Raw genomic sequence first — 55,971 nt, forward strand, 5'->3', positions numbered from 1 at the left:
ATAAAAAAGCCCCCTATCCCGTCAATCCGACAAAAAAACCGCCACGCGGACCGGCCAAACCGGCCCTCGTCAAACTCCTCGCCGCAAATGACCGTATCGCAAAGGTCCCCCCGCAGGGGAGACGCCTATTTGTCGTTTATCATCGGTCCCTTAGTCGCTCCCCGGCGGGGGAGCTGCCCGCGTAGCGGGCTGAGAGGCGTTTTCTCCGCCGCCAGAGTTGCCGCCGCCACCGCCTGAGCCGCCGCCTGTTTCGCGCTGTCCGCCGGGCGGCTCGGGGACGTCGATCTGTGGCTGCTGGCGTGGTTGCAGGCGGGTTTCGAGTTGCTGGCGGCGCTGTTCGTCGCGCTGGTGCCGGGCTTGCCGGCGCTGCGATTCCCGCTCGCGCGCGGCGGCGATTTCGGCCTGCGGGTTGCGGCTGTTCGCCATGATGCGGTTCTGCTGGTTCTGCGTCGCCATGCGGTTGAGCGGCAGGTAGTCGCTGTGGAAATTCAGCTCGACCGAGGAGTTCAGTTCCAGGTCGGTGTTCAGTTCCTCCGTGGTGCGCGAGCTCTGGGTGTTCACATAGCCGATGGTGTTCTGCATGGATGCGCTGACACCCCACGGCCCGGCGCCGAAGCGTCCCCGCGCCGCGCTGGTGTGGCGGAAGTCGAAGGTGCTGCCGGTGTCGCTTTCCGCGGCGCTGCGCGTGTCGATGTGGAAGCGCATCGAGGCGTTGATGCGGCCGTGGTCGATGACGATCCGCTGCATGCCAAGCATAACGAGCGTTGCCAGCATTTGCTGGCGATTGCGCGAAAGCTGCCGCCGGGCGAGGGGCACCAGCACGCGTTCCGGGTCGCCGCGCGGAACCGTCTCGTTCTCCGCCAGCCCAAGCTCGACCCGAAGCGCCTCCTCCGACGGCCATTCGCCACCCTGACGCAGGATAAGCCGTGCGCCGCTCCCGGAATCGGCGAAATCGGGATCGCCGGCGAAGAAGTCGTCCTCTTCCTGTTCGCCGCCGCCGCGCACCTCGAAGCTGCCGGGAAAGCGCTCGGCCAGCCATTGCCGGGCGCGCGGCGCGCCGAAATTGGTGTCGGCGAAACCCTCGGTCGACGCGGAGACGTTGTTAAGCAGTTCCACGTAGGCGTTCATCTGCTGCATGTTGGAATCGAGGACCGCCTTGAAGACGCCGTTCACAAGCTCGGTGACGAAGCGCGGGAAGGAAACGGCGTTCAGGATTCGCCGCGTCACGCCGGCGACGCGTTCCGCCGAGACGCCGCTGAACTCGTCGCCCGCGGCCAGCGGTGCCGCTGTTGCCGCCGCTGCCGCCGCGGGTTCGGCGGCCAGGTTGCGCTCGGCCTCCGCCTCGCTGTCCGCCTCCTCGCGCATCAGGGAGAGGGCGAGATCGCTGAGGCGGACCATCGCGTGGGCCAGTTCCCGGCGCTTGCCGGCTTCCAGGTGCTTGTACTCGGGCGCGCGGTCCAACAGGTCGCGGACGTTGGCGCGGACCAGCGCGAGTTGCTGCTCCGCCGGCGGCGTGCCGGGCGGGGCCTGTGCCGCCGTCTCGGGCGCGGCCGCCGTCATGATCAGCCCTCGGCCGGGCCGGATGCGCGGCGGCCTTCGTAGAGGTCGAGGCTGGCCAGCAGCCAGATGTTGGCGGCCTGCAGCACATCGTCGGGCGGGCGCAACCCGCCGAAGGAGCCGCCGCGCACGCCGCCCAGGCTGTCGGCCAGCCAGGTCAACAGGTCGAAGCCGGCCTTGGCGCGGCGGACGTGCGGATCGACGCGCATGCGCCCACCCCGCTCGCCGTAAAGCATGTGGATACGCCTGACGGCGTCCCAGACGCCTTGCGCGGCTACGGCGGCCTGGACGCTCGGGTCCTTCAGGATCTTCACCGCCGCATCGATCAGTTCCAGCAGGGATTCGGCGAGGTAGAGCCCGATGCCGCCGCTGCGGGTCAGCAGATTGTCCGCCAGCGCGTCGGCGGTGGTCTGGATACGCACCGTCTCGCCGGCATGGATATCGTCCCGTTCGCGTCGGCCATAGGCGGCCAGGGCTTCGGTGAAGTCGATCATCGCGCGCTCGAACCCGGTGTTCTGGGCGTTGCGGATGGAGAACGTAACGTCGCTTTCGGTCCCGAACAGGCGGGCGAAGGTGGCCAGGCGCTCCGCGCGGGCCGGGCGGTCGCGGCGGGTGCGCCAGAAGGCGTGAAGCTGCTGCGCGCCGGCTCCGTCGATACGGCGCACGCCGCCGCTGGCGAAGAGGCCGGCCAGGGTCTCGACGGCGGAGATCAGGCCCGCCTGCTCGACTTCCGAAGCGAGGTAGAGCACCGCCGTGGCGCGCAGGTTGGACTGGTCCGCCGGCGTTGCGGAGGCCGGCGGCAGGTCGATGACGCCCAGGTCGCCAAGCTGCATGGCCAGCGCCCGAGCGCCTTGCAACAGGCCCCGCGCCCGCGACAACGCGGTTTCCAGCGCGATCGGCCGGTCCAGCGACACGGGCAGGGCGGGGGCGCGGGACGGGCTCATCACGCGTCCTCGACCGGTTTTTCAAGCGGCTCGGCGTTGCCCTGGATCGCCGCGATCATCTGCGGCGTCGCCAGCTTCTCCATCGGGAAGTAGTCGCTCTTGAAGTTCACGCGCACTTCGCCGGACAGCCGCGCCTTCACTTCCGCGCGGGACTCGGAGGTTTCGTCAACCGAGGACTGGACGGTGGCCATGTGCTCGCTGGTGTGCGCGATGGAGCCGCTGGCCTTCACCGGCGAGAACCAGCCGCCGTAGCGGAAGCTGGTGCGCGCCTCGGTCTTCTGCTTGGCGATGTCGCTCATCGAGGCGCGCGAACGCCGCTGTGCCAGATCCGAGGCGCGCAGGCCGAAGATCACCTTGGCGTTTATCAAGCCATCCGTAACTACTATTCGATTAATTCCGAGCATCACCATGGAGGACAGGAGTTGCTGGCGCGCGCGGGCCATGTTGAGGCGCGCGGCCATGACCAGCCGCTGCTCCTGCCGCTCGTCGGAGAGGTCGTTCACCGGCTCCTGCAATTGCAGTTCCTCGGAGATGCGGCGAAGCTGCTCCTGCGGATTGTCGCCGGTAGCCTCCAGGCGGGGGCCGCCCGATCCCTCGCCGTCGCCTTCCCCTTCCTCGGCGAAGGTGCCGAAGCCGCCGAAGGCGTCCTCGCCGCCGGTCTGGATCTGCAAGGTGTCCGGGTAGTTCTGGGAGAGCCAGTCGCGGGCGTTGTTGGGCGTAATGTTGTCGCGGGCGAATTCGTCCACCGTCTTGGCGACGTTGGCCAGCAAGGCGCCATACGCGCGCATCTGCTGGATCGAGCTTTCGACGATGGCCTGGAACACATTTTCGATCAGCCCGCCCACGAAGGCCGGGAAATCCACGGTCTGCACGAGTTGCCCGAAGCTCTCCACGCCTTGCCGCACTGCGCCGGCCTGAAAGTCCTCGCCGGCGAAGCCAGGGTCCTGGGCGGCGCGCCGGCGGGCGATGTCGGTGGCGCCCCGCAGGGGTCGTGCGGTGGGGGCTGCCTCCGTTTCCACCGCCGCCGGCTGCGCGGTTTCCTCCACCGGCGCGGTCGGGGGCTTGAGCACGCCGCCGCCGGGGGAAAGCTCCTTCGCCGCCAGGCCGTCCGGGTTGGCCATGTAGGCGGCGACCTTGACCATGTTCTCGGCGATGTTGCGGCGCTCGTCGTCGGAAAGCTCCTTGAACGCCTGCGCGGATTGCAGGATGCCGCGCACGCTCTCCCGCGTCGGGGCGAGCGTCTGTTCGTCCAGCCAAGGCCTGTCCGCTCTTGTCGCCATCGCTGCGTGTCCTCCCGCGAATGCTGCTTCGGACGGGGCCTAGCCCTCTTCGGCGGACCGTTCGCTTCCCTGACGTGATGTCTCCGAGACCTGCTCGCGGGCGTTGCCCGGACGCGAGGCGTCGCGGATGCGGCCGATCTGGAAGGAATCGGCCATTTCCTCCAGCGGGAAGTAGTCGCTCTTGAAGTTGATATCGACGTTGCCGGCCAGCGACGCGGCGGTCTCCAGCGAGCCGGTGACGTTCTCCTGCGTCGCCGAGGCCAGCTTCAACGCCGGCTGGCTGGTGTACTTGTAGGTGCCCTTGGCCCAGCGCTGGGCGCCCCGGTTGCGGCTTGAATACTCGGTCCCTTCTTCCGTGTCGCTGGAGCTATAGGAGCTGGAGCCCTCGTCGCTGCGCCGTTCGAACTCGCCTTCGCCCGTGACCGTTCGCAGGCGGCGGTCGTAGTCGAAGCGCGTGGCGCTGCGCTGATAGGCCAGGTTGTCGCGGGCGCGGAAGTTGTAGAGGACCTTGGCGCTTATGCGGCCGTCAGTAACTACTATTCGGTTAATTCCCATTAGGACCATGGTGGCGAGAAGCTGCTGGCGACTCGTCGCAAGCTGTGTCCGCGCGGCCGGGACGACGCGCTCCTCGATGGTCTCGTCGTCCAGCGAGGTGATCGGGTCGCCCTCGATCGGCAGGGATTCGTTGACCCGCCGTGCCGCTTCGCGGTCGTCCGCGTCGTCGCGCAGCTTCACGCGCGGGCCGGTCTCGCCGAAGAAGCCGGTATCGACGGAAAGCTCGAAGAAGTCCGGGAACTGCTCGACCAGGTGGTCGCGCCCCTGGTTCACCGAGACGTTCTCGTCGCGGAACTGGTTCAGCGTCTTCGCGACCGAGGCGACCAGCTCGCCATAGGCTTCCATCTGCTGGATCGAGGCATCGACGATGGCCTGGAACACGTTCTGGATCAGCCCGCCCACGAAGCTGGAGAAGTTGACCTCGCGCAGCAGCATGCCGGCCACCGCCGCGCCCTCGCGCGCGGACTGCGCCTGGAACGCCGGCCGCCCGCCTTCGCCCTCGGCGGCGAAATCACCCTCGGCCATCGGCATGGCATAGGCGTCGCCACCGGTCTTGCCCGATTGGCGGGCGCGGGCGATCTTCTCCTGCGGGATGCCGTCCGGCGCGCCCAGGTAGTCGACGATCTCGACGAAGTTCCTGGCGATGTCGCGCCGTTTGTCGGCGGGCATCGCCTGATAGGCCTCGCTCTTCTCAAGCAGCGAGCGGACCTTTTGCCGCGCCTCCGTGAAGCGTTCCGGATCGAGGTGCGGCTTGGCGGCGGACGCGCGCGCGGTCATCTCGAATATCCTCCCAGTTGGCGGGATCAGGCGGCCGTCGGCGGCGGCACGGCGGCTTCGGCCGGCATCGGCACCTCGAAGCCCATCGGACGCAGATACAGGCTGACGTGGGCCGACTGCTTGGGCGTGACGCGGATGCTCAGCACCGAGAAGTCGCCGGGCAGGTCGGACTCGTCCGGCGTGAAGGCGTTCAGCCATTGGCCCAGCGCGCTCAGGTGCCGGGGCCGCTCCACCAGGCCCAGCTTCAGCAGCTCGACGAAGCTGGGCGGCAGGTCGTCCAGCATGCCGAGCAGCACCTCCAACTTGAACTCGGGCCCGTCCGGCGTGTTCGACAGGCCGATCAGCACCGTGCCCTCCGGCAGGTCGAAGCGCCCGCCCAGCGCCAGGCCCATCACCCGCATCAGGCCGGGAAGCTGGTGGCTCAACCCCAGGCGTTCCAGCAGGATGCGCAGGTCGTCGCTTCTCAGCGGGCCGCGCTGGTACAGGGTCGCCCGCTGCCGGCCATGGCGGCGTCCGCAGGTGATGGTGGTGAATAGCGGTGCCAGTGTCGGCAGGGCGTCGGTGGCATCCCGCACGATGCGCGCAAGCTCCGTCGGCAGGACGTCGAGCTGCCCGTCTTCCAGCTCGTAATAAACCTTCGAGGAATAAAGGCCGTCGGAGTCGAAGCCGCTGCCGAACCAGGCGCCGAAGCCCTGGCCGGACATGCGGCCCATCCCACGCCAGGGCTCGCTTGTGCGGTCGAACCAGTGCAGCGCCCCGCGGCCGAACAATTGGCCGACAAGGCCGCGCATGTAGCTCGTCGCCTCGTTGCGCCGTACAGTGGGCGAGGCCTGCGGGCCCAGCGGCTCCATCGTGAACCGCAGGGTGCGCGGTTCGGCCTCCGAGAACGACGGCTCCAGCGGGACGGCGCCGGGGGAGAGGGCGTTGTCTCCATAACGTCCATCCCCTTCCGGCAGGTTGAAGCTCGCGTCGATCAAGGGGCCGACGAAGGGCAGGGGGTCCTGCGTGCCCAGCCGCGCGGCGGCTGTGCGGACCCGCTGCCTCACCGCTTCCGACATCGGTCGCGTGCGCATCGCATTATCTCCATTGCAGCGCGCGGGCGGTGTGGCGATCAGCTACGCCGCCCGAACGGAATGCCGACGGATTCCAGCGCGTCCCTGGCAACCTGCGGTATCCGCACGGGCTGGCTGCTGGGGATGTTGGCCTCGACGGGGTTGGTGCCGAGACGCTGGATGGTCTGCTCTCCCTGCGACGTCATCGCGAGGTACTGCTCGCACGCCACGGCCAGGTCGTAGTCGGTCGGATCGCTCAGCGCCTCGACCGGCCGGCTCATGCGCGGGTTGCGCAGTTCCTCGATGTCGATGATGCGGATCACGCTGGACGAGGCGAGCGCGCCGGCATTCTTCGCGCACCAGCGGATGATGACGGCCACGGCGTTCGCCACCGTCTTTGCCCGCGTGGTGTTGGAGCGCATGTTCAGCTCAGCGATCTTCACCTGGTCGATCACCTGCCACATGTCGTTTGCGCCATACATGCGCTGGACTTCCGGATCGCCCAGGAACCTGGAGATGTCGTTGATCTCCTTCTGCAGCTCGACCGCCGCGAAGTAGGCGACGCCGTAGGCGTGCAGGGACAGCCCCGCGGCAAGGTCGCGCAGCGACTTCCGGGCGCGTTCCTGGTTGATGAAGATCAGGTTCTCCGACTTGTTCAGGTCGCGCAGCAGCGTGACCACCGACGAGGCGGCGAGGTCCAGATGGTCGTAGAACTCGCGGTAGCCGCCGCCGTTCATCATCGGATTGCCGCCGGGGACGCCGAAGAGACGGGCGTATAGCGTGCGCCGCTCCTCCTCGCTGATCCTGACCGCCACCTTGCGCAGCACGACGTTGTAGAGGTAGTCGCCGGCGAAGCCCCGCGTGAACGGCAGGTAGCCGTACTGGAACAGCTCGGCGATCTTGTCGCGCACGGCCCAAAGGCCGGCTTCCTCCATCATCGAGGCGAAGAAGATCGCCTGCGCGGCGCGCAGGTTGTTCGCCTTGATCTCGACGACCGTGCCCGCCTCCAGGTCGGGCAGCATGATCTCCGTTGCGAAACCGGGCGTGTCGTCCGTGCCGGGCGAGACGACGTCCTCGATGCCGCTGCGGATATAGATCGGCAGCTTGTCGTCGTCGGCCTGCACACCGCTCTTGGACAGGTTCTGGGCGATGATGACCCAGCGCTTGGTGAGCGCCTCCGGCCGTGATGTGACGTCCGGGTCCTCGACCAGCGTCTTCAGCACCGCATCGTAAAGTTCGGCGTCGTTGTTGTATTCCGCCAGCGCGACGCTGACCTCGCTCTTGAAGCGCGAATGCTCCGGGTTGGAAAGGCCGTCGCGCTGCAGGACGCCGTAGACGGCGGCAAACGCCCGCTCGCGGAACGTCAGGCCGGCATAGCCCGGATTGCCGCCGTCCTTGTACTGGCTGGGCAGCATGCCTTCCAGGTGCGGGCCGATGGCCGGGTCCTGTCCGCCCGTGTTGAGATAGGGCCTCAGGTCCTCTTGCAAGGCCTTGTAGAGCGGATCGACGACCACCGGCGTCTGCCGGCGCGCTTTCTTCAGCGCATCGGCGGTTTTCTTGAGTTCATCCAGCTCGTGGCGCTCGCTGAGGGAGAGGACGCTGTCCTTTGCCCGCTTTTCGAGGCCTTCGAGACGCTGCTGCAGGGAGAGACGGGCGCGTTCCTCGTTCTCCTTGATGTCGATAAAGACGATTGGCTCGGCCATAGACTTGTGTCCTCCGTATCCTGACGATGGCCTGTCGGGCGGCGGGCCTTCGTTGTTGGAGCCGCCGCCGGACCCCTTGTCCCCGGGCCTTGCGCCCGTCTTCCCCTCGTCGCGCACGGTGTCCGCGCCGGAGCCCGGCTTTCCCGTGGGAGAGGCGCTCTTCGCCGGCGATGTGTCAGCGCTCGCCGGCGCTTCCTCGGAGGGCTTTCCGCCATCGCCGGATGTGCCCTTCGACGCTCCGGTGCCCTTCGGGTCCTTGTCGCCGGCACCGGGTTTCGGGTGTTTCTCGTATGCCATCGCTCACGCCTCCAATGCCGCGGGCTCGAAGTCCGTCGAGATCGCCAGCCGTCGGTCCAGGGCGGCCAGGGCCGCGCCCACGTCCAGGGTTCCCACGCCGACGCCCTCTCCGGCGGCCGTCCGCCACGGCCGCGCCGTGTGGACCAGCAGGTGCCGGATCTCCGACGCGCCGAGGGCAATGGCATGGCGCAGCGCGCGGCTCACCAGCAGCGCGGCCGCCCCGGCTACCAGCGGGGCCGCGAAGCTGGTGCCCGTCACCCACTGATAGCCCTCGATATCCGCGGCCAGCAGCCGCTCGCCGGGCGCGCAGAGGGCGACGTGGCTGCCGCGCGTGGTGAAGGGCGCCGGCCGGTCGTCCGCATCCACGGCGCCGACGGCGATGACGCCCGGAAGCGCGGCGGGATAGATCAACTCGTCCGTTGCCGTGTTGCCGCTGGCCGCCACCGGGATCGCGCCCTTGGCAATGGCATAGGCGACGGTTTCCGCGTGCGGCGGCGGGTCGCCGGGGCTTAGCGATGTCTGCGAGGTGCCGAAGCTCATGTTGACGATGCGCGCGCCCAGGTCGACCGCGTGCTTAAAGGCGAACTCGATATCGGGAATTGCGCCCAGGCCGACCACCTTGTCGCCGCCCGGCGGCATCGCCGAGGCCAGCGCGCGCACAGGCTGCGCGCCGCACTCGCCGGCAAGCCCCGGATGCAGCACCGTGCCCTTGGCCTTCAACAGGCTGGCGCAGGCGGTGCCGTGGCCGTTGTGGGCCTCGTCCGGGTCGATGTCGCGGGCCGAGAAGTCGCCCACCAGTGCCAGGCCGTGGCCGACCTCCTCCTGGCGGAAGTTGACGGCGTCGAAGCCGGCGCGAAGCTGGCCCGCAAGCTCGGGATGGCGCTTGGCCGTGCCGGTGTCGATGACGGCGACCACGACCGCCGGGTCGCCCGGCTCGATCTCGTGAATGCGGGTGGCACCGATACGTTCAAGCGTCGAGGCGCGCGCCTCCGCATCCCTTGGCGCGTCCTTCGGCGGAGGCGGTGGCGCCGGGGCGTCCTGCTCACTGACGCAGAAATAGTGCGGGATGGCCCAGTCCACGATGGCGAGTTGGCGCAGCGCATCGACGGCATCCAAGACGTTGCAGTGCTCGGCCAGGGCGACCTCGAAGATTCGCGCGACGCCGCAGGTGTGCTCCAGGTCGTCGAAGCCATGATGGCGCTGCCCCGGCTCGTGGGCGCAGGCGGCGTCGTGCAGGCGGGCGATCCGCGCCTGTCCGCCGAAGCGGCGCAGCAGCCGATCCAGCGCGCCGTGGCCAAGCTGCGCCTCCGGGGCCGCGCGGCCGGCGCGCACGTCGCTGCGCGTCGGCACCCGCTCCGGCGCCTCGCCGAGTGCCAGCTTCACGACCAGCCGGCGCGGCGCGCAGTACCCGCGCGCGGTTGGTGCCCAGGGCATGGCGAGGTATCCGGTGCCGGTCATGGCTTGGCCCCCGAATAGGCGGGATGCACGGTAATACCGGCGCCCAGCGCGAGGATCTGCGGGTCGTAGGCAAAGCTGAGGGAGCCGCCGTCGGCGAGATCCACATCGACGCGCCCTTCGCTGTTGCCCGCGGCTTGTGGCGCATCGACGATCAGCGCCCGGTCGCCGGCGTGGACCAGGGGCACGCTCTCGCCGTCCACCCGCACGCCGCGCACCGCCTCGCGGCGCAGATTGCGGCCCTCCAGCCGCAGGCGCAGGCGATCCGCCGGGCCTTCGCCACGGGGTTCGCCGTCGCCGTTCCGGGCGCGCGGCGCGGGCGGCTCGTCGTCGCGCACGATGCGGCGGACGACCGGGCGGCGCTCCTGCATCATCGCCTGGCGCAGGCGGAAGGCCGGAATGTTCGCCACGCGCTCGATGGTGCGCGGGTCGCGCTGCGGCAGCAGGCGTCGGAGCTGGTCGGCGTTGGTGATGCCCACCCACTCAAGCCGGCGGCGCTCCTCCTCGCTGAAGTGCTGCTTCAGGGGATCCTCTTCCTCGGCGGGTGCCTCGCCTTCCACTTCCATTTCCGGTTCGGGCTCAGCCGGCTGCATGGTCAGGCGATGCTCTTCCAGCATCGGGCGCGTGACGGTCGTGAAGGCGATGTTGAGGATGCTGGCCTCGCGCTCGCCGGGGGCGGCGGGGCGGATCTTCACCACCGACCCCTCCGCCTCGACCTGCGTGCGCAGTTGCAGGTTCAGCTCCTTCACCGCGAAGGTCAGGTGCGTGCTGGCCGCTTTCAGCGTCAGCGCCGCCTGCGCGCGGTCGAGCTGACTGCTCAGCGCGTTGATGAAGTCCTCCAGCGGCAGGCTTTCGTACTCTTCGCTCATGACTTGTGCTCCACAGAGCGGACCGAGATGCGGCAGCGGCTGGGCGCGATGTCAAAGCCGCCGCGCCAGCGCGAGCGCGGGAAGTCGGCCAGGATCTCCAGCGTCGGCGACACCGCCACCTCCAGCGGCAGGTCGAAGGCGACGTCGTCGATGCGCACGATGGCCGCCGCCTCGCCGCGCGGGCGCATCGATTCGATCAGTTCGAGCAGCGTGTCCTCCAGCCGGCGCATCATGTCTCGCCTCCCTCGCTATCCTGTTGCTGTTGCGCCGGCGATGTGGCCTGCGCTGGCTGCTGCTGGGGGGCGGCGCGCCGGCCGCCGCGGGCGTGGCGTTCCAGAAGCTGGATGGCGGCGGCATCCGCGAAGCGCTCCAGCGGTACGGTCTCGCTGGAAAAGTTGATTCGCACCTCGCCGAACAGCTCGGCCTGAAGCTGGCTTTCCGCCTGCACGTTGACGCCGACGGTGGAGACCAGCGCCTTCGGCTGTTCGTAGGTGTTGCTGCCGCGCCGCCCCCAGCGCTGATTGCTGCCGGTGGTGTCCTGCGAACTGGCGTAGTCGACGCTGGTGGTGTCCGCCGCCGCCGCGCGGATGCGGATGCGGGCGGAAATCAGGCCGCTGTCCACCCGCACGCGGTTCAGGCCCATCAGCACCATGGTCGCGAGGTCGCGCATCCGGTTCTCGGCGACCACGCGGCGGGCGGCGGGGATCAGCCGGCTTTCGACCAGCTCGTCGGTCAGTTCCTCGCCCGAAAGGCCGAAGTCGTCCAGCCACGCGGGCGAGCGGAAGGCGAAGGTGTCCTCTTCTTCGCCGCCGCCGCCCGGTTGGACGCGCAGGCGCGGGCGCCCCTGCGCACCGCTGGGGAGTTCCAGGCTGAGGTCGGCGGGGAAACGGTCCACCAGCCAGTCGCGCACCTGGTTGGGCGTGACGTTCTCGCGGGTGAAGCTGTCGATGTCCTTCGCCACCACGCTGACAAGCTCGGCGAAGGCCTCCATCTGCCGGATGCTGGCATCGACGATGGCGTCGAAGGTGCCGTGGACCAGCGAGGCGACGAAGTTGGCGAAGTCCAGCTCGTCGCTGACCGCGCCGGCCGCGCCGGCCAGGCGGTCCACCGCGCGCATCTGCTCGCGGCTGGGGTCGGGCGTTGCGACGTCGCCGTTGCCGTTCTCGCCCTCGGCGAAGGGGCGGGCGGCATAGGTTCGGCCCGTTGCGGGACGGGCGGCGGGCGCGTCGAGGGCGTATGGGTCGTGCGTTTCGCCGCCGCGCGCGGTGTGCAGCGCCTGGCGGATGCGGGTCAGGCTGTCGTCCAGGTGGTGGCGGGTAGCCGAGTCCAGGGCGGCATAGGCGGCCGAGCGCGGCAGGTGACCCTGCACCTCTTCAACCGCCTGCCGGGCCGCGTGGATTTCCTGCTTCGCCACCGTACCACTCCCGCTTTCTGGCTACCGGCCGGGGGTGGTGAAAGCGGCGCGCAGGGCCGCCAGACGGCGTTGGCGCGCGGCGTCGCCAATGGCGGCAAGGCGGGCCAGCAACTCGCTCTCTTTGGGCAGCGGCATCAGCCCGCGTTCGCGCACGCGGCGGGTCAGGCGGGCCAGCGTGGCGGCGTCCGCCTGGCCGCTGGCCGAGATGCCGTTCGCTGCTTGGAAGCCCCGCAGGTCGGCGTGGTTCAGGGCCGCCAGCGCGGTGCGCTGTTGCGTCTCCGCCGTGAACAGGCCAAGCGCCTCGGCGATGGCATTTCGCGCCGCCTGCGGCCCGCGCATGACCATGAGGTCGAAGGCGGCGGCCAGGGCGAAGCGGGAGCGCAGGCCGAAGTCGGCCAGAAGCCGCGAAAGCGGGCGCAGCAGGCCCTCGATGGCGTGCTCGTGCTGGGCGTTGCGGAAGATGTCCACCGTCGCGGTGTCCGCGAAACGGCGCTGCCATCCAGCGGAGGTCAGCGGTTCGCCGCCCACGGGTTGCAGGCGTGCCGCCGGATCGCTGGCGGTCGTCACCTGGATAAGTTGGCCAGCGTTCTCCGCGCCCATCACCTCGCCGAAGAGATCCGGGTCGCGCTCGCGCGCCAGCGACAGCACGGCACCCAGGTCGCCGCTGGCCTGCCGGAAGCGGGCGATGCCGTAGACAAGGCCGCTGCCCGCCTCGTCGGCGGCGGTGTGGCCATAGCCGGCCTCGCCGTTGTGCTGCTCGGCGACGCGGCGGACGATGTCGAACAGGTCGCTCAGTGCGCTTTCGCCCTCTTCACCCTCCGCTGGCTCTGGCTGTGCGGCGGCAGCGGCTTGTGCCTGGACCGGCGGCAGGTGCGGCTCGCTTTCCGGCTCGGAGACGATGCGAAGTTCGCCTTCCCGCTCCCCGCCCGCTGGCTGGGCGAAACCGGCTTCCGCGGCGAGGGGCGTCAGGTGCGGAGTGGCCTCGGGCTCGAAGGTGACGCGGTAGTCCGCCTCCTGTCCCTCGGCCTGGCCGTTGCCGCCGCCCGCGAAGGCGCGCAGGGCCGCCTCGGTGGCCAGTGGCTCAAGATGCGCGACCGTCTCGGGCTCGCTGACCAGGCGCAGGCCGTTCTCGGGCAGGGCCTTGGCGGCCGTCGGTGCGGCGGCGGGATAGGCGTACTCGGTATACATGGCGGCCTCCGCTTCACGCGCTGAGGGTGATGCCGGACTGCGTCCAGTGGCCCGTCCGGGTCACGCGGCCGTCGCCATAGAGGTGGACTTCCTGGACGTAGAGGTCGTTGTTCCCGACGGCGCGGTCGAACTCGTAGAAGAAGGTGATCTTGACGCCGGCCATGGTGCGGCCGTCCTGGGCCTGGAAGGCGCCGGGCAGGTCGCGGACCTGGGCGCGCACCGTCAGGTCGATGCCGATGGACCCGCTCATGTTCCGGGGCTGGGCGGCGACCTGCACGTTGCCGACGGAGCGGCCGTCGTAGCGGAAGGTGACGGGGAAGTGGGCGTAGATCTCGTCCACGCCGTACCAGTTCGCCAGCACCGGGCTTCGGATCAGGACGGTCTTGTCCTGCTCGTCGGCGGTGCGGCCCTTGTTGCTGGCATTGTCGCCGACATGCTTCCAGCCGTGGAAGCGCTCGACCGTCCACTCGATGTCGTCGGCATCGTCGGTCAGGCGTTCCAGCGTGGTTCCGGCGACAGCACCGGCCACCGCCTCGCCCACGACGGCCCACGCGGCGTGCGGGTGGGCGTAGGGCTGGCGGGAAGACCTCGACCGCCCGCCGCCGTGTGGCGTCTGGCCCAGGCTTTCCGCCGCCGCGCCATAGAAGGCGCCCGCCGGCATGGTGCCGCCGCCCATGCCCATTGCTTGCGTCGCGACGATGGGGCCGGCATCGACATAGTCGCCGTCGATGCGCTGGTCGCTGGAGCCGGACAGCGATGTGGGGCCGTTTCCGGCCGCCACGGGGTTGTAGGCGTAGATGCGCCGCTGGTTCACGTACAGCTCGTAGGCGGGGAAGCGGTCGTGCGTGCCGTAGACGCGGGCGCGGACGTTGTCGCCCTCGCGCAACAGGAACACCGTGATATGCGCGTCGATATCCGGCGAGCCGGGCAGCAGGGGCAGGTTGCCCTCGACATGGAAGGTAACCGGCGTGGCGTCGCCCGCCGCGCCCTCGATGTCGGAGCGCAGCGAGCCGCCGCCCAGGCGCAGCGACAGGTTGTCGTCGCTAAGCCGGTGCCTGGCCCTATCGGTTGGTGTGGCGCCTTCGCGGACTTGCTTCCACCAGTCCGGCTTGCCGCTGACGTCGCTGACGTCGCTGGCGTCATATTCCAGGCTTTCGGCCCAGTGGCGGTCGACGACCGTGACTTGCGGCGCCGCGCCGGGCGCGCCCAAGCGGACGCGGCCATGGATCTCCGCCCGGCTGGTGCCGCGGCTGTAGTCGAACGACCGGCCGTCGCCGCCGAAGGCCTTGACGGTGCCAAGGGCCGGCACGTCCATGCCGATGGCGGGTGCCGGGATGAAGACACGCAGTTTGACATCGACCTCGGGCATGGCGCCGCCGAGGGTGCGGGCGCCGGCGCGGGGGTGGCGCATGTGGCTTAACTGGTCCACGGTAACCTCCGCCTTCAGGTGGCCGACGTAGCCGATGGGCATCAGCACATCGGCGATGTCGCCTGGTGAGGACCAGTGCGGAGGTGTCTCGCTCAGCGGCAGGCCAACGCGGCGATAGGCCTCCAGCACCAGTTCGGAACAGAAGAACTTGTCGTCGTTGTCGGTCCCCAGGACGACGCGGCGCCGCTCGTCGCTGTCGGGGCCGACGCGGAAGCGGGCCTGGCGCAGGATGCCGCCGAAGTCGTAGTCGTGACCGATCAGCCCGCGCAGGGTGGAGACCAACTGTCCCGCCATCTCGGCCGTAAGCGAAGGGTGACGGAAGGCGACGGCGACGCTGGCATCCGCAATCGCCTCGGCCAGCCCGCGCTCGACGACGCCCTCGGCGACGGACTCGATGACCTTGTGCGTGCCGGCCTCGTCCGGGCCGATGTAGACCATGGAATGGCTGACGTGCTGGCCCGTTGCGCGCCGGATCGCGGCCGAGATCGGGTTGTCCCCGGTGGACAGGATGATATCGCCCATCTCAAGCGCCGAGGTGGCGATAGACCGGCCGCCGGCGCCGGGGTCGAGCGGGATGTCGCCGGCCATCGGCGCAGCCGGTTGCGGCATCGGGCCGAAGCCGTCGTCGTAGACGTAGGACTGCGCCGCCACCTCGCCGCCGTTGCCATTGCCGTTGCCCGCGCCATTCGGCTGCTGGGCGCCCTCCCCGTTGCCGTTCCCGTTCATTCCAGGTCCGGGGGCCGGCGGGGCGGCGGTGGCCGGCTCCTTGCCGGGGCGTGCCGCATCGCCCGCCCAGGTCAGGAAGGCCGAGTCGCCGTTGCTGTCGCCATAGTCGACCAGCTCGCCGCGCGGGTTGGGCGCGCCCAGCGTGCGGCGCAGCGTCCGGCCCGTCAGGCCGCTGATGTCGACATAAGGACGGCGCTCGTCCGGCCAGACGATCTTGATCGGCTGGCCGCCGCTTGGCCGGTCGAAGGCGGCGACCCCGTGATAGAGCCGCTCCTGCCCGACAAAGCGCGCCAGGATCGCCGCCGGCAGCACGAAGACGGCCTCGCCGCGCTGGGCTTCCATGCGCTCGCGGTAGCCGCGCGTGGAGAAGAAGTTCTCGGCTGTCCGCCGTGCCTGGTTTTCCGGGCGGGCGAGGGTGGGGTCCGTGGTCACCACCACCTCGATCCAGCGCGGTTCGTTGCCGGTGCGGATCAGGTAGGAGGTGGACGGACGCGTATCCGAGCTGATCAGGTGATTGGGCTGGATGGAGACGGTCATCGTACAGCTTCCTTCGGCAGCGCTCCGGCGGACGGCATCGGTTCAGGCGCGGCGTTTGCCGGCGCGCCGGCGGATGAGGCAGGCCAGCGCGTCGGGCAGTTCTTCCCAGCTTTCGAAATGGACGGGGCGGAGGCCGGCGCCGCTTGCGCCGTCAGGTGAGATTTCCCGGACGGAGCCTCGCCAGAACGGGGCCTCGCCCTCGATTTCGCGCGGCTCCAGCCACATCGTGACCAGGAAATGCCGCCGTCGCAGTGTCGGCTCATCCACCTTGTTCTCCCTGGCCGGCCGTCGGGCCCGTGCCCGCGGCCCAGCATCCCCGATGGGGCAGCGGATCAGACGGCGGTCTCTCGCGGCACACGGCGGAGTCACCTGGCGATCACCTGATGTGATCGGACGTGATTCGGCACGGTCCAGCCTGTGGCCGGACTTGAGAGAACGGCGGTGGGAGGTGGCGGAAAATGCGGCTTGGGTGGGATCAGGCCTCTGGCTCGGCCTCGTTGTCGTCCGGTTGGCGGCAGACGCGCTGAAGGATCGACTGGGCCAGCATCAGGTGCTTCAGCGCCATTTGAATCTCGGTCGCGGTCCTGTCGCGGGTGGCGTCGGCAAGCCTTTCCGCCACGCTTGGCAGCGCGTGCGTGCTGACAGCCGCGTTGAGGGCGAGGACCGTCTCCGGCATCGGATCGGCGTCCAATTCCACCCGGAGGAGTCGGGCGCAGGCCTCGAACTGGCGGCGGGCGGCGGTGCGCTCGCCCAGGGCGCCGTGGCACTGGATCAGGGTGCGGTGAACGTGTTCCAGCAGCGGATCGTTCTCCAGCAACTGGCGCCCGACGTCGATGGCCTGCATCCACTGGCTTGCGCCAAGATGATGCTGGAGCAGATCCTCCTGCGCCTTGATGTAGCGGGCGCGCAGGTTCTCGCGGACCAGCATGACCCAGTCGTCGTCGTGGCTGACCAGGAAGTCGCCGCGATAGATGGCGATCGCCTCGGCAAGTCGGCGGTGCGCGGCTTCGTCGTCGCTGAGGGCGGGAAGTCCCCGCGTCATCGCGTCGAATGTGCCGACGTCGGAGATCACCGGCGCGTCGGAACGGATGGCGACGCTGTCGCCGCAGGTGTCGAACACCGCGTCGGGGTCGACGCCCGCCGAGCGCATCACCTCGCGCAGCCGCCACATCGTCGTATTGAGACAGCGCCGGGCACGATCCTCGCTGGCCTCGGCCCACAACGTTCCGGCCAGGCGCGAACGGTCGCCGCGCTGATCCGGCGAAACCAGAAGCCATCCCAGAAGCGCCCACCCCTTGCGCAGATTCAGGAACAACTCACGGTCACGGTACAGCAAACGCTGGCGGCCAAGCATGTATATTTCGAGTGCGACAGACGCCATCCCCAGATGTGTCCACTCGGAATATTGCGCTTTAAGGAGCGAAACGGTTATCTAACGATAATACTTATTTAAGGTTGCGGGCCGACGAACTCTTAAGTGGTGGCACACCGATGTCACAACGCGGCACGCCGAAAGTCACCTTCGCACTTGAACGCAGGATCGCCGGCCGGCCCGCTGCAGGCCGGGTGGAGGGACGGTCCTTGCGGTTTCGACAGGCGCGCGGCAAGGTCTGGGGCGCGGCGGCCCTTCGATGGTTCCGCCTCTATGGGTGTGGTGGTGTTGAGGAGAAGAACGATGGCGTCTTCGAGCGGCGGCGTGTGGGACACGCCCGTAACCCGGTTGCTGGACTGCGAACTGCCGATTGTGCTTGCGCCGATGGGCGCGGTGTCCGGCGGCGGGCTGGCCGCGGCGGTCGCGCAGGCCGGCGGGTGCGGGTTGCTGGGACCTGGATACCTGGACGAAACCTGGATCGAGCGGGAGTTCGACAACGCCGGCAACGCCCCGGTCGGCATCGGCTTTATCACTTGGCATCTCAGCCGGTACCCGGAGCGTCTGGACGCGGCGCTGGCGCGGAAGCCGTCGGCGGTGATGCTGTCGTTCGGGGACGCGTCCCCCTTTGCAGCGCGCATCAAGGATGCCGGCGCGCGCCTCATCATGCAGGTGCAGACGGTCGCCGACGCCGAGCGCGCGGCCGAGCTTGGCGCCGACCTGATCGTGGCGCAGGGCACGGAAGCGGGCGGTCACGGCGCCAGCCGCGGGACCTTCGCGCTGGTCCCCGCCGTGGCGGACGCGGTGGCGCCGGTGCCGGTGATGGCCGCCGGCGGTGTCGCCGACGGACGCGGCATGGCGGCCTCCTTCATGCTGGGCGCGGCGGGCGTGCTTGTCGGCACCCGGCTTTTCGCGACGCGGGAAGCGCTGGGCCACGCCAACGTCAAGGCCCGCCTGGCCCAGGCGCGGGGCGACGAGACGCTGCGCACGCAGATTTTCGACATCATCCGCGGCATCGACTGGCCCTCGGGCTACACCGGCCGGGCCGTGCGCAACGATTTCGCCGCACGCTGGGACGGTCGCGAGGACGAGCTGCTGACGGCGGTAGAGGAGGAGCGGCCGCGCTTCCAGGCAGCCGTCGAGGCCGGCGACACCGACGGCGGGCTGGTCTGGGCCAGCGAATCCGTCGACTTGATCCGCGAGGTCGAGCCGGCGGGCGAGGTCGTCCGGCGCATGGCCGACGAGGCCGCCCGGCTGCTGGGCCAAGGCGCGCCGCTGCGCTGAAGTGGTGGGGGCGCATTCGCGCCGAAGCGGGGATCGTCCCTTGTATCTCTCAGTTGCCGTCCGGCGCAAAGCCGGCGAGGCTCGTACATGGCACTATCCTAGCCGGTGCAGCGCGCTTAGCTAGGATAGCCTCATCCAACAAATGTCGAAGGCCTGTGCCGCCAACCGTCCGCTGAGGGCAGGCCTGCCGCTGGAGCGGCCAGCCGAATACCCACACCAGCCGCTTGCTCGGCCGACCGTCAATCAAATCGGGTGCGGTCTTGGCCACAGAGGCGACAATTAGTCTTCCTCCGCATTATCGGAGCGCTCTTCTGGACCGAAGGAACGCCATAACGCGCTTTTCGAGTTCAAGGAGAACGAGAAGCGCGATCCCCACCGCGAGGATCACTGCACCGTCCTGGAACGCAACCGGTCGCGTATCGAAGAAGCGCTCCATCACGGATGCATAGGTGAATATAAACTGCAAAACCACTACCGTCGCGACAGCGATCAGGACCGGGCGGGTACCGAGAACACCTTTGATCGTTAGTGAGGGGGTGCGGAGATAACGCACGCTGAACAGGTAAAAGACCTCAAGAACGACGAGCGTGTTGACCGCTATGGTGCGTGCTTCAGCCACCTCCATGCCCTTGACGATCGCCCACTCGAACATGCCGAATATGCCGAGAAGAAACAGCGTGGACACCATGGCGATGCGCCACGCCAGAAAGCCGGAAAGAAGAGGCTCCCGCAAAGCTCTGGGCGGCCGGGACATGGCGTCGGGCTCAGTGGGTTCGAAGGCCAATGCGAGGGCAAGTGCGACCGAGCTGACCATGTTGACCCACAGGATCTGCAACGGCGTGATCGGCAGCGTAAGCCCTAGCAGGATCGCCGCCACGATACTCAGGGACTCGCCGCCGTTGATCGGCAGCAGGAAGACGATCGCCTTTTTGAGATTGTCGTAGACGGTGCGTCCCTCGCGCACGGCGGCAACGATGGAGGCGAAGTTGTCGTCCGCCAACACCGTTTCCGCCGCTTCCTTGGCCGCCTCCGTGCCCTTGACGCCCATGGCGACGCCGACGTCGGCACGGCGTAGCGCAGGAGCATCGTTGACCCCGTCGCCGGTCATCGCCACGACATGTCCCTCGGCCTGAAGCGCTTCGACGAGGCGAAGCTTGTGTTCGGGCGCGGCGCGGGCAAACACGTCAACCTCCCACGCGCGGCGTCGCAACTCGGGTTCGGACAGGGCCTCGATCTCCGGCCCGGTCAGCACGTCGCGGCTGTTGGCGAAGCCGATCTGCGCGGCAATGGCGCGGGCCGTGACGTGGTGGTCGCCGGTGATCATCTTCACCCGGATGCCTGCCGAGCGGCACTCCGCCACGGCGGAGGCGGCCTCTTCGCGGGGCGGGTCGATCATGCCAACGAGCCCGAGGAACGTCAGGTCGTGGTCGATGTCATCGAAGCGCAGCTCGCCGTGCGTGCTGTGAGTAGGCCGCATTGCGACCGCGAGTACCCGGTGACCCTCAGCCGCAAGGTGCTCCACCGCCCGGTGCCAATAATCGGGGTCCAGCCGCGTCGTCTCCCCCGCAGCCCGTTGTGTCGCGCACATCGTGAGCAGGCGTTCGGGCGCCCCCTTCACGAAGATCACCGCCGAACCGGTGTGGTCGTGGTGCAGCGTGGCCATCAAGCGGTGCTCCGCCTCGAAGGGGATGACATCGATCCGGGGCAGGTGCCTGGCCTCCACCTCGGGATTGAGCCCGGTCTTGTGTGCGAAGGCGAGCAATGCCCCTTCCATTGGATCGCCCTCAACCGTCCACACCCCGGCGTGCTCGCGGAGGCGCGCCTCGTTGCAGAGTGCTGCCGCCTGCGCCATCGCAATGAGTGCCGGGTCTTCTTCGGGGAGGAATTCCCGTTGGTCGCGCGACAGTCCGCCGTGCGGCGCGTAACCGACTCCACCGACCTCGTACCGATTCTCCCCGGTGACCGCCGCGCGCACAGTCATTTCGTTCTTGGTCAGGGTGCCGGTCTTGTCCGAGCAAATGACCGACACTGAACCCAGCGTCTCGACCGCGGGTAAGCGGCGAATGATCGCGTGGCGTTGCGCCATTCGCTGGACGCCGATTGCCATGGCGATCGTCAGGATGGCGGGCAATCCCTCGGGGATCGCCGCCACGGCAAGGCTGACCACGGCCATGAACATCTCGCTCGCGGTGTAATCGCGGGCGAACACGCCGAACGCGAAAACGAGCGCCGCAAAGCCGAGAACGGTGACCGTCAGCCACCGCGCGAACCGGGCGATCTGTCGCAGAAGCGGGGTCGCGAGCGGCTCGACCTGCGCCAGCAAGCGGCTTATCCGGCCAATTTCGGTGGCCGTGGCCGTCGCGACGACGACGCCTGTGGCCTGGCCATAGGTGACGAGCGTACCGGAATAGGCCATCGAAGCGCGGTCGCCAAGCGGAACGTTCGCGGCGACCGGTTCGATTCCCTTTGCAACGGGAACCGACTCTCCCGTGAGCGCCGCCTCGTCGATCTGGAGATTCTTCACACGTAGAAGCCGGATATCGGCCGGCACCTTGTCTCCGGGTTCGAGGATGACGAGATCGCCGGGGACCAGATCTTCGGCCGGAATGCCGGCCCGCTTGCCCTCGCGCAGGACTGTCGCCTGTGCCGACAGCATGTCCCTGATCGCCCGAAGTGATTCTTCCGCCTTGCCCTCCTGGGCGAATCCGATCGCCGCGTTGACCAGGCACACCGCCAGGATCACCGCAGCATCGGTAAAGTGACCGATCGCCGCGGTCAGGACCGCCGCGCCTAGCAATACTTGAATCAGCAGGTTTTCGAACTGTGCCAGAAAGCGGCGAACCGGGCCCCGGGTCTTTGGCGGCGGCAGGCGGTTCGGTCCATATGCTGCCAGTCGGCGCGCGGCTTCGGCTTGCGACAAGCCTTCGGGCGCCGTAACAGTGCTCTCCACTACAGTGTCTGGCGCCGCGGCATGCCAAGCACGATCGCCATCCGCGAGCCCGATGGCGCCTTGCCCAAAGGCGGGGTCCGGGGATCTGCGTGACATCTTCGTGGTTGACTCCCGACCGTTCATGCGTGAGCGAGACCTGTGCCGCCCGCGCTTAGGGGGCCCGCCCTTATGGGAATGTGGCGGTGCCGCGCTTTCAAGGCGTGATCGCGACCTTGAGCACGCCGTCGCGCTGATTCGCGAAAAGGTCGTAAGCCTCCTCGATCTTGTCGAGCTTGAAACGATGCGTTACCAGCGGTCGCGTATCGAGCCGGTCGGCGTTGATGACTTCCATCAGCCTGCGCATGCGTTCCTTGCCTCCGGGGCAGAGTGTGGTGACGATCTTGTGGTCGCCGAGCCCGGCGGAAAACGCATCCAATGGAATCGTCAGATCGCCGGAGTACACGCCGAGCGAGGACAGCGTTCCGCCCGGTCGCAGCACACGCAACGCAGCCTCGAACGTCTCCTGACGTCCGAGCGCTTCGATAGCGACATCGACACCGCGACCATCCGTCAAGCGCATGATCTCGTCCACCGGGTCCACCTTCGTGAAGTCGACCAGATGGTCCGCCCCCATTGTCCGGGCGATCTCCATGCGTTCCGGAACGGCATCGACACCGATGATGGTCGTTGCCCCCATGAGCCGGGCGCCCGCTGTCGCGGAAAGCCCGATCGGTCCTTGCGCGAACACGGCGACAGTGTCGCCGATCCGAACGCTGCCACTCTCGGCGCCGGCGAAACCGGTCGACATGATGTCGGGGCACATCAGCACCTGTTCGTCGCTGAGCCCGTCCGGAATCGGCGCCAGGTTCGCCATCGCGTCCGGAACCAGAAGATACTCCGCTTGGGCGCCGTCGATCGTGTTGCCGAAGCGCCAGCCGCCGAGCGGCTTGAACCCGTGCTTCGTTCCGGCGCCGTCCTGGGAGTGATAGCCGCACAGACATGCGGCACTGTGGCCGCTCGGGGTGATGGCCCCGGCGATCACGCGCTGGCCTTCTTCATATCCTTCTACAGCGGAGCCCAGCTTCTCGATGATCCCAACCGGCTCGTGACCGATTGTGAGACCTTTCTTGACCGGGTACTCGCCTTTTAGGATATGGACGTCGGTGCCACAAATCGTGGTTGTCGTAATGCGAATCAGGGCGTCGAGCGGGCCGATATCCGGTATGGGCTTTTCCTCGAGCGCAATGCGATTCGACTCCACGAAAACGGCAGCTTTCATTGTCCTTGTCACCGCTTTGTCCTCCAGGGCAATTTACGGTAAGTCCTTAGCACTGGATCAAATATAGATGCGGCGAGTATCTCATGACCTCGGCGACGATCCGCCCCTTCCGACATAACCGCACGGCGTCCCGCCCCGTCGTGCCGGCCACGAAGTGTTCGAGCAGCCGACCCCGCTTCGCTAGGGGCGTGTCCGCGCCGGACTTCGAGCCCGTTCAATTCACGGCACGGCGGGCGAATTGCCTTGGGGCGTTGCGGCCGATCAGGTCGCTGGCGATTCGCCTTGCCTGCTCGCACGAGACCGCGCCGGCGCTGGCGATGTCCTTCACGACGCGCCGGTCCGCCGATTTCGTCCGGTAATAAACAAAATATGTTGCCGGGCCTTCCGGCGAGACGCGGCAGCCGAAGCCGTAGAGGTCCGTGTCCCACAAGACTTCCAGGTGGCGGTCCTTTCCCTTCGCCGCGGCAACCGCCTGATCCGTCAACTGTAGACGAGACATGCGAGGCCCTCCCGTGACACGACGTTCGCCGCAGTTTCCCGATGGGCGTTGCCGGGCGGCATTGACATATGTCAATCGGATTTGATGTTCCGACTCATTAATAAGAAAAAAAATTGCGCAGCAGGAAATGCATTGCTAGCGTCGTCGCCCTGCGGAGCCGTGGCGCCATGAAGGTCGCGAAGCGCATTGTTGTCCCGTGTCATTCGCACTGCTGCGGTGCGGCTTTCCAAGGGCAAGATGGTTTCCGGCACAGTCAGGCTTGCCTCTTCCTCCTCCGGCGGTAACGTTGTCGAACGTGAAAAAATGTTGCGTTATGGTTGTCCCACCCGTTTGAGTGGGCGGGGCAGGGACGTGACGGAGGACGTGGTGAGCGAAGTCGACAGCAAGAACAAGCGTGGGGCGCGGCCTGCCGCGTCCGAAGAGCCCGAAGCGCGCGACAACCAGCTTGAGCTGGCGATCGGCACGCAGGTCCGGCAATTCCGTCAGGACCTGCACATGACGGTGGCGGAAGTCGCGAAAATGGCCGGGCTGTCGCCCGGCATGCTTTCCAAGATCGAGAACGGCATGACGTCGCCTTCCCTGGCCACGCTCCGCGCGCTGTCGCAGGCGCTGAACGTCCCGGTCACGGCGTTCTTCCGCAAGTACGAGGATCAGCGCGACGCCACCTTCGTCTCCCAGGGCCAGGGCCTGCTGATCGAGCGTCGGGGGACGCGGGCGGGGCATGAATACCGCTTGCTGGGCCATACGATCGGCAAGCGCATCAATGTCGAACCATACCTGATCACGCTTTCGGAAAGCTCGGAGATCTTCCCCCTCTTCCAGCATGCGGGGGTCGAGTTCGTCTATGTGCTGGAAGGCGAGATGGACTATCGCCACGGCGGCCAGACCTTCGAGATGAAGCCGGGCGATTCCCTGTTCTTCGATTCGGACGTTCCCCATGGCCCGGAACGCCTGAAAAAACTGCCAATCCGGATGCTCTCGCTACAGGCGCGCGCCGCCGAATAGATTACTCTCAGGAAAAACATATTCTCCTGTTGAACGGCGCCCCCGGGGCTGATACCTTCTCCTAAGCATTTCCTCTGAGTGGAGAAGGTTTCAGCATGTGCGGCATCGTGGGCCTATTTGCCAAGTCGCCCGAGCTCCAGCCGGAGCTGGGACGCCATTTGACGGCGATGCTTGTCGAGATGACCGACCGCGGTCCCGACAGCGCCGGAGTCGCCGTGTATCGCGAGCCCGTCGAGAAGGGCTGGACAAAACTGTCCCTGTGTAACGGCCATGCCGAATATCCATGGGAGACCCTCTCCCAGGAATTCGCCGACGATTTCGGTCGCGAGATCCGTCACGAGCAGCGCGGCAGCCACAGTGTCTTCCGTATTCACGAGGACTTCGAGCCGATCCAGGCGTGGCTGCGCCATCGCCACCCGGAGCTGCGGATCGTCAGCGCCGGCGATTCGATCGAGATCTTCAAGGAGAAGGGGCTGCCCTCCGACGTCGCCCGGAACTTCAGTCTGGACACACTGTCGGGCACCCACGCGCTGGGCCACACGCGGATGGCGACGGAGAGCGCGGTCACGACCGAGCACTCGCACCCGTTCTCCACGGGCCTGGACCTGTGCCTCGTCCATAACGGCTCGTTGTCGAACCACAACCGGCTGCGCAGCTACCTGCGCCGGCACGGCATCGATTTCCAGACCGACAATGACAGCGAGGTGGCCGCGGGCTACCTGGCCTGGCGGATGCGCGAGGGCGCCACGCTGGACGAGGCCTTGCAGTCGGCCATGAAGGATTTGGACGGATTCTTCACCTTCGCGGTGGGCACGCGCGACGGTTTCGCCGTGGTGCGCGATCCCATCGGCTGCAAGCACGGTGTTCTCGCGGAGACCGACGAATGGGTGGCGATGGCCACGGAATACCGTGCGATCGCGCCGCTGCCGGGTGCCGACAAGGCGAGCATCTGGGAGCCGGTACCGGGCCAGATCTACAGCTGGTCGCGATCCTGACCTCAGGGGTGCAATACAAGCCATGAAAACGAACGGTTATATCGAGTTCGATCTCGATGGGGAGGAGCTGTCCAGCGTCCACGCGCGGCTGCACTCCGTAAAGCAGGGCGACAACGAGCGCAGTTTCAGGATCGTCAATCCGCGCGGCAAGCACGCCGTCGCCGCCGGCCTGAACGCGCCCATGGACGTCCGCATCGACGGGCATGTCGGCTTCTATTGCGGCGGCATGAACAAGGAGGCGGACATCACCATCAACGGCCAGGCCGGACCCGGCGTTGGCGAGAACATGATGTCGGGCCTGATCCGCGTGTGCGGCAACGCCTCGCAGTCGGCGGGCGCCACCGGGCGCGGCGGCATGCTGGTGATCGAGGGGGACGCCTCCTCGCGCTGCGGCATCTCGATGAAGGGCATCGACATCGTCGTCGGCGGCTCGGTCGGGCACATGAGCTGCTTCATGGGTCAGCGCGGCCATCTCGTCGTTTGCGGCGACGCCGGCCACGACCTCGGCGATTCCCTCTATGAAGCGCAGATCTTCGTGCGCGGCAGCGTCGACAGTCTGGGTGCGGACTGCGTCGAGAAGGAGATGCGTCCCGAGCACATCGAAACGCTGAAGGGACTGCTGGCCCGTTCCGGTGTCAATGCCGACCCGAAGGAGTTCCGCCGCTACGGTTCGGCGCGCAAGCTCTACAACTTCCACATCGACAACGCCGACGCGCTGTAAAGCCGAGACAGGAGTCCCGTATGACAGATCCACGTGCACTACGCGGCTCGGCGACGTTCCCGCCCGAGGTTATCCGCGAAATCCAGCGGGCCGCGGACCAGGGGGTCTACGAGATCCGCGGTTTCGGCACCAAGCGCAAGATTCCCAGCTTCGACGACCTGTTGATGCTGGGCGCGTCGGTCTCCCGCTATCCCCTGGAGGGCTATCGCGAGGCCTGCGACACCAGCGTTATGATCGGCACGCGCTTCGCGAAAAAGCCGATCGAGCTGAAGATTCCGATCACTGTTGCCGGGATGAGTTTCGGGGCCCTGGGCTCGCACGCCAAGCGCTCGCTTGGCTGGGCGGCGACCGAGATGGGCACCAGCACGACCACCGGCGACGGCGGCATGACGGATGAGGAGCGCGAGGCCTCGAAGACCCTGGTCTATCAGGTGCTTCCCTCGCGCTATGGCATGAACCCGGACGACCTGCGCCGGGCGGACGCGATCGAGGTCGTGGTCGGCCAGGGTGCGAAGCCGGGCGGCGGCGGCATGCTGCTGGGCCAGAAGATCAACGAGCGTGTGGCGAAGATGCGCGACCTGCCCCAGGGCATCGACCAGCGCAGCGCCAGCCGCCATCCGGACTGGACCGGGCCGGACGACCTCGAGATCAAGATCCACGAGATCCGCGAGATCACCGGCTGGGAGAAGCCGATCTACGTGAAGGTCGGCGCCACCCGCACGCGCTTCGACACCGCACTGGCCGTCAAGGCCGGGGCCGACGCCGTCGTCGTCGACGGCATGCAGGGCGGCACGGCGGCCACGCAGGATGTCTTCATCGAGCATGTCGGCATCCCCACCCTTCCGGCGGTGCGCCAGGCCGTCGAGGCGCTGCAGGAACTGGACATGCACCGGAAGGTTCAGCTAATCGTATCCGGCGGCATACGCAGCGGTGCGGATGTCGCCAAGGCGCTGGCCATGGGGGCGGACGCGGTCTCCATCGGTTCGGCCGCGATGGTTGCGCTGGGCTGCAACAAGCCGGTCTACCACGAAGACTACGAGGCGCTCGGAACAGCGCCAGGGTTCTGTCATCACTGTCATACCGGGCGGTGCCCGGTCGGCGTGACGACGCAGGACCCGGAGCTGGAAAAGCGGCTGCCCCCGGAAAAGGGCGGGCGGCTGATGCGGAACTACCTGCAGACCATGGTGCTTGAGCTGCAGACGCTCGCGCGTGCGTGCGGCAAGAGCCACGTCCTGAACCTGGAACCGCAGGATATGGTCGCGCTGACGGTCGAGGCCGCGGCGATGGCGCAGGTCCCGCTCGCCGGAACCGATTGGGTCCCCGGCAAGAATAATTATTGAGCGCCAAGCCAAATCCGTTTGAGGGAGGTCGCGGAGCATGACGATAAAGCTCTCTGAAGTGGCGAAAGAAAAAGGTATCGAATATTTCCTGATCAGTTTCGTCGATATGGGCGGGGCACTGCGCGCCAAGCTGGTGCCGGCCGCCGCGATCGACAAGATGCAGGAGGACGGAGCCGGTTTCGCGGGATTCGCGGCGGCGATGGACATGACGCCGGCGCACCCCGACATGCTGGCGAAGCCAGACCCGGAAACGTTGATTCAGTTGCCCTGGAAGCCCGAGGTCGGCTGGCTGGCCTCCGACTGTTGGATGGACGATGCCCCGGTCGCGTCCTCGCCGCGTGTTCTGCTGAAAAGCCAGATCGAGAAGGCGGCTGCCGAAGGCTACCGGATGAAGTCCGGTGTCGAGTGCGAGTTCTTCCTGATCGACGCCAACGAGATGCGCGTCGCGGATCATCACGATTCGGCGCGCAAGCCCTGTTACGACCAGCTTGCCCTGATGCGCCAGTACGACGTGATCAAGCGCATCTGCGATTACATGCAGCAGCTTGGCTGGGGCCCGTACCAGAACGACCACGAGGACGGCAACGGCCAGTTCGAGATGAACTGGAACTTCGACGACGCGCTGGTGACGGCCGACCGCCACGTCTTCTTCAAGTACATGGTGAAGACGGTGGCCGAGGAATACGGCATGCGGGCCACCTTCATGCCCAAGCCGTTCAACCACCTGACGGGCAGCGGCTGCCACGCCCACGTTTCCCTGTGGGACACCAAGGGCAAGAAGAACCTGTTCCTCGACGGCAGCAACGACCCGCTCGGCATGAGCATGACCGCCTACAGCTTCCTCGGCGGCGTGATGAACGAGGCCGAGGCGCTGGCGTCGATCTTCAATCCCACCGTGAACAGCTTCAAGCGCATCGATTCGGCCACGACGCTGTCCGGTGCGACCTGGTCGCCGAACGCAATCACCTATTCCGGCGACAACCGCACGCACATGATCCGCATTCCCGAGCCCGGACGCTTCGAGATGCGGCTGATGGACGGCGCGTCCAACCCGTACCTGATGCAGGCGGGCGTGCTTGCCACCGGCATGGACGGGATCGAGCACGAGCGCGATCCGGGCAAGCCGATGTACAATAACATGTACGAGGACGGTCAGCGGCTGAAGCGGGTGCGCAGGCTGCCGCTGAACCTGCTGGATGCCGCGCGCCTGACCAGCAAGAGCAAGGTCCTGCGCCGGCAGCTCGGTGACGAGTTCATCGATTCCCACGTGAAGCTGCGTTTCGACGAGTGGCGGCGCTATGCGACGACGCTCTCGCAGTGGGAAGTCGAGAACACCTTCGACTGTTGAACCAAGGCCGCGTCGCGGTCCCCACGGGGCGCGCCCGTGCAGCCCATGGCATGGGCGCGCCCTTTCTTTTCGGTTGGCATGCGCGTCTCTGCGGTTAATGTACCGGGCCTGCCCTGCCGGCCTGGCTTAAGTTGCCGGAAACGCCAAGGAACGAACGAGGCTGCATCGGGGGCTGCTGGGAACGGAGGTCGCCATGGACGCCGGGCTGGAGCACGACATCCCGTGCCTTGCCTCTGGCGAGGACGGACAGGCGGTGGCGCCGAAGGTCGAGCAGCGACGCATCGGCATCCTGCTGCTTCCGGGCTATTCGCTGCTGGGCCTTGGCGCCATGACGGAGGCCTTCGAGGCGGCGAACGCGGCGTGCGGCGAGCGGGCCTTCGTCTGCAGGCGGATTGCGCTGGGCGTCAGCCTTCCGGCCGGGACGGGCGGGCGACGGCTGGACTTGCACTCCGAGGCCGAGGTTGCGGGAACGCCCAGCAACTACGATGCAATCCTTCTGCCGGGCGGCGAGGACAGGCGCGACAGCTATGGCGTCTGCGCGTGGCTGCGGCGGGGTGCGCGTCACGGCGTCCTGGTCGGTGGATTCGGCGACGCTTGCCGGATTCTCGGTCGGGCGGGCCTGCTGCACGAGCGACCGTGCGCCGTTCATTGGTCGCTGTCGGAGTCCTTCTCGGAGGATTTCCCGGAGGCCGATTTGCGGCCGACGCTTTACGAGTTGCATCGCGGCGTCCTGACCTGCGCCGGCGGCGCGGCGACACTCGACGCGGTTATCGAGCTGATCGCCCACTTCCAGGACCGCCGTCTGGCCACCGAGGTGGCGGAACGGCTGGTCTACCAGCGCCTGCCGGAGCAGCCGGACAGCCAGCGCCTGTCGATGGCGCGCCGGCTGGGGACGGCGAACCCACACCTCGCCAGCGCGCTGGAGATGATCGAGAGCGAGCTGGACGAACCGATATCAAGCGGCGAGCTGGCGGCGCGGGTCGGCATCTCGCCGCGCCAACTGGAACGCCTGTTCAGCCGCTACGTGGGGTGCAGTCCGCTTCGCTATCACCGCGAGCGACGGCTGGAGAAGGCACGGACGCTGCTGACGCAGACCAGCCTGCCGGTGACCGAGGTGGCCGTGGCGTGCGGGTTCACCTCCGTCAGTCATTTCACAAGATGCTACAAACGTGTATTTGGTGAAATACCTTCTAAAGCACGTTGAAGGCTGCGGGGCTGGATTGAACATTCACGGGCGAAATTTTATAATTTTATAACAAAATTCTACCATACGATGTAACCAATATGCATGTTCTCCAAATTTTCCACGAATATGCGGTTGACATTCCAATCTCCGCAATAAACAATCTTTCCTCATAGAAAACAGGGGTCGCCCCGCACATCTCAGTTTGGGGGAGGTAGCACGTCATGAACGGCGCTGATCCAACGCGTATCCAACGACTGTTCAATCAGGACAAGGTGCTGGCAAGCACCTTCGTCGTCCTGCTTTGGGCCGCAATCCTCTACGTCTTTTTCACCGTCTCGCCGTTGATCGAGGACGCCACCATCCGCGTGGTGGTCGCGGTCGCTGGCTCGGCCGTCCTGCTGTTCAACACCGCGGCCATCGTGGCCATGCTCCGTCACTATTCGGAGGACAAGGAGCACATCTACGGTCTCGACATCGAACACCTTGACGCGCTTGCCGAGGCGAAGCGGACCGGGCAACTGCAGGCTGCGGAATAGGAGATCGTCAAAATGCAAAAACGCTATCAGCCGCCCAGGCAAAGCGGGCTTGGGCAGTTCCTGGACTGCGTCTTTCTGCTGGCGATCGTCTACGCCAGCCTGCTCGCGCCGATCGTCCTGGACTTCGGGGGCGGCGTGAACAAGCACCAAGTCGACATGGTGCAGGGCGAGCAGGTCACCTGGGAAGCTCTTGGCCAGAACGAGGTCATGCAGGCGCAGTGGCAGAAGCTCGGCTACGACGCCGAGGGCGCGGCGGAGATCATCACCTCGCGCTTCGACTACAGCATCGATCCGCTGGCTCTCGTTATCACGGCCGCGGTCATCATCGGCTACTTCGTCTTCATCCTGAAGGTGTCGGCGAAAGAGTACCGCGACGTCATCCGCGAGAACTTCGATACGGACTGACCCGGCCAGGGCTTGAGAGGAGACGGGTATGATCTTCTGGGAAATCTTCAGCTACGCAGCATGGGCGCTGGCGGCGCTGCTGCTGGGCTGGATGCTGCTGGACCTCATCAAGGTCAGCAAGGACTACAGCGAGGAATTCCTGCTGAGTGCTCGCGAGGGCGCCGACGAGCTTCTCCAGCAGGACCACGCGCAAGGGGGTAAGAAATGACCGCGCAGGACACGACCGCACAGGGCGGCGGTGGCGGCGAGCGCCTCTACCTGCTCAAGGTTCTGGGCCCGGTCCATGTGTGGGCCCTGGGCGTGGGTATCGTTCTGGTCGGCGAGTACATGGGCTGGAACTTCTCTGTCGGCAAGGGTGGGGCGCTCGGCTCGCTGATCGCCTGCTGGATCATCGGCCTGCTTTACACCTGCGTGGCCATGATCGATTCCGAGGTGACGTCCACGGTTGCGGCCGCCGGCGGCCAGTACGCGCAGGCCAAGCACATCATCGGCCCGCTGATGGCCTTCAACGTCGGCCTCTACCTGGTGATGGCCTACACCATGCTGGAGGCGGCCGACGCGCTGGTCGTGGGCGACCTGCTGGTGCAGGTGGCGGCGGAAACCGGCTATGCCGCGTTGGATCCGAAGCCCTTCGTGGTGCTGACGATCGCGATCCTGGCCTGGCTGAACTATCGCGGCGTGTTCATGACGCTGACGGTGAACTTCGTCATCACGGCCATCGCGTTCATCGCCATCATCCTGCTGTTCCTGGGCCTCAACCCCTGGAACCCAAGCGAGTCCCTGTTCCACAAGCAACTGCTGACGGACTTGCCCTACGGCTGGATCGGCGTCGTCGCGGCCCTGCAGTTCGGCATGTGGTACTACCTGGGCATCGAAGGCACCTGTCAGGCTGCCGAGGAGGTGCGCAGCGCCGGCCGTTCGATCCCGCTGGGCACGATGAGCGGTATGATGACGCTGCTGATCGCCGCGTCGCTGACGTGGTTCCTTGCCTCGGGCCTGCTGCCCTGGGAGTATCTCGGCCAGTCCGGCGTGCCGCTTTACGACACCTCCCGGATGACCGACAGCAACGGGCTGCAGGTGCTGCTGTTCATCGGCACGCTGTTCGCCGCCGTGGCATCCGCCAACGGCTGCATCAACGACGCCGCCCGTGCCTGGTTCTCGATGGGCCGCGACCGCTACATGCCGATCTGGTTCGGCGCCGTGCATCCGAAGTACCGCACGCCGTTCCGCTCCATCGTGTTCCTGATCCCGATCGCGGTGTCCTTCGCGTTCACCGGGCTGCTCGACCAGGTGATCACCTTCTCGATCCTGTCGGGTCTGCTGGGCTACACGTTCATGTCCTTCAACGTCGTGAAGTTCCGCAACAAGTGGCCGCTGGGCACCATTAAGCGGGGCTATGTGCACCCGTTCCATCCGATCCCGGCGATCCTGTTGCTGACGCTGTGCTCGGCGACGTATTTCGCGACCTTCCTGGGCTACGGCACCAGCCTGATCTCGATCATGATCTTCTACATCGTCGCTTCGGTCTGGTTCGCGATGCACCGCTACCGCTTCGTCTACCGCGGCGACCAGTTCACGATGCCGTGGCCCCGGCCGATCGGACACTAAGAGCGAGGGAGCGATAACGATGGCGAGCAATACGAAAAGGCTCCTTTGCACGACCGACGGGTCGAAGGCCTCGGACAAGGCGGTGCGTTATGCCGCGCGCTTTGCCCGGGAACTGGGGGCGGACCTCACGTTCATCACGGTGAACGTCGGCCAGCACACCGGCACGCCAGGCGAGCGGGTGTGGGATACCGAGCTGGTCCGCCTCGGCGAGAGCCAGGTCGAGCGGGAGCTCCGCGCGGCCGCGGAGGCGGCGAAGGAAGAGGGCCTCGACAAGGTTCGCTGCGTCGAGGTTCACAACCACAACATCCCCGCCGCGGTCATCGACTACGCGGAGAAGAACGACATCGACCACATCGTGGCCGGCTCCACGGGCCGGACCGGTGTCGCGCGGCTGCTGGTGGGCTCGGTGGCGCAGGAAATCGTTGCCAAGGCGCATTGCCCGGTGACGATCATCCGATGAGCAAGGGGCAGCAGTAAAATGAGCGACTGCACGATCGGAAAGGCTTGGGAGACCGCGTGGGTATCGAGCTGATCCTGGTCGTTGCGACAATGGCGGCGGTTCTCGGAGTGATCTATCTCCGGGACCGCCGTCGAATGTTGTCGGCGCGGGCCGAGAAGCTGGCGCCGTGCAGGCAATTGCTGGAGCAGCCGTCGGAGGACATCCAGCGCGACGGCTTTCCGGAAGTCCGGGGCTTCTATCGGGGTTATCCCGTGGTGGTCCGGGTCATGACAGAGGCGCTGGCCGTGCGGAAGCTGCCGTCGCTCTGGCTGGAGGCGACGGTACTGGGCGATATTCCCTATCGGGGAACACTGGATTACCTGATGCGGCCCCACAACGTGGAATTCTATTCACCCTCCACCTGGCTGGAGCATCGCATCCGCACGCCGAAGGACTGGCCGGCGCGTCAGGCGACGCTGCGGACCGACGCGCCCGGCGAGGCACCGCCGCTCGACGTCGTGCGCCGGCATATCGGCCTCTTCGAGGACCAGCGCACGAAGGAACTCGTCATCGCGCCCAAGGGCGTGCGGTTTGTTTATCAGGCGGACGAGGGCGTGCGCTCGCACTATCTCCTGCTTCGCCAGGCCTACTTCGATGGCGGACCGGTGGATGGGAAACTGGTCCGGATCCTCCTCGATGCGGCCATCGGCGTGCTGGAGGATCTGCAAACCACGCAGGAAAAGGCAAACCGGGCGGAAGAGGGCGGGAGCGCCGAGGCGCCCGTCACCGGCGAAAGGGAGCAATATGGCCGTGTCAGCGCATGATAACGGCGGCGCCCCCAAGGCGCCGTTTCATCCTTACCTCGTCATGCTGGTCGCGGCGGTGCTGCCGGGTGTGGGCCAGCTTCTGAACGAACAGCCCCGCCGGGCACTGACGATGCTGTTCTTCATGATCCTGCTGGGCCTGGTCACGATGAACCTTTCCGGCCCCGAGCAATCGTTCGTCGGGCGCTTCGCCGGCGGCTTCTTCGTTTACGCCGTCTCGGTGATGGACGCCTACCGCTGGGCCCGCGTGCGCTGGGAAAGCTTCCATGCGGCAAACGGCCCGCGGGGGTAAATCCCCACGGGCCGTTTTGGCCCGCCCGGGTTAATCGTACATTTAATAACGCGCGTTGATTTTGCGAGCTAGCTTGCCAGGACGCGCAGGTCCTCGACCTCGGGGCCCTTGGCGCCCTGCCGGCGGCGCAGCTTCACCCGCTGACCCTTTTGCAGGCGGTCGATGCCAAGGGCGTCCAGCACCTTCGAGGGAAGGTAGACGTCGCCAGATCCGTCGTCCGGCGTGACGAAGCCAAAGCCCTTGTCGGCGCGGTAGAACTTCACCGTACCCGAGGCGAATTGCCCGCCATCGTCGTTCGCCGCGGACGCGAAGGACTCCTCGCGCATCGGTTCGTAAGCCGGCTCGGCCGCCTGTGGCTCCGGGCGCGGTTTGCGTTCGCGCTTGCTTATATCGATCTCGATGGCGACCAGGGCCCGGCGAACGTTATGGATCGCATCGCTCACAGCTTCCGGGTCCTCGATAACGCCGTTGTTCGCCGCTGCCGCCTCGACGAGTTCGCTGCAGTGCATGGCAGCGTCATGAAGCCGATTGGCCAGCGGATCCTGGTAGCCGCCCGCCGGTGCCTGCTTGACTTCGAGAGTCTGGGGTTCCGTCGGCTCCGCGGTTGCCGCGGTTGCCGCGGTTTCGGCCGGTTCCGGGGCGGAGGCGGGCTCCGAGGATTCCGGCGCGGCCGGGACATCGCGCGATCCACCGATCCTCAACTGGCTACGGGCGCCCGAGGTGCGCAGTGTCTTCCGCCCCGCTGGCTCGGCAGTCTCGTCGGGCTGCTGCGGCGTCGGAGCCTCCTCGCTCGCCGCTTCCTCGACCGGTACGGTGGCTTCGGCCTGTTCGGCAAGTTCCGCCGGCGTCTCGACCGGGGCTCCCTCGGGCTGGGCCGGCTGCGTCGTTTCCGGTTCGCCCCCTTCGCCGGAAGCCGGCGGCGTGTGCTTGATGATGTAGCTAATCGCCGGTGGGGTGACACCGTAATCGCGGGAGATCGCGCTCATTGTCTCGCCGGCGTCGCGGCGGGCGCGAATGCGCGGCCACTCCTCGCGCGGGATTTTACTTTTGCCGACACCGCCGGATTTTCCGGCCGCGGCGCTCTTGCCAAGTGTATGCAGTGTGCTGTCCGACATCGCTGGTCCAAAAATTCGTAATGTGGCTGCGCCAACCATTTACCCGCCGCTTCTTCAGTGGCGCCGGTGCGATCTTTTGCTGGTCGCTGGCACAGAAAGCATTCCGGGCGGCGTTGGGAATCTGGTTAAACGGCTACTTTGTCACGAGATAAACTGTTTTTTTTAACAGTCAAGACCACAACGCGGAAGTTTTCCCTGCAAATCGCAATTCGCGATATTGGATGGCGGAATTGCAATGTAAAGTGCCACATGTGTTTATCAATCGTTAATTAAGTTTCAACGACCGTTCCGGTTTCGCCGCGCGCAATGGCGACCGCGTCGCCAAGCCGTCCGATTCCCGCAAGCCGTCCGCCGGCCTCGACGAATCGGCAGGCTGCTTCCACCTTTGGCGCCATCGAACCGCGCGCGAAGTCGCGCTTGCGCAGGTCCGCCGGCGTCGCGCGGCGGATCGGCGCCTGCTCGGGCGTGCCCCAGTTTTCGTAAACCGCATCGACGTCGGTTAGCATCAAGAGCGCATCCGCGTCCAATTGTCGCGCCAGCAGGGCGGCGGCAAGGTCCTTGTCGATAACGGCCTCCACCCCGTGAATGGCACCGTCGGCCGTCGCGACAACCGGAATGCCGCCGCCTCCAGAGCAGATGACGATGACCCCGGCGTCGACCAGCAGGCGGATCGTATTCAATTCCAGGATGTGCCTCGGCTCGGGCGAGGCGACGACGCGGCGCCAGTGCTCGCCGTCGCGCGCGATGCTCCAGCCCCGCTCGGCGGCGAGACGATCGGCGGTTTCCCGGTCGTAGACCGGGCCGATCGGCTTGCTGGGATCGCCGAAGGCCGGATCGTCCGCGTCCACCTCGATCTGCGTCAGGAGCGTCGCGATATTCCGCCCGGAAAGCCGGTTGCCCAACTCCTGTTCGATCATGTAGCCGATCATGCCTTCGCTCTCCGCGCCCAGCACGTCCAGCGGATAGGGTTTGATCGCCTTGTAGGCGTCGGCCTGCAGCGCCAGGAGGCCGACCTGCGGCCCATTGCCGTGGACGACGACCAGCGTGTGTTCGGCGGCCAGTTCCGCGAGGGCGCCGGCGGCGTCGCCCAGGTTCGTGCGCTGCGCCTCCGCCGTGGGCGACTCGCCGCGCTTCAACAGCGCATTGCCGCCCAGTGCCGCAACGATCAGCATCAGGCCCGCGCCGGATCGCGGTGACGGCGGCGCGCGCCAATCAACTGGCCCTCGACCAGCGCGAACAGGGCGGCCTTGGCGGTGTGCAGCCGGTTCTCCGCCTCGTCGAAGATGACGGCGCGCGGCCCGTCGACGACGGACGCCGTGACCTCCTCGCCCCGGTGGTCCGGCAGGCAGTGCATGAAGATCGCATCCTCGCGGGCCTTCGCCATCAGGGCGTCGTTCACCTGATAGGGGGCGAACGCCTCCAGGCGCGTCTTGCGCTCGCTCTCCGGCGTGTTCATCGACACCCAGACGTCGGTGTAGACGGCGTGCGCGCCGGCAACGGCTTCGTCCGGGTCCGTCGTCGCCGTCACCTTGCCTCCGCTGGCATCGGCAATCTCCCGCGCCATTTCGACGATGTCCGCGTCGGGCTCGTAGCCCGGCGGCGTGGCCACGGCGACCTCCAGCCCGGCCAGGGCGCACGCCTCCAGCAGGCTGTGCGCCACGTTGTTGCCGTCGCCGACATAGGCCAGCTTGCGCCCGTGGAAGCTGCCGAAGCGCTCCTTGAAGGTCAGGAGGTCGGCAAGGGCCTGCATCGGATGATGCTTGTCGGTCAACGCGTTGATCGTCGGGATCGACGCGGCGGCGGCGAAGCTGCGCACGTCGTCGTCGGCATAGGTGCGGATCACGAATGCCCGCGCATAGCGGCTGATCACGTGCGCCGTGTCCTCGATGGTCTCGCCACGGCCGAGTTGCAGCTCGTCCTTGCCGACCTGGATCGGCGTGCCGCCCAGGCGCGCGACAGCCGTCTCGAAGGAGATACGCGTGCGCGTCGAGGGTTTGGCGAAGTACAGCACCACGGTGTCGTTACGCAGTACGCCGGGATACTTGTACGGGTTTTCCTTGAAGGTCGCGGCCAGGTCCAGAAGCGTTTCCAGGTCGCTTGCGTCCAGGTCGGCGATACGCAGCAGGTCTTTCATCTCGTTGCCTCCGCGGGCTTGGCGCCGGTCAGATGGGATCGCGCGCGATCGGGCAGCTCATGCAGTGCGCCCCGCCACGCCCGCGCGACAGCTCGAAGCCCGGAATTGTGATGACTTCGATACCTTCCTTGCGCAGCTTCGTGTTGGTATCGACGTTGCGGTCGTAGCCGATGACGACGCCCGGCTCGATGGCCAGCACGTTGTTGCCGTCGTCCCACTGCTCGCGCTCGGCCTCGTAGTCGTCGCCGCCGGTGGTGATGGTGCGCAGCCGCTCCACCCCCAGGGCCTCCGCCACGGCATCCAGGAAATCCGGCGCCTGTTCGATGGTGACCCGGCTGCCGGCCAGGCGCAGGTGCCAGCCGCGGATGCGGTGCACGACCTCGGGAAAGATGACGAAGGCGTCGCGGTCGACCATCGTCATCACGGTATCGAGGTGCATGTAGCTGCGCTCGCGCGGCAATTCGGCGGCGATCACCTGATCGACGGCGTTCGCCTGCAGCAGTTGCTGCGCCAACGCCTCCACCGCCTGCGGGGTGGTGCGCTCGCCCATGCCGACCAGCACCGTACGGTGGCCGATCGGCATGACGTCGCCGCCCTCGATGGTGGCCGCGCCATTGCCGCTGCCGGCATCGGTGTCGTTGCCGCCGAACCAGACGTCGAACTCGCTGTCGGCGAAGGCGGGATGGAAGCTGTAGATCGCTTCCAGGTTCAGGGTCTCCTGGCGCCGGGCGGGTTTGGCCATCGGATTGACGGAGACGCCGTCGGCCACCCAGCAGGAGGTATCGCGCGTGAACAGGTGGTTGGGCAGCGGCGGCAGCACGAACTCGTTCTCGCGCAGTTGGCCGAAATACAGGCTTTCGTGCTGGAACGGCAGCTCGGCCCGCGCGATGCCGCCGATCAGGTTGCGGGCCAGGTCCTCGGCCGGCATCTCCTCCAGGTAGCTGCGCAGGCGCTCCGTCAGGAACGGCCCCACCACGCTGTCGCGGATCTTGCGCTCAAGCAGCCAGGTCCGTGCCTTCGGGTCGCGCATCGTTTCCGTCAAGAGGTCGCGCAGCAGCAGCACCTCGACACCGCGGTCGCGCAGCGAATCGACGAAGACATCGTGCTCCTCGCGCGCCCGTTTTACCCACAGCACGTCGTCGAACAGCAGGTCGGCGCAGTTCCTCGGCGTCAGGCGGCGCAGGCTGAGGTCCGGGCGGTGCACCAGCACGCGCCGCAGCCGGCCGACTTCGGAGTGAACGCCCAGCTTCGCTTCGCTCGTCTCGTTCGCCATCGTCCTTGCTCCCTTTCGCCCTCAGCGGGCCGTGGAATGACGGGCGCCGCCGCCTGTCGCGGGCTTTTCCGCGGGCTCGATCCGTGGTTCCTCGATAGGCCGTCCGACGACATAGATCACGGCCAGCAGCACCGCCATCGCCACCAGCATGCCGATCCACCACGGCACGCCGTAGCCGGCGGGCAGGAGACCCAGGACCACGGCCGCGACGCCCACGACCAGGCCGTAGGGAAGCTGCGTATTGGTGTGGTCGACCACGTCGCAGTGCGAGGTGGCGGACGACAGCACCGTCGTGTCCGAGATCGGGGAGGTATGATCGCCCCATACCGCGCCGCCCAGCACGGCGGCGACCGTGGCGTAGAGGATCGGCATGCCGACCGGCCCCGCCATGTCGTTCTGCGCCAGGATCGTCCAGGCCAGCGGCACCGCCAGCGGCAGCAGGATGCCCATGGTGCCCCAACTCGTTCCGATGGCGAAGGAAATCGCGGCGGCCAGCAGGAAGATGATCGTCGGCAGCAGCGCGGGCGACAGCGCCTCGCCCAGCAGGGATGCCAGATAGGTGGCGGTGCTCAGCGCCTGCGTCAGGTCGGACAGCGCCCAGGCGAGGGTGAGGATCACCAGCACCTCCAGCACCGCCTTCACGCCGATCAGCCACGCCTCGACCGTCTCGCCGAGGGAAAGAAGTCCCTGTCCGACAGTGAGGATGCCGGCCACGATGACCGAAAGCAGCGAGCCCCACAGCAGCGCCGAGAAGGAGTCCGCGCTGCCGACGATGTCCATGACGTTGTCGCCGCTGCCGGTGATGAACAGCGCGGCGATGGTGACGCCAAGCAGGACGAGGATCGGGACGACCGCGTTGACGGCGCGATGCGGGATGCCTTCCTTCGGCGCGAACTCGTCGCCGCTTTCGCCCTTTTCCTCCGCCTGCGCCGAGATCGGGCCGCTGGCCGCGCGGGACTCGGCCTTCGCCATCGGGCCGAAGTCGCGGCCGGTGATGCAGATCGCCCACATGAACAGGACGGCGAGGATCGGGTAGTACATGTACGGCAGGGCCTGCAGGAAGGTGCCATAGGGGCTTTGCGTATAGCCCTCCAGGCCCTTCGTCGCGTCGCCGATGAGGCCGACCTGGAAGCCGATCCAGGTCGTCACCAGCAGCAGCGTGGCGACGGGGGCCGACGTCGTATCGACGATGTAGGCCAGCTTCTCGCGCGAGACACGGACGGCGTCAGTGATTGGCCGCATGGCGTTGCCGGTGACCAGCATGCTGGCGTAGTCGTCGAAGAACACGCCGGTGCCCACCGCGCACGCCGAGATCTCGCCGCGCCGCCGGGTGTTCGCCCAGCCGGTGATGCGCTCGACGATGCCGGGGGTGCCACCGTTCTTGTAGATGATGCCGACCATGCCGCCGATCAGCATGGTGAACAGCATGATCGACATGTGCCCGGTATCGCCGTCGGCGGGCACCAGCGCGCGCAGCACCCAGGTGTCGATCACGTCTAGAAGCCCGGTCCAGAGACCGCCCACCGATAGCTCGGCGACGAACCAGCCGCCGATCCATACGCCCGCCAGCAGCGATGGAATGACCCGCCGGGTCAGAAGCGCCAGGCCGATGGCCACGATCGGCGGCAGGATCGACAGCCAGCCGGGTATGACATCGGCGTTGGCCGAGGTTGCGACGGCCGCGCCCTCCGATGTCGCGAAGGTCACCGCGGTTTCGCCGACAAGGACCTGCACCTCGGGGCTGCCGGTAGGGAAGGTCACGTCGCCAACCCTTGCCTTGCCCTGGCCGTCGAATTCAAGCGGATAGCGGCCGTCGCCGATCCGCAGCACGACTGCGTCCTCGGCCGGTTCGGCCGGGGCCAGCGCCTCGACCGTGACGTTCATGGGGATGCCGGACAAGGCCGGGCTTGGCAGCTCGACGCGGTAGCGCGGCGTATTGGCGTCCTGCGCGTGCGCCGGCATGGCCGCCGGCGCCAAGATGACGAAAGCAAAAGAAAACAGAATGGCGAGATGTGCTCGCAATCCGCGTCCGCACATGACGGACCTCCCCGGACATTGTTCTTGTCTGCATAAGGCGTATAAATGGACGCGTTATGCCGCGCGTTGACACGCGTCAATCAATCGCGGGACAAAAAAGGGGAAGTCGTTAGCCCGTTCGCGCCGCGAGTTTTTCTTGCAGGTAGGCAACAGCGCCGTCGATGGTCAGTAGCTTGGGCTGATCGCGGTCGGGAATATCGACCTTCAGGCGCTTGTGCAGCGCGGTCACGAAGTTCAGGACATCCATCGAATCGATGTCCAGTTCCTCGCGCAGGTCGGCGTCGCCCGGCACGGCGGACGCGTCCGCCTCGGGCGCGATGTTCTCCAGTTCCTCGATGACGGCGGCGCGGATATCCTGGGGTGTCATAGCGTTTCCGGCTCCTGCAGCAGGCGGTCGATCTCGGCAAGGAAAAGCGCGCCGCGATGGCCGTCGCTGACCCGGTGGTCGGCGGCGAGGCTGGCAGTCAGCGCCCGTCGCGGCTCGATCCGCCCCTCGACGACGCGCGGACGCACATTGGGCGTGCCGAAGCCGACGAGCGCCACCTGCGGCGGGTAAATGACACCGTAAAGCGCGTCGACGCCACGCTCGCCCAGGCTGCTGACGGTCACCGTCGGATCGCTGAGTTCGGAACTGCGCAGCGTTCCGGTCCGCACGCGCGCCACAAGGTCGCGCAGCCTATCCATGATCGTGTCGAGAGAGGCTTGGTCGAGGTCGTGAATCGCCGGCGCGACCAGCCCGCCGCCGCGGATGGCGACGGCGGCGCCGACGTGGATGCGCTCCGATTTGCGGAATTCGCCGTCGGTATAGAAGCCGTTGAACTGCGTATGCTTTTTCAGCGCCAGCGCCGTGGCTTTCAACAGCAGGACGGACAGCAGCAGGCGTTTGTCGGGCGCACGCTCGGCGTTTTCCTTGTCGAGGAAGGCCTGCGCCGCCTCGATATCGACCTCGTGCGACAGGTAGTAATGCGGGATCTCACGTTTCGCCTTCGCCATGGCGGCGGCGATGGCCTTGCGCATCTCCGCCAGGTCCAGGCGCGGGCGCGCAGGGTGGGCGGGCGTCTCCGCCTTCGCTTCGGCCATTGCCGTTTCCACGTCGCGGGCGACGACGGCTCGGTCGGGTCCGCTGCCGCTCAGCGTCTCCAGATCCACGCCACGCTCCGCCGCCAGCCGGCGCGCGGCCGGCGACGCGCGGGAGCGTCCGCTTGGCGGTGGGGGCGGTGGCTGGACCGCGGGCTCGGACGGGGCAGGGGCGGCCTCCGCCGGGGCCGTGGCGGCTTCCGCCGGGGCCGGCGCGGGTGCTGCCGCTTCGGCGGGGGCTTCCACTGCCGCCGTCGGTTCCTCGCCTTCGCCGCCGATGACGGCGAGCGGCGTGCCCACCGGCACCTTCGTGCCTTCCTCGACCAGCAGCTTGCGGATCTCGCCGTCCTGGAAAACCTCGACCTCGATGGCGCCCTTCTGGGTTTCGACGACGGCGATGACGTCGCCGTGATGCACCGTCTCACCCGGTTGCTTCAGCCATTCGACAAGCGTGCCGGCGTCCATGTCGGCACCCAGGGATGGCATGACGAACTCGCCCATTGCCGGCCTCAGTCCCGGCCCAACGTGGCCTTCGCGGCGGCAACGATCCGCCCCGGCTGCGGCACCGCCGCCTGCTCCAGGTGGCGCGGGTAGGGGATCGGCACCTCGGCGCTGCACACGCGCTGTATTGGCGCGTCCAGGTCCCAGAAGGCCTGCTCGACGATGCGCGCGGTGATTTCCGCCGACAAACTGCCGCTCTTCCAGCCCTCGTCCACGATGACGGCGCGGCGGGTCTTGCGCAGCGATTCCATGATCGTCGCGTCGTCCAGCGGGCGCAGGCTGCGCAGGTCGATCACCTCGGCCGCGATGCCGTCCTCCTTCAGCGCTTCCGCCGCTTCCAGCGTGCGGCCCAGCGTCCCGCCATAGGTGATCAGCGTGACGTCCCCGCCTTCGCGCCGCACGGCGGCCCGCCAGGGGTCGTAGTCCCCGGCAAGGTCGCGCACGGGGCCTTCGGCGTTGTAGAGCGTGGCGTGCTCGAAGATCAGCACCGGGTCCGGGTCGTCCAGCGCCGGCTGCAGCATGTAGCGCGCGTCCTCCACGGTGCCCGGCGCCAGTATCTTCAGACCGGGGATGTGCGCGTACCAGCCTTCCAGGGAGTGCGAGTGCTGCGCGGCGAGCTGCCGGCCGGCGCCGGTGGCCATGCGGATCACCAGCGGCACGCCGCACTGTCCGCCCGACATGTGGCGCAGCGTCGACGCGTTGTTGACGATCTGGTCCAGCGCCAGAAGGCTGAAGTTGACCGTCATGATCTCGACGATCGGCCGCATGCCGCCCATCGCCGCGCCGATACCGGCGCCGACGAACGCCGATTCCGACAGCGGCGTGTCGCGAATGCGCTCCGGCCCGAACTCCTCCAGCAGCCCCGTGCTGACGGCGTAGCAGCCGCCGTAGCGGCCCACGTCCTCGCCCATCAGGAAGACGCGGGGATCGCGCTGCATGGCTTCGCGGATGGCCGCGCGCATGGCGTCGCGATAAGTCATGGTGGTCGTGCCGCCGCCGGGCGCGGTGGCCGCTGCCTGCGTGTCGCTTGCGGTGTCCGGGCTCATGACGCGGCCTCTTCGGCGTAGACGTGGCGGGTTAGCGTCTCCACGGGTTCCCATTCGCCGGCCTCGGCGAAGGCGACGGCCTCGTCGATTTCCTTTGCAATCTCTTGTTCCAGCCGGTCCACGTCTTCCTGATGCAGCAGCCCGGCTTCCTTGATCCAGCCGAGGAAGCGGACCAGGGGCCCGTGCTTCCTGTGCTCCTCCACCTCCGCCTTGTCGCGGTAGAGCTGCGGATCGAACATGGAATGCGCGCGGAAGCGATAGGTGCGGCATTCCAGGAAGCGCGGCCCCTCGCCGGCGCGCACGGCCGCCGCGGCGCCAAGGGCCGCCGCCTCGATCGCGACAACGTCCATGCCGTCCACCGCCTCGGCCGGCATGCCGTAGGCCTGTGCCTTCAGGTGCACGTCGGTCTGCGATTCCGAGCGTTCCAGCGCCGTGCCCATGGCGTAGTAGTTGTTCTCGCAGATGAACAGCACGGGCAGCTTCCAAAGCGCGGCCAGGTTCATGCTTTCGTGGAACTCGCCCTCGGCGACCGCACCCTCGCCGAAAAAGCAGGCGGTGACGCGCGGGCGTTCCGCCAGCTTGTCGGACAGCGCCAGGCCGATGGCGAGCGGCAGGCCGCCGCCGACGATGGCATTGCCGCCGAAGAAGCGGCGCTCGGCGTCGAACAGGTGCATGGAGCCGCCGCGCCCGCCGCTGCATCCTTCCGCCTTGCCATACATCTCGGCCATGACGGCGGTCATGGGCACGCCGCGCGCCAGCGCGTGGCCGTGCTCGCGGTAGGTGGCGACGACGGCGTCCTCCGGCTCCAGCGCGCGCATGGCGCCGACGGCCACGGCCTCCTCGCCGATATAGAGGTGCAGGAAGCCGCGGATCTTTTCCTGCTGATACAGCTCCGCGCACTTCTCCTCGAAATGCCGGATGCGAAGCATCTGCCGCAGCACCTCCAGAAGGTGCGCGCGGCTCAGCCGGGGTTTGTGCGTATCGGGGGCCATCACGCGCCGCTTTCCAGGGTGGAGGTGTCGCCCTCGGGCAGCCCGAGTTCGCGGGCCTTTAAAAGGCGTCGCATGATCTTGCCGCTGCGCGTTCGCGGCAGCACGTCGCGGAAGTCGATGGCGCGCGGCGCCACGGCCGCGCCCAGGCGCTTGCGGGCATGGCCGAGGAGTTCCTTGCGCAGTTTCTCATCCGCCTCGTAGCCGGGTTTCAAGGCCACGAAGGCCTTGACCGCCTCGCCCATCATCTCGTCCGGCACGCCGATGACGCCCGCCTCGGCGACGGCGGGGTGCTCCAGCAGCGCGCTTTCCACCTCGAATGGGCCGATCAGGTGGCCGGCGGACTTGATGACGTCGTCGGCGCGCCCGACGAACCAGAAATAGCCGTCGGCGTCGCGCATCGCCAGGTCGCCCGTCAGGTACCAGCCGCCGGCGAAGGACTTCCTGTAACGCGCCTCGTTGTGCAGGTAGCCGCGGAACATCGACGGCCAGCCGGGGCGCAGCGCCAGCTCGCCGGGCGTCATCGGCGCGTCCACGACCTCGGGCGCTCCGCCGTCGTCGTGGGTGACGATGGCGGCCTCGATCCCCGGCAGCGGCCGGCCCATCGAGCCGGGCTTCACCGGCTCGGCGGCGTAGTTGGCGATCATGATGCCGCCGGTCTCGGTCTGCCACCAGTTGTCGTGGAACGGCCGGCCGAAGGCCTCCTGACTCCAGACCACGGCCTCGGGGTTCAGCGGCTCGCCCACGCTGGCCATGAAGCGCAGGCGGGACAGGTCGTACTGTTGCGGTAATTCGGGGCCGACCTTCATCAGCATGCGGATGGCCGTGGGCGCGGTGTACCAGACCGTCACCTTCTCGTCGCGTAGGATGGCGTACCAGCGCTCGGCATCGAACTCGGCCTCGTCCACGATCATGGTGACGCCATTCGTCAGCGGCGAGACGATGCCGTAGGAGGTGCCGGTCACCCAGCCCGGATCGGCCGTGCACCAGAAGACGTCTTCCGGATGCAGGTCCAGCGCGAAGCGGCCGGTGGCGTGGTGCGCGACGACCGCCTCGTGGACGTGGATCGCGCCCTTGGGCTTGCCGGTGGTGCCGCTGGTGAAATGCAGCAGCGCCATCTCGTCCGGCTCCATCGCCGCGCAGGGCATGCTGCCGTCGCATTCGGCCATCGCGGTGGCAAGGTCGATGGTGTCCTCCACCGGCGGCTCGTCGCCGACCAGAAGGACGTTGCGCAGGTCCGGCAGCTCGTGACGCCAGGGCTTCACCTTCTTGCGGTAGAGCGAGGGGGTCGTCACCAGCGTCGTGGCGTCGCCCAGCTCCATGCGCTGGCGCACCGGATCCGGCCCGAAGGCTGAGAACAGCGGCGCGAAAACGCTGCCGTTCTTCAGCGTGCCGAGAGCGGCGATATAAAGCTCCGGCAGCCGGCCCATCAGCGAGAAGACGCGGTGCCCCTGGCCCACGTCGAGGCGGCGCAGCACCTCGGCGAAGCGGCTGCTCTCGGCGGCGAGATTGGCATAGGTGAAATCGCGCCGTTCGCCGGTCTTGGACAGCCAGCGCAGGGCCAGCTTGTCGCCCCGGCCTTTCGCGACATGCCGGTCGACGGCCTCGTAGGCGATGTTGAGCCCGCCGCCCGGCAAGCCGTCCAGGGCCGCGCGCGCGGCTTCCCAGGAGAATTCGGCGCGGGCCTTGTCGTAGCTTTCAAGGTTCGGCACAGCCTCGTCGCCGCGCCGCGCCTTGGTGATGACCTCCCACTCCATATCGCCGGCCCTTTTTCCATGGCGGTTCCGCATGGCCTTCGAAAAGCCTACGGAGAACGCGCAACGGGCCGCCATGCGCCAGATCAACCGGGGGTGTCGGGGTGGGGAGGGCGGCCGCGCCAAGCGCTGTCGAATGCACAGGAATGCTCGACAAACCAACGAAGGTCCGGCGATATCCAATCCAGCAGGGTTTTAATCTCCCCGTATTTGCGGTCGAGCTTGAGATGCAGGATCGGCTCATGATGCGCGATCCGATTGCGGATATCCCGGATGCGGTCGGCCGAACCGGCAATGGTTCCCCTGCTGCATCCGCGGGGAATGTGCGGGAACGAACGTCGGATATTATGGTTCCACTTCAGCGGCACGTCGTAGCGGGCTGTGAGTAGCGAGGTCCAAAATCCGAACGGCATATCGGCGATTACGGCGTCTTCCGTTGGACGTTCGGATTTTCGTTTTCTTTTTTGTCGGGCCACGGCTTGGCGGAGTTTCAGTCTATGTTCCTCCGCCAGGATTCGATGGAAGTGGCCGTTGAGGTGCCAGCCAGCCCCAAAGCGATCTCGCAGGGTTGCGGCAATGGCGTTCCGGAACGCGATTTCGACTGTTTGGAGCGGCCAATAGAGACTCTCGGAAAGCTCGACATTCCAACGATACAAGTGGATGGCCAGCTGCTTGTCCCGATCGGCGTATGCCATGTAATTCTGAAATCTGGATTGCGAAAGATAGTAAAATATTTCACCCAGAACGTGAGGCGTATATGAAAAATCTGATTGCATTTCAGTCCATTGGTGCGTATCGATACTGTTGTGGGCCTCGGGGCAGGATCACTGCGGATGCACATCTCCTGAGGACAATCAGACTTCTTCATACGGGTCGGCGTGTTTCTCGCGCGCCGACCCGTATTCGTTTCCCGCATCGCTCAAGGCCAAAGGGGGGCCGCCGACAGCTTACGTTGTTTCACGCCCCCCTTCCCTAATGCTCCGACGAAATGCCCGAATCGCCGCATCGGAATGAAAGCGGCGGCGCCATGGTCTGGCAACGGCGTCAGGGTTGTGCTGGCGGATATATGATTGGCTACTCAGTTTACCCGGACCAATGAAGACCGTCCCTTGACGCCGCGCATTGAGCGGCGTCTGTCAAATGGGAACAATGCTTTCCCCAAGAAGCCCCAAGCGGGAGGATGGTTCCTTGCATGCTCCACGGCGGCGGTTACTGTTCCTGGGACTTGGCGGATTGATAAGCGGTTTGGCGGGAGGCGCGGTGATGAGCGAGAGCCGGGTACGGCAGGTGAACGCGGCGGGGCGGATGGAATTGCCGGCGCCCACTACGAACGGCAGCATGCCGCTGGAAGCTGCGATTGGGCGGCGCCGCTCGCGCCGTAGCTTCCGGGCGGAGCCGCTGGCGCTTGCGGATCTCTCGCAGCTTCTTTGGGCGGCGCAGGGCGTGACCAATCCGGCGGGCTTCCGGGCGGCGCCGTCCGCCGGCGCGCTCTATCCCCTGGAGCTTTACGTCGTCGCCGGCCACGTCGAGGGGCTGGCCAGCGGCGTCTACCGGGCGGACGTGTCCGGGGCCGCGCTCGACCACGTGCAGTCCGGCGATGAGCGCCAGGCGCTGGCCCGCATCGCGCTGCACCAGGACTGGATGGTGGATGCTCCCGTCATCATCGCCGTCGCCGCCGTGTTCGAGCGGACGACGGCAAAGTACCACGCACGCGGCGAGCGCTACGTCCATATCGAGGCCGGTTGCGCCGTTCAGAACGTCTATCTTCAGGCGACAGCACTCGGCCTCGGCACCACTGTCGTGGGCGCCTTCGACGACGAGGCCGTGCAGCGCCGTCTCGGGATGGCGGAAAGGGAGCGCCCGCTGGCGCTGCTGCCGGTCGGCCGCTACCAGGATTGATGAACCCGAGCAAGGACGGAAGCGAGGCACAACAGGCGGCGCTCGCCTACGCCGCCCTCGGCTGGTCCGTCGTGCCGATCGTGCCGCGCGGGAAACGGCCGCTGGTGAGCTGGGAGGAATTCCAGTCGCGGCGGGCGGGATCGGACGAGATCCGGACATGGTTCAAGCGCTGGCCGGGGGCCGGGGTCGGGGTCGTGACGGGGTTCGTCTCGGGCCTCCTGGTGCTCGATGTCGATCCGCGGCATGGCGGGGAGGACAGCCTGGCCGAGCTTTGCGCCCGGCACGGCGCGTTGCCGGTGACGGTGGAGGCGGTAACGGGCAGCGGCGGGCGCCACCTGTATTTCCGTCATCCGGGTCACGGCGTGGCCAACCGCGCCGGCTTCGCCCCCGGGCTGGACCTGCGCGGCGACGGCGGCCTCGTCGTGGCGCCGCCGTCCGGCCATCCTTCCGGCGGCCATTACCGCTGGGCGCCGGGCCGCGATCCGCAGAGCCTGAGCCCGGCCGACATGCCCGGGTGGCTCCTGTCGGACGTGCCCGATACAACGGGAGGTGCCGGCTGGCCCGCCGCGTACTGGCGAGAGCTGGTGCGCAGCGGCGTGGGGGAGGGCGCGCGGAACAACACTATCGCCTCGTTCGCCGGGCACCTGCTGCACCGGGGCGTGGATATCGACGTCGTCATCGAATTGCTGCTGTGCTGGAACGCCATACGCTGCCGCCCGCCCCTGCCGGATGAGGAGGTCGTGGCGACAGTGCACAGCATCCGCCGTACCCAGCTTCGCCACGCAGAGCGCGAGGAGCCTCCCGGCTAAGGGGCGTCGTCCAGCCCGGCGATGAGGCCGGCGCCGATCAGCGCGTCAGTTGCCGCGCGCGCGGCGGCGATGCGCCGCTCCGCCCCGGCGCGAAGCTCGGCCGTATCGCAGGGCCGCGCGGCCTCGCCCATCTCCATGGCGTGACGGCCGACAGCGACGGCCAGTTCGACCGCGATTGCCGGGTCATCGATGCTGGGCAAAATCGACTCGCGGCCAAGCCCGCGCCGCTCCCCCAGTTCCGCCAGCGCGTCCGCGGCGGCCATGGCGGCGCCTTCGTCGATGGCCCTGGTTCGAACGTCCAGGATGCCGCGAAAAATACCGGGAAATGCCAGCGCGTTGTTCACTTGGTTCGGCAGGTCGCTGCGCCCGGTGGCGACGATGCCGGCACCCGCCTCGGCCGCCTGCCAGGGCCAGACTTCCGGCGTCGGGTTGGCGCAGGCGAATACCACGGGATCCGCTGCCATCCCGGCGATCCAGCGTGGCTCGATTACGCCGGGGCCGGGGCGGGAGAAGGCGATGCAGACATCGGCATCGCGTAGCGCCTCCTCGCCGCCGCCGGTCCGTCCCTCGGCGTTGGTGGTCCGGCAGATGCGCCATTTGTCGGCGTAGGATTCGCGAGTGGCGGCGATATCGTCGCGCTCACGATGCAGGATGCCTTGGCTGTCGCACACGACCATGCGCGCCGGGTCCGCGCCGGCGGCGGTCAGCAGGCGGAAGACGGCAATGTTTGCCGCACCCGCGCCGATCAGCGCGATACGAACCTGGTCCAGCCGCTTGTTCACGACTTTCAGCGCATTGCGCAGGCCCGCCAGGACCACGGTGGCCGTCCCCTGCTGATCGTCGTGCCACACCGGGATGGAGAGGCTTTCGCGCAGCCGGTCGAGAACCTGGAAGCACTTGGGCTGCGAAATGTCCTCCAGGTTGATGGCGCCGAAGGCAGGGGCCAGCGCCTTCACCGTCGCGACGATCTTCTCCGGCGCGTTCAGGTCCAGGCAGATCGGCACCGCGTCGACGCCGCCCAGGTGCTTGAACAGCAGCGCCTTGCCCTCCATCACGGGCAGGGCCGCTTCCGGGCCGATGTCCCCCAGCCCCAGAACGCGGGAGCCGTCGGTAACGATGGCGATTGTGTTGGCCTTGTTGGTCTGGCGATAGACCTCGTCCGGATCGGCGTGGACAGCGCGGGATGCCGCGGCCACGCCCGGCGTGTACCAGATGGCGAAGTCGCTCAACGCGCGTAGCGGAACCTTCGGAATCGTCTGGATCTTGCCGCGATAGCGGGCGTGAAGCCGGAGCGCCCGGTCGGCGATGGCCTTGTCGGGGGACGAGCCGCATTCATCGGTCATCGGCCTGCCTTTCTCTGCGCCGCCTACCGGATCGATAGAAGCAGACGCGCGATGCAACGGCGTTGAGGTCGATCAAGTGCCGGTCCGCGCCTGCGCCGGCGTGTCCTCGAACTCGAACGGCAGGTACGACAGGCACCTTTCGTATTTCTCCAGAAGCGCCTTCTGGTTTTCCGCTCCGATGAAAAGCTCCGCCACCTCGAAGCTGTAACTGTCCTGTAGCGGCAGGTGCGCCAGGCGCTGGCCGGTCTCGACCATGGCGCGGAAGAAAACGTCCGGCACGTCGCGTTCAAGGCGGCGGATATCGCTTTCGTCCGGAACCCGGCGGACTTCCGCATCGGTGAAGTGGCGAAGCATGAACTTCCCGGCCACGCCATAGCGGCCGGCGCGGTGCGGCATGTCAGGGCTTTCGCCCAGCGCGACCCGCACCGCCACCTGCTGGTGAGTGGCGCCGTCCACGAGATAAAACAGCGGGCAGTGCGACTTCGAGATGCGGGCGTTGATCTCCAGCAGCTTGATGTCGTCGCGCGCCTTGTCCCAATAGAACTCGACGTTGAACGGGCCGTTGCAAAACTCCAGGAAGCGAATCAGGCGCTCGGCGGCGGCTGTCATGCGCGCCGTCACGTGCCCCGGCAGGCGCGAGGGGTACTGGTAGCGCGCGAAAGAGGACCTGTGCCGGCCGGTGCGCACGGAATCGACGATGCCGTAAATCTCGACCGTATCGCTCAGGGCGTAACCCTCCAGCGTGCACTGGCTGCCTTGCGAGATGATCTCCTCGGCCAGGCAGTGGTAGCCGTCGATACGGGCGATTTCGGCGGGAACCTTTGCGCGGCGCAGGAAGTCGTTGAACGGTACGGCGAAGACGTCGATGCCGCGGCGGATGATCTCGACCGCCCGGGCGAGTTCCTTCCGGTCGTGGATCTTGAAGCCGAGATGGGAGGAATGCGCCTTGATCGGCTTAACCCAGAAGGGAAACGGCAGCTCGATACCGGCCACGGCACCGTCGTCGAACGGATCGAAGGCCTGGAAGCGCGGCACCAGCTCGGGCTGGACGCGGGATTGCAGCACGCGGCTCCAGTACTTGTCCTCGCAGCGCAGCACCGCTTCCAGCGACGGCCCGGAAAGGCCGTATTCGGCACGGAGCAAGGGAAGCAGGAAGCTGCTCGGGAAATCCCAGTAGGCGATAATGGCGTCGGGCCGGACGCCGCTTTCGTCAATGGACCGGTGGGCCTTTTCGATCAGCTTCGGCACGTCGTAGGGCGGATGGACGACCTCGCCGTAGCTGAGCAGGGGACGGAAAACATAGGCTTCCGGCTTTTCGATGCGCTTCAGGAAAGCCGTGTTGAACCGCTCCCAACCAATGACAAAAACGGTTTTCGGCCGCGATGCCTCTTGCGATGCCTTGCGTGACGGTTCGATGCCGGTCATGACATCCGTCGTCATGCTCGCACGTCGATGCGGTTGATGACCTTGTCGACCCCGAAAACGAACCAGGCATCGTATTCCGCCATCTCGCGCTCGGATTCCGTCGGGACGAGTCCCCTTAGGGTGACGACGGTGCCATCCGTGGTGACGCGCACCTGGCTTGCGTCGACGAAGGGGTCCTTTTCCAGGGCGACGCGCACCGCGTCGGTGATCTCGTCGGCGCCGTCGGCCTCCTCGGGCTCCACCGCCAGGCCGTTGACCACGTCCCGCGTGCCCGGCACCCACCACGCCAGCACGCCGGCCAGCCGCTTGTAACCGAGGCCCGGCACCTCGCCGTCCAGGGTGACGACGCCATCCTCCACGGTGCAGACGATGTCGCCGCGCGGCGATTCCGGGTCCTGCAGCACGGATTCCGGTCGGCCGTCCACCTGGCCGCGCAGGCGGCACTCGCGGAAGGCGGTGTCCTGCTGCAGAGCGTCCGTCAGGTCGTGCCAGATCTCGCCGTCGCCCTGGGGCTGCGCCGCGGCGACCCGCAGGCGGTCGACGATGGCCGAAATGCCGGGCAGGGCGACCACCGCCTCCAGAGCCAGCTTCTTGGCAACGATGCTGTCGACCTCGCCTTCCAGCGTCACGGCTTGTCCGTCCCAGGCGACGTCCACGGGCGTCTTGTGCAGGTCCAGCGCCGCAACGCTGTCGAGGGCCGCGCGCACGTCGGCGAGAATATCCTGGCCGCTGGTCATGACGGGAGCACCCATTCCTGAACGACTGCCCGATGCAACCACGAGCCGCGCGGGGCGGCTTTGAGGCGCATCAACTCCGGCGTCGCCGGCGGTCCGGGCGCGGGTTACTCCACCAGATGGTGCTTGCCGATGGGCTTGACGGTCGTCGCCTGGGGGCCTTCCGCGCTCTCGCCGTGGACAATCTCCAGGCGCACCTCGCTGCCCGGCTTCAGGCCGTCGAACTCCCCTTCGACCACGCTGTTGCGGTGGAAGTAGATCTCCCGGCCGTCCGAGGTCTCGACGAAGCCGTGGTCCGGGAACATACGCCGCACCGTGCCGTGAAGCGGCGTCTCGTGCTCCTTGATGTCGCCGCGCGCCTTGCGGGCGTGGTCCTCCAACTGGCGATAGGCGGCGTCGAAGGCATCGCGAACCGCGACGTAGACGTCCTCGTGGGCGTGATCCTTCGGCCCCTGGTGGTTCACCACGATGTCGTTGCCGGGAACCGAGATGTCAATGCGCACGTCGTAAAGCCGCCCCTTGTGCTGGTGGTGGGGGGGGGCCTCGACGACCACGCGGCAACCGATGATCCGGTCGAAATAGCGTGTGAGCTTTTCGGCCTTTTCGCGGACATCGGCCTCGACGTAGGGGGATGCGTCCATGTTGTGGAATATCAGCTCGAGAGGGATCGTCATGGCGGTTCCGCGCACGGCTCCTTCTTATTTCGGGTTACTCTTCGGATACGAGGTGAGGATCTTCGGGGACCCGCGTGTAATAGGCGCGGTCGCGCAGCCGCTCCATGTCGACCTCTTCCTCGGCATCGCCGTGCTCGGCCACCAGGATGGCGTACTGACCCTCGCCGTCGGGGCGGGAAAGGACGGCGTCCACGATCCAGACATGGCGGTGGTCGCCGTGCTTCCAGAAGCGCTGGCCCTGTACGATGTCCGTCATCCCGGAAGTCCCGTCAGTGGCGACGTGTGCCGCCCCGTGTGGCGGCGATGGCGGGCCCGACGCAGTCTTCGGCGAGTTCGCGCTTCAGCGCCCGCTCGACCGCCTGCCGTGCGGCGGCAACGCTGGCGAAACGCGAGCCATCCAGCGCCGCCAGCCGGGGGTCGCTGCTGTAGAAGACGAAGCCGTGGCCAAGCGTGATCAGGCTCCCGACGGTCTTCCCGCCGACGTCCAAGCGCTGGGAGCGGACCGCAAGGGCGTCGATGTCGGCATTATGCCAGCGGGTCATGGTCACTACCGCCTCCTCGTTGATTGCGGTTTCGCCCCAAGTGGAACAGACCATATACCGGTGCGGCGCAACCTTCATTGATCCCTGTCAATCACTCAGCCTTTGACGCAGATCATCGGGGTTAGCCGGGCGACGCGCCGGGCCAGGCCCGCGCGCTCGGCCACCTCGACCACGGCGTCGATATCCTTGTAGGCGCCCGGCGCCTCCTCGGCGACGCCGCGCATGGATGGGCTGCGAATGGCGATGCCGCGCTGCTCCAGGTCGTTCACGATGTCGCGGCCGCGCCAGCGGCGCAGTGCGGCATGCCGACTCAGCGCGCGCCCCGCGCCGTGGCAGGCGGAACGGAAGGCATGGCCGCCGTCGCGCGGCGTGCCGACCAGGACATAGGAGGCCGTGCCCATCGACCCGCCGATCAGCACGGGTTGTCCCACCGCGCGCAGCGGTTCCGGCAAGGCCGGGTCGCCCGCCCCGAAGGCGCGGGTGGCGCCCTTGCGGTGTACGAACAGCCGGCGTGCCGCGCTCTCGCCGGCCACCGGATGCGCCTCTTCCTTGCAGGTGTTGTGCGAGACGTCGAACAGCAGGTCCAGCCGCGCCTCGGGCAGCACCCGCGCGAAGACCTGCCGTGCCAGGTGGCCGATCACCTCGCGGTTGGCGAAGGCGCAGTTGATGCCGGCGCGCATGGCGCCCAGATAGCGCCGGCCCAGCGCGGACTCGATAGGCGCGCAGGCAAGTTCGCGGTCGGGCAGGGCGATGCCGTGCTCGCCGGCGGTTTCCACCATCTCGCGCAGGAACTCGGTGCCGATCTGGTGTCCCAGCCCGCGCGAGCCGCAGTGAATGGTGACGACGGCATCGCCTTCGCGAAGACCGAAGACCTCGGCGACGTCGGGCAGCAGGATTTCGGCGACCTGCTGCACCTCAAGGTAGTGGTTGCCGGAGCCCAGCGTGCCGACCTCGTCGCGCTGACGGGTCTTGGCGCGGTCGGAGACGGTGGCGGGCTCCGCGCCGGCCATGCGGCCGCGCTCCTCGATGCGCTCCAGGTCGGCGGCATCGCCATAACCCTGCTCCACCGCCCAGCGGGCACCGCCCAGCAGCATGGCGTCCATCTCCTCCCCGACGACGTGCAGGTGTCCGGTGCTGCCGAGGCCGACCGGAATCTCGGCATAGAGTGCGTCGGCCAGGGTATCGCGCACCTCCACCACCCGATTAGCCGGCAAGCCGGTGAGCATCGTGCGCACGCCGCAGGAGATGTCGAAGCCCACGCCGCCGGCCGAGACGACGCCGCCCGCCTCGGGATCGAAGGCCGCGACCCCGCCGATGGGGAAGCCATAGCCCCAGTGCGCGTCGGGCATGGCGTAGGAAGCCTCGACGATACCGGGGAGCTTCGCGACGTTGCAGACCTGCTGGCAGACCTTGTCGTCCATGTCGGCGATCAGATACTCGTCGGCGTAGACGATCCCCGGCACGTGCATGCCGTCGTGCGGCGGTATCCGCCACGCCGTCGCCGTTATGCGCTCCAGCTTTGCCGTATCCATCGCATTTGCCTCACACGTCGATGACGCACTCGCCCAGCCAGCCGCCGTCGGGCAGGCGGCTGACGTTCAGCGCGGTATAGGTGGCGCCCTTGACTTCGACCGCCGGGGCGTGCCGGGCCACGTCGATCGGCTCGCCCCAGGCCTCGGCGGCGAGGCCGCCGTCCCGGCGGTGCACCTGGAACCTGGCAAAGAGCAAGCGATCCACCGCCATTTCGTAGACCAGCGAATTCAGCCAGTCGTAGAGCAGGGTTTCCGGGTCGCGGCCGCGAATCTCGATGGCGATGCGCTCCGACGGCCTCACACTGGCGGGGCAGGTCACCGCCGCCGTCAGGGCGATTCCGGCCTGCTCCAGCATGGCTTCCAGCGTGGGCCCCCAGGCGCGCAGGCCGACGTCGGCGCCGTGCTCGAAGTGCTCCCAGCCCGCCGCGCCATCCGTCGAGGCAAGCTTGCTCATGGCGCCATTCCCCTCATGGCGGTATATTCGGCGGACCGGCGTCCCGGCGCCATGCGTTGGCGCAAATTCACACGCCCGGCCGCCGGTTCCGCCCGACGCCCATTGATCCGGGTCAAGGGCGCGTTGGCGGCCGCCAGTCTAGGCTGGGCGCCGAAAGCGGATTGGAAGGCGCTTGATGGATCAATTCAGAAAGCTGCTGCCGGTTCTCGCCATCCTGGCGGCGCTGGCATTCCTGCTGCTGCTTCTCTCGCCGGAGCAGTCGGTCCAGCCGGTCAAGACGCCGGTGCAGTTGTCGTACACCGACTTCAAGCAACGCCTGAAGGCCGGCGAGGTGGACCGCGTGGTCTTGAAGGGCCGCGAGGTGCAGGGCTGGCTGGCCGAGCCGGTCGAGGGGCCGGGCGGGCAAAGCTCCATCGCCGTGCGCACGCGGGTGCCCGACTTTGGCGATCCGGAACTCCTGACGCTTCTGGAGAGCCAGGGCGTCGAGGTGCAGGTCGCCGAAAGCGAGGAAACCGGGCCGTTGTACTGGCTTATGGGCTTCCTGCCGTGGCTGATCCTGATCGGCTTCTGGATTTTCCTGTGGCGGCGCATGTCGCGTGGGCCTTTCGGCGGCGGCATGGGCGGCGGCGATATCAAGGACTTCCTCTCCGGCGGCTCCCAGTCGGAAGAAAAGCCGATGGCCCAGGTCACCTTCGACGACGTCGCGGGTCAGGAGAACGCCAAGCGCGAGGTGGCCGAGCTGGTCGAGTACCTGCGCAACCCCGACAAGTACACCGCCTTGGGCGCCGAGG

At 67.3% G+C, this 55,971-nt stretch carries 53 protein-coding genes (1 of these 53 only partly in view); 17 read left to right on the forward strand and 36 right to left on the reverse strand.

All coding sequences use genetic code 11. From position 1 onward, the window contains the following. Nucleotides 1–150: 150 nt before the first annotated feature. The 14 genes from DRB17_RS14815 to DRB17_RS14880 form a co-directional block, all read right to left on the reverse strand. Nucleotides 151–1,560, reverse strand: coding sequence for a hypothetical protein (locus DRB17_RS14815; RefSeq protein WP_114583002.1), 1,410 nt, complete (start codon nt 1,558–1,560; stop codon nt 151–153). Between the two features lie 2 nt (nt 1,561–1,562). Next, nucleotides 1,563–2,501, reverse strand: coding sequence for a hypothetical protein (locus DRB17_RS14820; RefSeq protein WP_114583003.1), 939 nt, complete (start codon nt 2,499–2,501; stop codon nt 1,563–1,565). Then, on the reverse strand, nt 2,501–3,781 hold the full coding sequence (locus DRB17_RS14825; RefSeq protein WP_114583004.1) for a hypothetical protein: 1,281 nt from the start codon (nt 3,779–3,781) through the stop codon (nt 2,501–2,503). The genes DRB17_RS14820 and DRB17_RS14825 overlap by 1 nt, the downstream gene beginning before the upstream one ends. Before the next feature lie 39 nt (nt 3,782–3,820). Beyond that, nucleotides 3,821–5,113 carry a hypothetical protein gene (locus tag DRB17_RS14830; protein WP_114583005.1) on the reverse strand — a complete coding sequence of 431 codons (1,293 nt, stop codon included), beginning with the start codon at nt 5,111–5,113 and terminating at the stop codon, nt 3,821–3,823. Nucleotides 5,114–5,139: 26 nt separating this feature from the next. Beyond that, nucleotides 5,140–6,186, reverse strand: a complete 1,047-nt coding sequence (locus DRB17_RS14835; protein ID WP_114583006.1) for a hypothetical protein — start codon at nt 6,184–6,186, stop codon at nt 5,140–5,142. A 38-nt stretch (nt 6,187–6,224) separates the two neighbouring features. After that, a complete protein-coding gene (locus tag DRB17_RS14840) occupies nt 6,225–8,165 on the reverse strand; it encodes a hypothetical protein (RefSeq protein ID WP_114583007.1) in 1,941 nt (646 codons plus the stop codon). 3 nt (nt 8,166–8,168) lie between these two features. Continuing rightward, complete coding sequence (locus DRB17_RS14845; protein WP_114583008.1) at nt 8,169–9,623, reverse strand: S8 family peptidase; 1,455 nt, start codon at nt 9,621–9,623, stop codon at nt 8,169–8,171. Further along, nucleotides 9,620–10,489, reverse strand: coding sequence for a hypothetical protein (locus tag DRB17_RS14850; protein ID WP_114583009.1), 870 nt, complete (start codon nt 10,487–10,489; stop codon nt 9,620–9,622). Before DRB17_RS14850 ends, DRB17_RS14845 begins: the two co-directional genes overlap by 4 nt. Next, complete coding sequence (locus DRB17_RS14855; protein WP_114583010.1) at nt 10,486–10,722, reverse strand: hypothetical protein; 237 nt, start codon at nt 10,720–10,722, stop codon at nt 10,486–10,488. The genes DRB17_RS14850 and DRB17_RS14855 overlap by 4 nt, the downstream gene beginning before the upstream one ends. Continuing rightward, entirely contained in the window at nt 10,719–11,903 is a 1,185-nt protein-coding gene (locus DRB17_RS14860; protein WP_114583011.1) for a hypothetical protein, read from the reverse strand. The genes DRB17_RS14855 and DRB17_RS14860 overlap by 4 nt, the downstream gene beginning before the upstream one ends. Before the next feature lie 21 nt (nt 11,904–11,924). After that, complete coding sequence (locus DRB17_RS14865) at nt 11,925–13,091, reverse strand: hypothetical protein (protein WP_114583012.1); 1,167 nt, start codon at nt 13,089–13,091, stop codon at nt 11,925–11,927. Nucleotides 13,092–13,104: 13 nt separating this feature from the next. Then, nucleotides 13,105–15,783 (reverse strand): C40 family peptidase, encoded by a 2,679-nt coding sequence (locus tag DRB17_RS14870; protein WP_114583013.1) that lies wholly within the window; start codon nt 15,781–15,783, stop codon nt 13,105–13,107. A gap of 42 nt (nt 15,784–15,825) precedes the next feature. After that, entirely contained in the window at nt 15,826–16,050 is a 225-nt protein-coding gene (locus DRB17_RS14875; RefSeq protein WP_114583014.1) for a hypothetical protein, read from the reverse strand. A 208-nt stretch (nt 16,051–16,258) separates the two neighbouring features. After that, nucleotides 16,259–17,164, reverse strand: a complete 906-nt coding sequence (locus tag DRB17_RS14880) for an AfsR/SARP family transcriptional regulator (protein ID WP_114583015.1) — start codon at nt 17,162–17,164, stop codon at nt 16,259–16,261. Between the two features lie 294 nt (nt 17,165–17,458). On the opposite strand from DRB17_RS14880, the gene DRB17_RS14885 reads away from it, so the two are divergent. After that, nucleotides 17,459–18,436 carry an NAD(P)H-dependent flavin oxidoreductase gene (locus DRB17_RS14885; RefSeq protein ID WP_114583016.1) on the forward strand — a complete coding sequence of 326 codons (978 nt, stop codon included), beginning with the start codon at nt 17,459–17,461 and terminating at the stop codon, nt 18,434–18,436. A gap of 295 nt (nt 18,437–18,731) precedes the next feature. Here the strand turns inward: DRB17_RS14885 and DRB17_RS14890 are convergent, their stop codons facing one another. The 3 genes from DRB17_RS14890 to DRB17_RS14900 form a co-directional block, all read right to left on the reverse strand. Continuing rightward, complete coding sequence (locus tag DRB17_RS14890) at nt 18,732–21,509, reverse strand: cation-transporting P-type ATPase (protein WP_421778960.1); 2,778 nt, start codon at nt 21,507–21,509, stop codon at nt 18,732–18,734. Nucleotides 21,510–21,579: 70 nt separating this feature from the next. Next, nucleotides 21,580–22,644 (reverse strand): NAD(P)-dependent alcohol dehydrogenase, encoded by a 1,065-nt coding sequence (locus DRB17_RS14895; RefSeq protein ID WP_114583018.1) that lies wholly within the window; start codon nt 22,642–22,644, stop codon nt 21,580–21,582. Between the two features lie 214 nt (nt 22,645–22,858). Beyond that, a complete protein-coding gene (locus DRB17_RS14900) occupies nt 22,859–23,143 on the reverse strand; it encodes an Arm DNA-binding domain-containing protein (protein ID WP_114583019.1) in 285 nt (94 codons plus the stop codon). A gap of 366 nt (nt 23,144–23,509) precedes the next feature. Between DRB17_RS14900 and DRB17_RS14905 the strand changes: the two genes are divergently transcribed. From DRB17_RS14905 to DRB17_RS14965, 13 genes are all read left to right on the forward strand, one after another. Next, nucleotides 23,510–24,148: a helix-turn-helix domain-containing protein gene (locus DRB17_RS14905; RefSeq protein WP_241503854.1), complete on the forward strand. Its 639-nt coding sequence runs from the start codon at nt 23,510–23,512 to the stop codon at nt 24,146–24,148. 95 nt (nt 24,149–24,243) lie between these two features. After that, nucleotides 24,244–25,143 (forward strand): class II glutamine amidotransferase domain-containing protein, encoded by a 900-nt coding sequence (locus tag DRB17_RS14910; protein WP_114583021.1) that lies wholly within the window; start codon nt 24,244–24,246, stop codon nt 25,141–25,143. A gap of 22 nt (nt 25,144–25,165) precedes the next feature. Then, nucleotides 25,166–25,864, forward strand: coding sequence for a GltB/FmdC/FwdC-like GXGXG domain-containing protein (locus tag DRB17_RS14915; protein WP_114583022.1), 699 nt, complete (start codon nt 25,166–25,168; stop codon nt 25,862–25,864). A 20-nt stretch (nt 25,865–25,884) separates the two neighbouring features. Further along, nucleotides 25,885–27,204 (forward strand): FMN-binding glutamate synthase family protein, encoded by a 1,320-nt coding sequence (locus tag DRB17_RS14920; RefSeq protein ID WP_114583023.1) that lies wholly within the window; start codon nt 25,885–25,887, stop codon nt 27,202–27,204. Between the two features lie 37 nt (nt 27,205–27,241). Next, nucleotides 27,242–28,552 (forward strand): type III glutamate--ammonia ligase, encoded by a 1,311-nt coding sequence (gene glnT, locus DRB17_RS14925; protein ID WP_114583024.1) that lies wholly within the window; start codon nt 27,242–27,244, stop codon nt 28,550–28,552. A gap of 193 nt (nt 28,553–28,745) precedes the next feature. After that, a complete protein-coding gene (locus tag DRB17_RS14930) occupies nt 28,746–29,756 on the forward strand; it encodes a GlxA family transcriptional regulator (RefSeq protein ID WP_114583025.1) in 1,011 nt (336 codons plus the stop codon). A gap of 203 nt (nt 29,757–29,959) precedes the next feature. After that, nucleotides 29,960–30,274 carry a hypothetical protein gene (locus DRB17_RS14935; protein ID WP_114583026.1) on the forward strand — a complete coding sequence of 105 codons (315 nt, stop codon included), beginning with the start codon at nt 29,960–29,962 and terminating at the stop codon, nt 30,272–30,274. A gap of 12 nt (nt 30,275–30,286) precedes the next feature. Further along, complete coding sequence (locus DRB17_RS14940; RefSeq protein WP_114583027.1) at nt 30,287–30,679, forward strand: hypothetical protein; 393 nt, start codon at nt 30,287–30,289, stop codon at nt 30,677–30,679. 28 nt (nt 30,680–30,707) lie between these two features. Further along, the gene (locus DRB17_RS14945; RefSeq protein ID WP_114583028.1) at nt 30,708–30,887 is read left to right on the forward strand and encodes a hypothetical protein; all 180 of its coding nucleotides are present in this window, start codon (nt 30,708–30,710) and stop codon (nt 30,885–30,887) included. Next, nucleotides 30,884–32,287 carry an APC family permease gene (locus DRB17_RS14950; protein WP_114583029.1) on the forward strand — a complete coding sequence of 468 codons (1,404 nt, stop codon included), beginning with the start codon at nt 30,884–30,886 and terminating at the stop codon, nt 32,285–32,287. Before DRB17_RS14945 ends, DRB17_RS14950 begins: the two co-directional genes overlap by 4 nt. Nucleotides 32,288–32,306: 19 nt before the next feature. After that, on the forward strand, nt 32,307–32,747 hold the full coding sequence (locus DRB17_RS14955; RefSeq protein WP_114583030.1) for a universal stress protein: 441 nt from the start codon (nt 32,307–32,309) through the stop codon (nt 32,745–32,747). 56 nt (nt 32,748–32,803) lie between these two features. After that, the gene (locus DRB17_RS14960; RefSeq protein WP_114583031.1) at nt 32,804–33,550 is read left to right on the forward strand and encodes a hypothetical protein; all 747 of its coding nucleotides are present in this window, start codon (nt 32,804–32,806) and stop codon (nt 33,548–33,550) included. After that, a complete protein-coding gene (locus tag DRB17_RS14965; RefSeq protein WP_206607910.1) occupies nt 33,537–33,842 on the forward strand; it encodes a hypothetical protein in 306 nt (101 codons plus the stop codon). Before DRB17_RS14960 ends, DRB17_RS14965 begins: the two co-directional genes overlap by 14 nt. 68 nt (nt 33,843–33,910) lie before the next feature. Here DRB17_RS14965 and DRB17_RS20590 read toward each other — a convergent pair whose 3' ends face one another. The 11 genes from DRB17_RS20590 to DRB17_RS15020 all read right to left on the reverse strand — a co-directional run bounded on the left by DRB17_RS20590 (nt 33,911) and on the right by DRB17_RS15020 (nt 46,463). Then, nucleotides 33,911–34,957, reverse strand: coding sequence for a cold shock domain-containing protein (locus tag DRB17_RS20590; protein WP_206607911.1), 1,047 nt, complete (start codon nt 34,955–34,957; stop codon nt 33,911–33,913). A gap of 269 nt (nt 34,958–35,226) precedes the next feature. Then, nucleotides 35,227–36,129: a carbamate kinase gene (gene arcC / locus DRB17_RS14975; RefSeq protein WP_114583033.1), complete on the reverse strand. Its 903-nt coding sequence runs from the start codon at nt 36,127–36,129 to the stop codon at nt 35,227–35,229. Then, nucleotides 36,129–37,091 carry an ornithine carbamoyltransferase gene (gene argF / locus DRB17_RS14980; protein ID WP_114583034.1) on the reverse strand — a complete coding sequence of 321 codons (963 nt, stop codon included), beginning with the start codon at nt 37,089–37,091 and terminating at the stop codon, nt 36,129–36,131. The genes arcC and argF overlap by 1 nt, the downstream gene beginning before the upstream one ends. Before the next feature lie 28 nt (nt 37,092–37,119). Next, nucleotides 37,120–38,364: an arginine deiminase gene (arcA, locus tag DRB17_RS14985; RefSeq protein ID WP_114583035.1), complete on the reverse strand. Its 1,245-nt coding sequence runs from the start codon at nt 38,362–38,364 to the stop codon at nt 37,120–37,122. Nucleotides 38,365–38,385: 21 nt separating this feature from the next. After that, nucleotides 38,386–40,326 (reverse strand): Na+/H+ antiporter NhaC family protein, encoded by a 1,941-nt coding sequence (locus tag DRB17_RS14990; protein ID WP_114583075.1) that lies wholly within the window; start codon nt 40,324–40,326, stop codon nt 38,386–38,388. A gap of 184 nt (nt 40,327–40,510) precedes the next feature. Next, nucleotides 40,511–40,768, reverse strand: a complete 258-nt coding sequence (locus DRB17_RS14995) for an acyl carrier protein (RefSeq protein WP_114583036.1) — start codon at nt 40,766–40,768, stop codon at nt 40,511–40,513. Beyond that, a complete protein-coding gene (locus tag DRB17_RS15000; protein ID WP_114583037.1) occupies nt 40,765–41,979 on the reverse strand; it encodes a dihydrolipoamide acetyltransferase family protein in 1,215 nt (404 codons plus the stop codon). Before DRB17_RS15000 ends, DRB17_RS14995 begins: the two co-directional genes overlap by 4 nt. Before the next feature lie 8 nt (nt 41,980–41,987). Next, nucleotides 41,988–43,025, reverse strand: coding sequence for an alpha-ketoacid dehydrogenase subunit beta (locus DRB17_RS15005; RefSeq protein WP_206607912.1), 1,038 nt, complete (start codon nt 43,023–43,025; stop codon nt 41,988–41,990). Then, nucleotides 43,022–44,017, reverse strand: coding sequence for a pyruvate dehydrogenase (acetyl-transferring) E1 component subunit alpha (gene pdhA, locus DRB17_RS15010; RefSeq protein WP_114583038.1), 996 nt, complete (start codon nt 44,015–44,017; stop codon nt 43,022–43,024). Before pdhA ends, DRB17_RS15005 begins: the two co-directional genes overlap by 4 nt. Next, nucleotides 44,017–45,771 (reverse strand): acetate--CoA ligase, encoded by a 1,755-nt coding sequence (acsA, locus tag DRB17_RS15015; RefSeq protein WP_114583039.1) that lies wholly within the window; start codon nt 45,769–45,771, stop codon nt 44,017–44,019. The genes pdhA and acsA overlap by 1 nt, the downstream gene beginning before the upstream one ends. 83 nt (nt 45,772–45,854) lie before the next feature. Then, nucleotides 45,855–46,463 carry an Abi family protein gene (locus tag DRB17_RS15020; protein ID WP_161958845.1) on the reverse strand — a complete coding sequence of 203 codons (609 nt, stop codon included), beginning with the start codon at nt 46,461–46,463 and terminating at the stop codon, nt 45,855–45,857. 568 nt (nt 46,464–47,031) lie between these two features. Here DRB17_RS15020 and DRB17_RS15025 point away from each other — a divergent pair. Together DRB17_RS15025 and DRB17_RS15030 are read left to right on the forward strand one after the other, a co-directional pair. Next, nucleotides 47,032–47,667, forward strand: a complete 636-nt coding sequence (locus tag DRB17_RS15025) for a SagB/ThcOx family dehydrogenase (protein WP_114583041.1) — start codon at nt 47,032–47,034, stop codon at nt 47,665–47,667. After that, nucleotides 47,667–48,476 (forward strand): bifunctional DNA primase/polymerase, encoded by an 810-nt coding sequence (locus tag DRB17_RS15030; RefSeq protein WP_114583042.1) that lies wholly within the window; start codon nt 47,667–47,669, stop codon nt 48,474–48,476. Before DRB17_RS15025 ends, DRB17_RS15030 begins: the two co-directional genes overlap by 1 nt. Here DRB17_RS15030 and DRB17_RS15035 read toward each other — a convergent pair. The 8 genes from DRB17_RS15035 to DRB17_RS15070 all read right to left on the reverse strand — a co-directional run bounded on the left by DRB17_RS15035 (nt 48,473) and on the right by DRB17_RS15070 (nt 55,180). Next, entirely contained in the window at nt 48,473–49,819 is a 1,347-nt protein-coding gene (locus tag DRB17_RS15035) for an NAD(P)-dependent malic enzyme (RefSeq protein ID WP_114583043.1), read from the reverse strand. The genes DRB17_RS15030 and DRB17_RS15035 overlap by 4 nt on opposite strands. Nucleotides 49,820–49,891: 72 nt before the next feature. Beyond that, nucleotides 49,892–51,259: an ATP-grasp domain-containing protein gene (locus DRB17_RS15040; protein WP_114583044.1), complete on the reverse strand. Its 1,368-nt coding sequence runs from the start codon at nt 51,257–51,259 to the stop codon at nt 49,892–49,894. Continuing rightward, complete coding sequence (locus DRB17_RS15045) at nt 51,256–51,981, reverse strand: BON domain-containing protein (RefSeq protein ID WP_114583045.1); 726 nt, start codon at nt 51,979–51,981, stop codon at nt 51,256–51,258. The genes DRB17_RS15040 and DRB17_RS15045 overlap by 4 nt, the downstream gene beginning before the upstream one ends. 104 nt (nt 51,982–52,085) lie before the next feature. Next, nucleotides 52,086–52,652, reverse strand: a complete 567-nt coding sequence (locus DRB17_RS15050) for an HPF/RaiA family ribosome-associated protein (RefSeq protein WP_114583046.1) — start codon at nt 52,650–52,652, stop codon at nt 52,086–52,088. Nucleotides 52,653–52,686: 34 nt separating this feature from the next. After that, complete coding sequence (locus DRB17_RS15055; protein WP_114583047.1) at nt 52,687–52,908, reverse strand: hypothetical protein; 222 nt, start codon at nt 52,906–52,908, stop codon at nt 52,687–52,689. Nucleotides 52,909–52,921: 13 nt separating this feature from the next. Beyond that, nucleotides 52,922–53,194, reverse strand: coding sequence for a hypothetical protein (locus DRB17_RS15060; protein WP_147274922.1), 273 nt, complete (start codon nt 53,192–53,194; stop codon nt 52,922–52,924). Nucleotides 53,195–53,289: 95 nt separating this feature from the next. Then, complete coding sequence (locus DRB17_RS15065; protein ID WP_114583049.1) at nt 53,290–54,726, reverse strand: RtcB family protein; 1,437 nt, start codon at nt 54,724–54,726, stop codon at nt 53,290–53,292. Nucleotides 54,727–54,736: 10 nt separating this feature from the next. After that, nucleotides 54,737–55,180 (reverse strand): archease, encoded by a 444-nt coding sequence (locus tag DRB17_RS15070; protein ID WP_114583050.1) that lies wholly within the window; start codon nt 55,178–55,180, stop codon nt 54,737–54,739. A gap of 175 nt (nt 55,181–55,355) precedes the next feature. On the opposite strand from DRB17_RS15070, the gene ftsH reads away from it, so the two are divergent. Beyond that, on the forward strand, nt 55,356–55,971 hold the 5' portion of the coding sequence (gene ftsH / locus DRB17_RS15075) for an ATP-dependent zinc metalloprotease FtsH (protein WP_114583051.1). 1,307 nt of this gene lie beyond the right edge of the window; the window shows 616 of its 1,923 coding nt (coding positions 1–616); its start codon is at nt 55,356–55,358; the stop codon falls past the right edge of the window.

The sequence above is a fragment of the Ferruginivarius sediminum genome (assembly GCF_003344765.1).
Lineage (GTDB): Bacteria > Pseudomonadota > Alphaproteobacteria > Kiloniellales > Rhodovibrionaceae > Ferruginivarius > Ferruginivarius sediminum.

What these genes read in the sequence shown, in the direction of transcription:
- DRB17_RS14865 (WP_114583012.1), bottom strand. Translation starts at nt 13,091, where the DNA reads ATGTATACCGAGTACGCCTATCCCGCCGCCGCACCGACGGCCGCCAAG.
- DRB17_RS14930 (WP_114583025.1), top strand. Translation starts at nt 28,746, where the DNA reads ATGGACGCCGGGCTGGAGCACGACATCCCGTGCCTTGCCTCTGGCGAG.
- DRB17_RS15040 (WP_114583044.1), bottom strand. Translation starts at nt 51,259, where the DNA reads ATGACGACGGATGTCATGACCGGCATCGAACCGTCACGCAAGGCATCG.
- DRB17_RS14855 (WP_114583010.1), bottom strand. Translation starts at nt 10,722, where the DNA reads ATGATGCGCCGGCTGGAGGACACGCTGCTCGAACTGATCGAATCGATG.
- DRB17_RS14815 (WP_114583002.1), bottom strand. Translation starts at nt 1,560, where the DNA reads ATGACGGCGGCCGCGCCCGAGACGGCGGCACAGGCCCCGCCCGGCACG.
- DRB17_RS15005 (WP_206607912.1), bottom strand. Translation starts at nt 43,025, where the DNA reads ATGAGCCCGGACACCGCAAGCGACACGCAGGCAGCGGCCACCGCGCCC.
- DRB17_RS14825 (WP_114583004.1), bottom strand. Translation starts at nt 3,781, where the DNA reads ATGGCGACAAGAGCGGACAGGCCTTGGCTGGACGAACAGACGCTCGCC.
- DRB17_RS15065 (WP_114583049.1), bottom strand. Translation starts at nt 54,726, where the DNA reads ATGGATACGGCAAAGCTGGAGCGCATAACGGCGACGGCGTGGCGGATA.
- DRB17_RS15060 (WP_147274922.1), bottom strand. Translation starts at nt 53,194, where the DNA reads ATGACCCGCTGGCATAATGCCGACATCGACGCCCTTGCGGTCCGCTCC.
- DRB17_RS15070 (WP_114583050.1), bottom strand. Translation starts at nt 55,180, where the DNA reads ATGAGCAAGCTTGCCTCGACGGATGGCGCGGCGGGCTGGGAGCACTTC.
- DRB17_RS14880 (WP_114583015.1), bottom strand. Translation starts at nt 17,164, where the DNA reads ATGGCGTCTGTCGCACTCGAAATATACATGCTTGGCCGCCAGCGTTTG.
- DRB17_RS14870 (WP_114583013.1), bottom strand. Translation starts at nt 15,783, where the DNA reads ATGACCGTCTCCATCCAGCCCAATCACCTGATCAGCTCGGATACGCGT.
- DRB17_RS14915 (WP_114583022.1), top strand. Translation starts at nt 25,166, where the DNA reads ATGAAAACGAACGGTTATATCGAGTTCGATCTCGATGGGGAGGAGCTG.
- DRB17_RS14955 (WP_114583030.1), top strand. Translation starts at nt 32,307, where the DNA reads ATGGCGAGCAATACGAAAAGGCTCCTTTGCACGACCGACGGGTCGAAG.
- acsA (WP_114583039.1), bottom strand. Translation starts at nt 45,771, where the DNA reads ATGGAGTGGGAGGTCATCACCAAGGCGCGGCGCGGCGACGAGGCTGTG.
- DRB17_RS15055 (WP_114583047.1), bottom strand. Translation starts at nt 52,908, where the DNA reads ATGACGGACATCGTACAGGGCCAGCGCTTCTGGAAGCACGGCGACCAC.
- DRB17_RS14845 (WP_114583008.1), bottom strand. Translation starts at nt 9,623, where the DNA reads ATGACCGGCACCGGATACCTCGCCATGCCCTGGGCACCAACCGCGCGC.
- glnT (WP_114583024.1), top strand. Translation starts at nt 27,242, where the DNA reads ATGACGATAAAGCTCTCTGAAGTGGCGAAAGAAAAAGGTATCGAATAT.
- DRB17_RS14945 (WP_114583028.1), top strand. Translation starts at nt 30,708, where the DNA reads ATGATCTTCTGGGAAATCTTCAGCTACGCAGCATGGGCGCTGGCGGCG.
- DRB17_RS14885 (WP_114583016.1), top strand. Translation starts at nt 17,459, where the DNA reads ATGGCGTCTTCGAGCGGCGGCGTGTGGGACACGCCCGTAACCCGGTTG.
- pdhA (WP_114583038.1), bottom strand. Translation starts at nt 44,017, where the DNA reads ATGGCCCCCGATACGCACAAACCCCGGCTGAGCCGCGCGCACCTTCTG.
- DRB17_RS14830 (WP_114583005.1), bottom strand. Translation starts at nt 5,113, where the DNA reads ATGACCGCGCGCGCGTCCGCCGCCAAGCCGCACCTCGATCCGGAACGC.
- DRB17_RS14995 (WP_114583036.1), bottom strand. Translation starts at nt 40,768, where the DNA reads ATGACACCCCAGGATATCCGCGCCGCCGTCATCGAGGAACTGGAGAAC.
- DRB17_RS15000 (WP_114583037.1), bottom strand. Translation starts at nt 41,979, where the DNA reads ATGGGCGAGTTCGTCATGCCATCCCTGGGTGCCGACATGGACGCCGGC.
- arcC (WP_114583033.1), bottom strand. Translation starts at nt 36,129, where the DNA reads ATGCTGATCGTTGCGGCACTGGGCGGCAATGCGCTGTTGAAGCGCGGC.
- DRB17_RS14890 (WP_421778960.1), bottom strand. Translation starts at nt 21,509, where the DNA reads ATGAACGGTCGGGAGTCAACCACGAAGATGTCACGCAGATCCCCGGAC.
- DRB17_RS14990 (WP_114583075.1), bottom strand. Translation starts at nt 40,326, where the DNA reads ATGCCGGCGCACGCGCAGGACGCCAATACGCCGCGCTACCGCGTCGAG.
- DRB17_RS15035 (WP_114583043.1), bottom strand. Translation starts at nt 49,819, where the DNA reads ATGACCGATGAATGCGGCTCGTCCCCCGACAAGGCCATCGCCGACCGG.
- DRB17_RS14835 (WP_114583006.1), bottom strand. Translation starts at nt 6,186, where the DNA reads ATGCGCACGCGACCGATGTCGGAAGCGGTGAGGCAGCGGGTCCGCACA.
- DRB17_RS14940 (WP_114583027.1), top strand. Translation starts at nt 30,287, where the DNA reads ATGCAAAAACGCTATCAGCCGCCCAGGCAAAGCGGGCTTGGGCAGTTC.
- DRB17_RS14935 (WP_114583026.1), top strand. Translation starts at nt 29,960, where the DNA reads ATGAACGGCGCTGATCCAACGCGTATCCAACGACTGTTCAATCAGGAC.
- DRB17_RS20590 (WP_206607911.1), bottom strand. Translation starts at nt 34,957, where the DNA reads ATGTCGGACAGCACACTGCATACACTTGGCAAGAGCGCCGCGGCCGGA.
- DRB17_RS15020 (WP_161958845.1), bottom strand. Translation starts at nt 46,463, where the DNA reads ATGGCATACGCCGATCGGGACAAGCAGCTGGCCATCCACTTGTATCGT.
- DRB17_RS15030 (WP_114583042.1), top strand. Translation starts at nt 47,667, where the DNA reads ATGAACCCGAGCAAGGACGGAAGCGAGGCACAACAGGCGGCGCTCGCC.
- DRB17_RS14900 (WP_114583019.1), bottom strand. Translation starts at nt 23,143, where the DNA reads ATGTCTCGTCTACAGTTGACGGATCAGGCGGTTGCCGCGGCGAAGGGA.
- DRB17_RS14895 (WP_114583018.1), bottom strand. Translation starts at nt 22,644, where the DNA reads ATGAAAGCTGCCGTTTTCGTGGAGTCGAATCGCATTGCGCTCGAGGAA.
- DRB17_RS14920 (WP_114583023.1), top strand. Translation starts at nt 25,885, where the DNA reads ATGACAGATCCACGTGCACTACGCGGCTCGGCGACGTTCCCGCCCGAG.
- DRB17_RS14850 (WP_114583009.1), bottom strand. Translation starts at nt 10,489, where the DNA reads ATGAGCGAAGAGTACGAAAGCCTGCCGCTGGAGGACTTCATCAACGCG.
- DRB17_RS15050 (WP_114583046.1), bottom strand. Translation starts at nt 52,652, where the DNA reads ATGACGATCCCTCTCGAGCTGATATTCCACAACATGGACGCATCCCCC.
- DRB17_RS15045 (WP_114583045.1), bottom strand. Translation starts at nt 51,981, where the DNA reads ATGACCAGCGGCCAGGATATTCTCGCCGACGTGCGCGCGGCCCTCGAC.
- DRB17_RS14820 (WP_114583003.1), bottom strand. Translation starts at nt 2,501, where the DNA reads ATGAGCCCGTCCCGCGCCCCCGCCCTGCCCGTGTCGCTGGACCGGCCG.
- DRB17_RS15025 (WP_114583041.1), top strand. Translation starts at nt 47,032, where the DNA reads ATGAGCGAGAGCCGGGTACGGCAGGTGAACGCGGCGGGGCGGATGGAA.
- argF (WP_114583034.1), bottom strand. Translation starts at nt 37,091, where the DNA reads ATGAAAGACCTGCTGCGTATCGCCGACCTGGACGCAAGCGACCTGGAA.
- arcA (WP_114583035.1), bottom strand. Translation starts at nt 38,364, where the DNA reads ATGGCGAACGAGACGAGCGAAGCGAAGCTGGGCGTTCACTCCGAAGTC.
- DRB17_RS14950 (WP_114583029.1), top strand. Translation starts at nt 30,884, where the DNA reads ATGACCGCGCAGGACACGACCGCACAGGGCGGCGGTGGCGGCGAGCGC.
- DRB17_RS14840 (WP_114583007.1), bottom strand. Translation starts at nt 8,165, where the DNA reads ATGGCATACGAGAAACACCCGAAACCCGGTGCCGGCGACAAGGACCCG.
- DRB17_RS14910 (WP_114583021.1), top strand. Translation starts at nt 24,244, where the DNA reads ATGTGCGGCATCGTGGGCCTATTTGCCAAGTCGCCCGAGCTCCAGCCG.